This window comes from Saccharopolyspora shandongensis, from assembly GCF_900106995.1.
GTDB lineage: Bacteria > Actinomycetota > Actinomycetes > Mycobacteriales > Pseudonocardiaceae > Saccharopolyspora > Saccharopolyspora shandongensis.
The window spans coordinates 1-41,444 of sequence record NZ_FNOK01000074.1; the positions used below are offsets into that span (position 1 = coordinate 1).

38 protein-coding genes are annotated in these 41,444 nt (G+C 70.9%); 19 read left to right on the forward strand and 19 right to left on the reverse strand.

Going from position 1 to position 41,444, the window contains the following annotated elements:
* From BLW84_RS41410 to efeB, 3 genes are all read left to right on the forward strand, one after another.
* Window positions 1-464 (forward strand): FTR1 family iron permease (locus BLW84_RS41410; protein WP_177226986.1); only part of this gene is annotated, 464 nt, incomplete at its 5' end.
* Window positions 461-1,576, forward strand: a complete 1,116-nt coding sequence (gene efeO, locus BLW84_RS41415; protein ID WP_093277445.1) for an iron uptake system protein EfeO — start codon at window positions 461-463, stop codon at window positions 1,574-1,576. The genes BLW84_RS41410 and efeO, both read left to right, overlap by 4 nt.
* Window positions 1,573-2,802 carry an iron uptake transporter deferrochelatase/peroxidase subunit gene (gene efeB / locus BLW84_RS41420; RefSeq protein ID WP_093277446.1) on the forward strand — a complete coding sequence of 410 codons (1,230 nt, stop codon included), beginning with the start codon at window positions 1,573-1,575 and terminating at the stop codon, window positions 2,800-2,802. The genes efeO and efeB overlap by 4 nt, the downstream gene beginning before the upstream one ends.
* A 133-nt stretch (window positions 2,803-2,935) precedes the next feature.
* Here the strand turns inward: efeB and hpaE are convergent, their stop codons facing one another.
* The 4 genes from hpaE to BLW84_RS41440 form a co-directional block, all read right to left on the reverse strand.
* The gene (gene hpaE, locus BLW84_RS41425; protein ID WP_093277448.1) at window positions 2,936-4,432 is read right to left on the reverse strand and encodes a 5-carboxymethyl-2-hydroxymuconate semialdehyde dehydrogenase; all 1,497 of its coding nucleotides are present in this window, start codon (window positions 4,430-4,432) and stop codon (window positions 2,936-2,938) included.
* Between the two features lie 85 nt (window positions 4,433-4,517).
* Window positions 4,518-5,435, reverse strand: a complete 918-nt coding sequence (gene dapA, locus BLW84_RS41430; protein ID WP_093277449.1) for a 4-hydroxy-tetrahydrodipicolinate synthase — start codon at window positions 5,433-5,435, stop codon at window positions 4,518-4,520.
* On the reverse strand, window positions 5,432-6,121 hold the full coding sequence (locus tag BLW84_RS41435) for a GntR family transcriptional regulator (protein WP_245761751.1): 690 nt from the start codon (window positions 6,119-6,121) through the stop codon (window positions 5,432-5,434). The genes dapA and BLW84_RS41435 overlap by 4 nt, the downstream gene beginning before the upstream one ends.
* Window positions 6,118-7,530, reverse strand: a complete 1,413-nt coding sequence (locus BLW84_RS41440; protein ID WP_093277453.1) for a fumarylacetoacetate hydrolase family protein — start codon at window positions 7,528-7,530, stop codon at window positions 6,118-6,120. The genes BLW84_RS41435 and BLW84_RS41440 overlap by 4 nt, the downstream gene beginning before the upstream one ends.
* 198 nt (window positions 7,531-7,728) lie before the next feature.
* Here BLW84_RS41440 and hpaD point away from each other — a divergent pair, with 198 nt between their 5' ends.
* The 4 genes from hpaD to BLW84_RS41460 all read left to right on the forward strand — a co-directional run bounded on the left by hpaD (window position 7,729) and on the right by BLW84_RS41460 (window position 11,800).
* Entirely contained in the window at window positions 7,729-8,754 is a 1,026-nt protein-coding gene (gene hpaD, locus BLW84_RS41445; protein WP_093277455.1) for a 3,4-dihydroxyphenylacetate 2,3-dioxygenase, read from the forward strand.
* Window positions 8,755-8,842: 88 nt separating this feature from the next.
* On the forward strand, window positions 8,843-10,132 hold the full coding sequence (locus BLW84_RS41450) for an MFS transporter (RefSeq protein WP_093277457.1): 1,290 nt from the start codon (window positions 8,843-8,845) through the stop codon (window positions 10,130-10,132).
* Window positions 10,133-10,171: 39 nt separating this feature from the next.
* On the forward strand, window positions 10,172-10,651 hold the full coding sequence (locus tag BLW84_RS41455) for a cation:proton antiporter regulatory subunit (protein ID WP_093277458.1): 480 nt from the start codon (window positions 10,172-10,174) through the stop codon (window positions 10,649-10,651).
* A 6-nt stretch (window positions 10,652-10,657) separates the two neighbouring features.
* Complete coding sequence (locus BLW84_RS41460; RefSeq protein ID WP_093277460.1) at window positions 10,658-11,800, forward strand: cation:proton antiporter; 1,143 nt, start codon at window positions 10,658-10,660, stop codon at window positions 11,798-11,800.
* Here BLW84_RS41460 and BLW84_RS41465 read toward each other — a convergent pair.
* Both BLW84_RS41465 and BLW84_RS41470 read right to left on the reverse strand, forming a co-directional pair.
* Entirely contained in the window at window positions 11,775-12,152 is a 378-nt protein-coding gene (locus BLW84_RS41465) for a VOC family protein (RefSeq protein ID WP_093277461.1), read from the reverse strand. The genes BLW84_RS41460 and BLW84_RS41465 overlap by 26 nt on opposite strands.
* A gap of 79 nt (window positions 12,153-12,231) precedes the next feature.
* On the reverse strand, window positions 12,232-13,548 hold the full coding sequence (locus tag BLW84_RS41470) for an amidohydrolase family protein (RefSeq protein ID WP_143061297.1): 1,317 nt from the start codon (window positions 13,546-13,548) through the stop codon (window positions 12,232-12,234).
* 149 nt (window positions 13,549-13,697) lie between these two features.
* Between BLW84_RS41470 and BLW84_RS41475 the strand changes: the two genes are divergently transcribed.
* Both BLW84_RS41475 and BLW84_RS41480 read left to right on the forward strand, forming a co-directional pair.
* Entirely contained in the window at window positions 13,698-14,423 is a 726-nt protein-coding gene (locus tag BLW84_RS41475) for a Mut7-C RNAse domain-containing protein (protein WP_093277464.1), read from the forward strand.
* Between the two features lie 71 nt (window positions 14,424-14,494).
* A complete protein-coding gene (locus tag BLW84_RS41480) occupies window positions 14,495-15,325 on the forward strand; it encodes a right-handed parallel beta-helix repeat-containing protein (RefSeq protein ID WP_177226987.1) in 831 nt (276 codons plus the stop codon).
* 60 nt (window positions 15,326-15,385) lie between these two features.
* On the opposite strand, the gene BLW84_RS41485 is transcribed toward BLW84_RS41480, so the two are convergent.
* From BLW84_RS41485 to BLW84_RS41525, 9 genes are all read right to left on the reverse strand, one after another.
* Complete coding sequence (locus BLW84_RS41485; RefSeq protein WP_093277467.1) at window positions 15,386-16,183, reverse strand: SGNH/GDSL hydrolase family protein; 798 nt, start codon at window positions 16,181-16,183, stop codon at window positions 15,386-15,388.
* Between the two features lie 445 nt (window positions 16,184-16,628).
* Entirely contained in the window at window positions 16,629-17,162 is a 534-nt protein-coding gene (locus BLW84_RS41490) for a GNAT family N-acetyltransferase (RefSeq protein ID WP_093277468.1), read from the reverse strand.
* A 20-nt stretch (window positions 17,163-17,182) separates the two neighbouring features.
* Window positions 17,183-18,604 (reverse strand): amino acid permease, encoded by a 1,422-nt coding sequence (locus BLW84_RS41495; RefSeq protein WP_093277470.1) that lies wholly within the window; start codon window positions 18,602-18,604, stop codon window positions 17,183-17,185.
* 228 nt (window positions 18,605-18,832) lie between these two features.
* Window positions 18,833-19,834 (reverse strand): proline racemase family protein, encoded by a 1,002-nt coding sequence (locus BLW84_RS41500; protein WP_093277471.1) that lies wholly within the window; start codon window positions 19,832-19,834, stop codon window positions 18,833-18,835.
* Window positions 19,834-20,754 carry a dihydrodipicolinate synthase family protein gene (locus BLW84_RS41505; RefSeq protein WP_093277473.1) on the reverse strand — a complete coding sequence of 307 codons (921 nt, stop codon included), beginning with the start codon at window positions 20,752-20,754 and terminating at the stop codon, window positions 19,834-19,836. The genes BLW84_RS41500 and BLW84_RS41505 overlap by 1 nt, the downstream gene beginning before the upstream one ends.
* The gene (locus BLW84_RS41510; protein WP_093277474.1) at window positions 20,751-22,160 is read right to left on the reverse strand and encodes an NAD(P)/FAD-dependent oxidoreductase; all 1,410 of its coding nucleotides are present in this window, start codon (window positions 22,158-22,160) and stop codon (window positions 20,751-20,753) included. The genes BLW84_RS41505 and BLW84_RS41510 overlap by 4 nt, the downstream gene beginning before the upstream one ends.
* Entirely contained in the window at window positions 22,157-22,471 is a 315-nt protein-coding gene (locus BLW84_RS48685; RefSeq protein ID WP_425441827.1) for a (2Fe-2S)-binding protein, read from the reverse strand. The genes BLW84_RS41510 and BLW84_RS48685 overlap by 4 nt, the downstream gene beginning before the upstream one ends.
* A gap of 11 nt (window positions 22,472-22,482) precedes the next feature.
* Window positions 22,483-23,661 carry an NAD(P)/FAD-dependent oxidoreductase gene (locus BLW84_RS41520; RefSeq protein ID WP_093277476.1) on the reverse strand — a complete coding sequence of 393 codons (1,179 nt, stop codon included), beginning with the start codon at window positions 23,659-23,661 and terminating at the stop codon, window positions 22,483-22,485.
* 198 nt (window positions 23,662-23,859) lie between these two features.
* Window positions 23,860-24,453: a helix-turn-helix domain-containing protein gene (locus BLW84_RS41525; protein ID WP_093277477.1), complete on the reverse strand. Its 594-nt coding sequence runs from the start codon at window positions 24,451-24,453 to the stop codon at window positions 23,860-23,862.
* Window positions 24,454-24,735: 282 nt separating this feature from the next.
* On the opposite strand from BLW84_RS41525, the gene BLW84_RS41530 reads away from it, so the two are divergent.
* The 3 genes from BLW84_RS41530 to BLW84_RS41540 are packed head-to-tail and all read left to right on the forward strand — an operon-like array spanning window position 24,736 to window position 28,315.
* Window positions 24,736-25,689, forward strand: a complete 954-nt coding sequence (locus BLW84_RS41530; RefSeq protein WP_093277479.1) for a DUF1177 domain-containing protein — start codon at window positions 24,736-24,738, stop codon at window positions 25,687-25,689.
* Window positions 25,689-27,029 carry a purine-cytosine permease family protein gene (locus BLW84_RS41535; protein WP_093277480.1) on the forward strand — a complete coding sequence of 447 codons (1,341 nt, stop codon included), beginning with the start codon at window positions 25,689-25,691 and terminating at the stop codon, window positions 27,027-27,029. Before BLW84_RS41530 ends, BLW84_RS41535 begins: the two co-directional genes overlap by 1 nt.
* Complete coding sequence (locus tag BLW84_RS41540; RefSeq protein WP_093277481.1) at window positions 27,026-28,315, forward strand: M20/M25/M40 family metallo-hydrolase; 1,290 nt, start codon at window positions 27,026-27,028, stop codon at window positions 28,313-28,315. Before BLW84_RS41535 ends, BLW84_RS41540 begins: the two co-directional genes overlap by 4 nt.
* Before the next feature lie 64 nt (window positions 28,316-28,379).
* Here BLW84_RS41540 and BLW84_RS41545 read toward each other — a convergent pair whose 3' ends face one another.
* Entirely contained in the window at window positions 28,380-29,348 is a 969-nt protein-coding gene (locus tag BLW84_RS41545; protein ID WP_093277483.1) for a M28 family metallopeptidase, read from the reverse strand.
* Between the two features lie 244 nt (window positions 29,349-29,592).
* On the opposite strand from BLW84_RS41545, the gene BLW84_RS41550 reads away from it, so the two are divergent.
* The 4 genes from BLW84_RS41550 (at window position 29,593) to idi (ending at window position 33,245) form a co-directional block, all read left to right on the forward strand.
* Entirely contained in the window at window positions 29,593-30,603 is a 1,011-nt protein-coding gene (locus BLW84_RS41550) for a metallophosphoesterase family protein (RefSeq protein ID WP_093277484.1), read from the forward strand.
* A gap of 116 nt (window positions 30,604-30,719) precedes the next feature.
* Window positions 30,720-31,472: an IclR family transcriptional regulator gene (locus tag BLW84_RS41555; RefSeq protein WP_093277486.1), complete on the forward strand. Its 753-nt coding sequence runs from the start codon at window positions 30,720-30,722 to the stop codon at window positions 31,470-31,472.
* Between the two features lie 103 nt (window positions 31,473-31,575).
* Window positions 31,576-32,562, forward strand: a complete 987-nt coding sequence (locus BLW84_RS41560) for a zinc-binding dehydrogenase (protein WP_093277487.1) — start codon at window positions 31,576-31,578, stop codon at window positions 32,560-32,562.
* A gap of 104 nt (window positions 32,563-32,666) precedes the next feature.
* Window positions 32,667-33,245 carry an isopentenyl-diphosphate Delta-isomerase gene (gene idi, locus BLW84_RS41565; protein ID WP_093277489.1) on the forward strand — a complete coding sequence of 193 codons (579 nt, stop codon included), beginning with the start codon at window positions 32,667-32,669 and terminating at the stop codon, window positions 33,243-33,245.
* Window positions 33,246-33,308: 63 nt separating this feature from the next.
* On the opposite strand, the gene BLW84_RS41570 is transcribed toward idi, so the two are convergent.
* From BLW84_RS41570 to BLW84_RS41580, 3 genes are read right to left on the reverse strand one after another with little or no spacing between them, the layout of a single operon-like run.
* The gene (locus BLW84_RS41570; RefSeq protein WP_093277490.1) at window positions 33,309-34,571 is read right to left on the reverse strand and encodes a GNAT family N-acetyltransferase; all 1,263 of its coding nucleotides are present in this window, start codon (window positions 34,569-34,571) and stop codon (window positions 33,309-33,311) included.
* Between the two features lie 55 nt (window positions 34,572-34,626).
* Complete coding sequence (locus BLW84_RS41575; protein WP_093277491.1) at window positions 34,627-35,805, reverse strand: metal-dependent hydrolase family protein; 1,179 nt, start codon at window positions 35,803-35,805, stop codon at window positions 34,627-34,629.
* On the reverse strand, window positions 35,802-37,223 hold the full coding sequence (locus tag BLW84_RS41580) for an MFS transporter (protein WP_093277493.1): 1,422 nt from the start codon (window positions 37,221-37,223) through the stop codon (window positions 35,802-35,804). Before BLW84_RS41580 ends, BLW84_RS41575 begins: the two co-directional genes overlap by 4 nt.
* Before the next feature lie 113 nt (window positions 37,224-37,336).
* On the opposite strand from BLW84_RS41580, the gene BLW84_RS41585 reads away from it, so the two are divergent.
* The 3 genes from BLW84_RS41585 to BLW84_RS41595 all read left to right on the forward strand — a co-directional run.
* On the forward strand, window positions 37,337-38,197 hold the full coding sequence (locus tag BLW84_RS41585; RefSeq protein WP_093277494.1) for a MurR/RpiR family transcriptional regulator: 861 nt from the start codon (window positions 37,337-37,339) through the stop codon (window positions 38,195-38,197).
* 310 nt (window positions 38,198-38,507) lie between these two features.
* Entirely contained in the window at window positions 38,508-39,683 is a 1,176-nt protein-coding gene (locus BLW84_RS41590; protein WP_245761752.1) for a M14 family zinc carboxypeptidase, read from the forward strand.
* A 648-nt stretch (window positions 39,684-40,331) separates the two neighbouring features.
* A partial coding sequence (locus tag BLW84_RS41595; protein ID WP_093277497.1) for an HNH endonuclease signature motif containing protein occupies window positions 40,332-41,444 on the forward strand: 1,113 nt, incomplete at its 3' end.

Below are 41,444 nucleotides of genomic sequence, written 5' to 3' on the forward strand. Positions count from 1 at the left end.
CGGTCGCACGGGAGGGCATGGAGACCGCGGTGTTCTTCTTCTCCAGCGTCCAGTCCGCCGGCGGCGGCACCGTGCTGCCGCTGGTCGGCTTCCTGATCGGCATCGCGATCTCGATCTTGCTCGGCTGGCTGCTCTACGCCGGGGCGATCAAGGTCAACCTGTCGAAGTTCTTCACCGTCACCGGCGTGCTGCTGGTCTTCGTCGCCGCCGGGGTCTTCGCCTACGGCGTGCACGACCTGCAGGAGGCCGGGATCCTGCCCGGCCTGAACACGCTCGCCTTCGACGTCAGCAACATCATCCCGCCGACGTCCTGGTACGGCGCGCTGCTGAAGGGGATCTTCAACTTCTCCCCGCAGACCACCGTGGTCGAGGCCGTCGTCTGGGTCGGCTACGTCGCGATCGTCCTGCCGCTGTTCCTCCGCCCCCACCGCCCCGTCGAAACCCGCACCGGAGATGCCAAGTGAACCTCAATGCCCGCACCCTGGTGCCCGCGCTCGGCGCGGTCCTGCTCGCGGCCGGATGCGCCGGCCAGCCCGGCGGCGGTGCGCCCGGCGCGATCACCGTCGAGGCCTCCGACGACGCCTGCAAGCTGTCCACGACCTCCGCCGCGGCCGGCACGATCCGCTTCGACATCACCAACAAGGGCAGCCAGGTCACCGAGTTCTACCTCTACGGCGAGGGCGGCCGGATCGTCACCGAGGTCGAGAACATCGGCCCCGGCCTGAACCGCCAGCTCGTCGCCGAGGTGCCGCAGGGCGGCAAGTACACGACCGCGTGCAAGCCCGGCATGAAGGGCGACGGCATCCGCGGCGAGTTCACCGTGACCGGCTCCGCGGCGGCGCAAAGCGGTGCCGCGGCGCAGGCCGTCACCGAGTACAAGCAGTACGTGGACGGGCAGGCCGACGAGCTCAAGGACAAGACCGCCCAGTTCGTCGCCGCCGTGAAGGCCGGTGACGTGGCGCAGGCCAAGCAGCTTTACGCGCCGGCCCGGCTGCCGTGGGAGCGCATCGAACCGGTCGCGGAGAGCTTCGGCGACCTGGACCCGAAGATGGACGGCCGGGAGGCCGACCTGGAGCCCGGGCAGGCGTTCACCGGTTTCCACCGGCTGGAGAAGGACCTCTGGGTCACCGGCCCGCAGCCGGACACCCCGGCCATCGCCGACCAGCTGCTCGCCGACGTCGACCAGCTCGTCGCGCAGACCCGCACCGTCGAGCTGACCCCGGCGAGCATCGCCAACGGCGCCAAGGAACTGCTCGACGAGGTCGCCACCGGCAAGGTGACCGGCGAGGAGGAGATCTTCTCGCACACCGACCTGTGGGACTTCCGGGCCAATGTGGACGGTGCCAAGCAGGTGGTCACCGTGCTGCGCCCGGTGCTGACCGAGAAGGACCCGCAACTGGTGGCCACCCTGGACGAGAAGTTCGCCGCGGTGGACGCGCTGCTGGCGCGCTACCAGGTCGGCGACGGGTTCCGGCTCTACACCGAGCTGAGCCCGGAGCAGGTCAAGGAGCTGGCGGCAGCGGTGGACGCGCTCGGCGAGCCGCTGAGCAAGACCGCGGGCGTGGTGGCCCGATGACCGGAGTCTCCCGCCGCCGGCTGTTCGGGCTGGCCGGAGCGGGCGTCGCCGTCGCGGGAGCGGGCGCCGGGGCGGGATACCTCGCGACCGCCAGCGGCGACGAGTCGGAGACGGTGCCCTTCCACGGTCCGCACCAGGCGGGCATCGTCACGCCGGCCCAGGACCGCATGCACTTCGTCGCCTTCGACGTGACCACGACCGACCGCGCCGAGCTGGTCGCACTGCTGCGCGACTGGACCCGGGCCGCGGAGCGGATGACCGCCGGGCAGGAGGCGGTCGCGGACGGCGCGGTCGGCGGGCACGCCGAGGAACCGCCCGGCGACACCGGGGAGGCGCTCGGCCTGCCCGCGTCCGCGCTGACGCTGACCATCGGCTTCGGGCCGTCGCTGTTCGACGGGCGCTTCGGCCTCGCCGACCGGCGTCCCCCGGCCCTCGTCGACCTGCCGCACTTCCCCGCCGACGCCCTCGACCCGGCGCGCAGCGGCGGCGACCTGTGCGTGCAGGCCTGCGCCAACGACCCGCAGGTGGCGGTGCACGCGGTGCGCAACCTGGCGCGCATCGGGTTCGGCAAGGTCGCGGTGCGCTGGTCGCAGCTCGGATTCGGCCGCACCGCCACGACGTCGCGGAACCAGAGCACGCCGCGCAACCTGTTCGGCTTCAAGGACGGCACCAACAACCTGAAGGCCGAGGACACCGCGGAGCTGGACCGGCACGTGTGGGCCCAGCCCGGCGACGGCCCGCAGTGGATGACCGGCGGCAGCTACCTGGTGGCGCGGCGGATCCGGATGCACGTCGAGACCTGGGACCGGACGTCGCTGGGCGAGCAGGAGACCATCGTCGGCCGGACCAAGGGCAGCGGCGCACCGCACGGCGCGGCCGACGAGTTCGACCAGGTGGACCTGCAGGCCCGCGGCCCGGACGGCGAGCTGCGCATCGCGGAGGACTCGCACATCCGGCTCGCCGCGCCCGCAACGCACGGCGGCGCGCGGATGTTGCGCCGCGGCTACAACTTCACCGACGGATCGGACGGCCTGGGGCGGCTGGACGCCGGGCTGTTCTTCGTGTGCTTCAACCGCGATCCGCGCACCCAGTTCATCCCGGTGCAGCGGCTGCTGTCCAAGAAGGACCTGATGATGGAGTACCTCCAGCACAACGGTTCGGCGATCTTCGCCTGCCCGCCGGGCACCCGACCCGGCGGGCACTGGGGCGAGTCGCTGTTCGCCTGACGACCCTGCCGCACTCCAAAGACTCCCAATTTTAGGCAAAATCGGAAGCCTCCCCCACTCGCACCGCGATGTCGGGAACGAGAACCTCCCAATTTTAGGCAAAATTTGGGGGCCTCCCGGCGCAACTCCGGGATCAGCTGGTGCCGCCGAAGCGGGGCAGGCCGCCGTCGGCGATCCAGGCGTGCACGATGCGCTGATCCGTGTAGAAGTCGATGCTCCGGGTGCCTCCCTCGTGGCCCACCCCGCTGGCCTTGATGCCGCCGAAGGGCGTCCTCAGGTCCCGGATGTTGTGCGAGTTCAGCCAGAGCATCCCCGCCTCGACCTGGTTGGCCACCCGTAGGCCGCGCTTGAGGTCGTTGGTCCACACGTAGGCCGCCAGGCCGTACTTCGTGTCGTTGGCCAGCCGCACCGCCTCGGCCTCGTCGTCGAACGGCGTCACCGCCACCACCGGGCCGAACACCTCCTCCCGGAACAGCGTGTGCTCCGGGGTGACGTCGGCGAACACCGTCGGCTCCAGGAAGTTGCCGTCCGGCAGGTGGTCCGGCCGCTTGCCGCCGGTGACCAGCCGCGCGCCCTCCGCCTCGGCCTTCGCCACGTGGCCGATCACCTTGTCGAAGTGCTCCGGGTGGATCAGGGCGCCCAGCTCGGTGGACTCGTCGTCGGGCGGGCCGACCTTGAACCGCGCGGCGCGCTCCCCCAGCTGCCGCACGAAGTCGGCGTAGATGCTGCGGTGCACCAGCACCCGCGAACCCGCCGTGCAGCGCTCGCCGTTGAGCGAGAACACCCCGAAGATCGCGCTGTCCAGGGCCGCGTCCAGGTCGGCGTCCGCGAAGATGATGTTCGGCGACTTGCCGCCGAGCTCCATCGACAGGCCCTTGAGCCCGTCGGCGGCGTTGCGCATGATCACCTGGCCGGTGGCGGTCTCGCCGGTGAACGACAGCACCGGCACGTCCGGGTGCCGGACCAGCGCGTCGCCGGCCTGCTCGCCGATGCCGTGCACGATGTTGAACACCCCGGCGGGCACGCCCGCCTCGGCGAAGATCTCCGGCAGCAGGCTCACCGACAGCGGCGACCACTCGGCCGGCTTGAGCACCACCGTGCAGCCGGCGGCCAGCGCGGGCGCCAGCTTCCAGCTCTCCAGCATGAACGGCGTGTTCCACGGCGTGATCAGCCCGGCCACGCCCTTGGGCTTGCGCACCACGTAGTTGAGCTGCACGTCGGCGACCCGGTAGGCCTCCTCGGTCTGCACCACGATCAGGTCGGCGAAGAACCGGAAGTTCTCCGCCGCGCGCTGCGCCTGCTGCTTGACCTGGGAGATCGGCAGGCCGGTGTCGAAGGATTCCCACCGCGCGATCTGCTCGCCGCGGGCCTCGATGCCGTCGGCGATCCGGTTGAGCACTCCCGCGCGGGCGCGGTTGCGCATGTCGGCCCACCCGCTGTCGCGGAACGCCTCGGCCGCGGCCCGGACCGCGCGGTCGACGTCGGCGGCCTGGCCCGCGGCGGCGCGGGTGTACTCGGTGTTGGTCGTGGGATCCAGCACCCCGAAGGTCTGCCCGCCGGCGCTGGGAACCTGCTCGCCGCCGATGTAGTGGGTGATCAGCTCAGGAACCTGCTCCGGCGCGTTGCTCATAGTTCGCAGTCCTCTTCCTCTAAGCCCGTCCACGTCCGGTGATCCCGCAGTTTCAACTGCGGCCACCGCTTGCCCGGCAGCAGGTTCAGCTCGGGATCAGGTCGCCGCCCTCGGCCAGCAGGGCCTCGATCCGGGCGCGGCCCCCGTCGGTGAGCGGGATCAGCGGCGGCCGGACGTGGTCGCTGGCGATCAGGCCCCGCTCCGCGAGCACCGCCTTCACCGCGGACGGGTTGGTCTCGGTGAACACGAGCTCGACCAGCGGGTGCAGCCGGTAGTGCAGGTCGATCGCCTCGTCCACCCGACCGTCCACATAGGCCTGGTACATGTCCGCGACCGCCTTCGGCGCCAGGTTGGCGACCGCGCTGACGAACCCGACGCCGCCGATGGCCAGCAGCGGCAGGCACAGCAGCTCGATGCCGGACCACATCAGGAAGTCGCGGCCGCAGGCCTTGAGCACGTGCGAGAAGTGCTCGAAGTCCTTGGTGGTCTCCTTGATCCCGACGATGTTGTCGTGCGCCCGGCGCAGCCGGGCCACGGTGGCCGGGTCGACGCTGACCGCGGTGCGGCTGGGCACGTTGTAGACCACGATCGGCAGGTCCGGGTACTCCGCGGCGACCGTCGAGTACCAGGCGAACAGCGCCTCCTGGGTGGGCCGGGCGTAGTAGGGCGTGATCACCAGGGCGATGTCGGCGCCGAGGTCGCGGGCGTGCCCGGTCAGCTCCAGCGTCTCGTCCAGCTTCGCCGACCCGGTGCCCGGCAGGAACGGCACCCGGTCGGCGGTCTCCGCCGCCACGATCTCCAGCGACCGCTTGCGCTCCGCGAGCGTCTGGGCGCTGGGCTCGCCGGTGGAACCGCCGCTGGAGATGCCGTGCGAGCCGTTGGCCAGCTGCCAGCGGACCAGGTTGCGCAGGCCCGCCTCGTCGAGTTCGCCGGCCGCGGTGAACGGCGTGATCACCGGCGCGATCGAGCCCCTGACCTGCGTCGGGTCGGCGCGGAACCTCATCGTTCCTCCTCTTCTTCGGCGGTCGTCTGCAGCGAGGCCACGGCCGCGCGAGCGGTCCGCAGCGTGTGCTCCCGCGCGAAATGCTCCACAGTGGACTCCGGCGCGCCGCAGGCGACGAGCTGCAGCAGCGCCTCGTGCTCGGCGAAGGATTCGGCGTAGCGCTCGGGGACCAGCGCGAAGCTGGACCGGCGGATCAGGTCCAGCCGCGACCACTCCCGCTCCAGCAGGCCGAGCAGGTGCGCGTTCGAGCTCGCCCCGCACAGCGCGCGGTGGAACTCCCGGTTGAGCTCGGTGTAGGCGCGAGCGTCGCCCTGCTCGGCCTTGCGCTTGAGCTCCTGGTTGATCGCCCGCGCCCGGTCGAGCTCGGCCGCGCTGATCAGCCGCGCGCCCGAGGCGGTGGCGAAGCCCTCCAGCAGCGCCAGCGCCTCCATGCTGTTCAGGTACTGGTCCGGGTCGATCGAGGTGACCTGCGCGCCCACGTTGCGCTGGTAGCTGACGTAGCCCTCGGCCTCCAGGCGGCGGATCGCCTCCCGCACCGGGACCACGCTCATGTCCAGCTCGCGGGCGATCTGCTCCAGCACCAGCCGCGCGCCCGGCGCCAGGGTCCGCTCGACGATCTGCTGCCGGAGGTGCCGGTAGGCGATCTCGGACTTCGACGCGCCCGCGCCGTCCTGCGCCGCCGTCACGCTGCGCCGTCCCGCCACTGCTGGTACCGCTCCCGCCATTCCCCGCTGAGCGGGTACAGGCCCTCGATGCGGTGGCCCGCGTCGACCTGCCGGTAGATGAACCGCTCCTGGCGTTCCTGCTCGGCGGCGTCGGCCGCGATCTCGTCGGCCAGGGCGGGCGGGATGACGACCACGCCGTCGTCGTCGCCGACGAGGACGTCGCCGGGTTCGACCAACGCTCCCCCGCAGGCGATCGCGACGTTGTCCTCCCACGGCACGTGCCGGTTGCCCAGCACGGCGGCGTGATGGAAGGCCGCGAAGGCCGGGATTTCCAGGTCGGCGAACGAGCCGCTGTCGCGCACCGCGCCGTCGGTCACGATCCCGGCGCCGCCGGCGCGTTGCACCCGCAGCGCGAGGATGTCGCCGATGGTCCCGGCGTGGGAGTCGCCGCGCGCGTCGATTACCAGCACCTCGCCGGGCCGGATGGAGTCGACCGCGGACTTCTGCGCGTTGTAGCCGCCGCCGCGCTTCTCGAAGAGGTCTTCGCGCAGCGGCAGGTAGCGCAGCGTGTGGGCGCGGCCGAGCAGCCGGGTGCCGGGCTTGGCCGGGCGGACCGATTCGATGAACGCGTGGTGGATGCCGCGCTTGCGCAACTGCGCGGAGATCGTCGCGGTGGCGACGCCGCGCAGGTTCCGCTCGGTCTCGTCGGGGAGCCCGAGCCCGGCCGGTTCACCGAAGGCGTCCCTCCGGTCCTTTTCGGACAGTGCCGGGAGGGCGCCCGGCCCGCTCATCGGTTCTTCGCCCTCGGCGATCACCGTCCGGAGCCTGCCGCCGTCGCCGACCTCGACCTCGACGACGTCGCCGGGCCGGACGATCGGCGGCGCCGCCGGGGTGCCGGTGAGGATGATGTCGCCGGGTTCCAGGGTGAGCGACCGGGACAGGTCGGCGATCAGGTAGTCGAAGCCGAACAGCAGGCCGCCGGAGTCGTCCTCCTGGACGAGTTCGCCGTTGACCCACAGGCGGATGGCCAGGTCGTGCAGGTCCACCTCGGCGGGATCGATGATGGCCGGGCCGACCGGGGTGTAGCCGTCGGCGCCCTTGCTGCGCACGTTGGAGCCGCGGTCGGCGTAGCGCAGGTCGTAGCAGCCGATGTCGTTGGCCGCCGCGATGCCGCCGATGTGGTACGCGGCGGATTCCAGCGGGACGTTGCGCGCCCGCTCGCCGATGATGACCGCGATCTCGCCCTCGACGCCGAGCGCCTCCGCACCGCGCGGGCGCACGGCCGCGTCGCCGTGGGCGGCCAGCGACGACGGCGGTTTGAGGAAGTACGACGGCTCCCGGGGCGTCCGGCCGCGCTCCTGGGCTCGGCTGCGGTAGTTCAGGTGCACCGCGATGATCTTGCTGGGCGCCAGGCCCAAGGGGTGCGACACCGGATTCCTCCCGTCGGGCGCACGATCCGTTCGCCGAAATGATGAACCGAAATCAGATACGATGTCAACCAAGATCGACACGACCAGCCGAACGACCTGATCGGGTTTTCTTTCAACATTAGGGAGTATTGACGCTTTCTGAGCCGCTGCGTAATCTCCAACGCCATCCAATCATATATGATTCTGGTAGGTGCGCGAATGCCTGTCCCCGCTCCCGACGTGGTCCGCGCCGCGGACGCCGAGCTGGCCGTCACCGATCTGCCGCGTGCTCGCCGGTTCTGGGTGGACGCCCTCGGTTTCGAAGCCATCGAAGAGGACGACGAGGTCATCTACCTGCGCGGCTACGAGGAGTTCCTGCACCACAGCCTCGTGCTGCGCAAGGCACCGGAGCCCGGCCTGCGGCGGCTGGCGTACCGGGTGCGCACGCCAGAGGACGTCCAGCGCGCCGAGGAGTTCTTCGCCGCCAAGGGCCTGCCCACCCAGGTGGTGCCGGCCGGCACCACGCGCGGCATCGGCGAGGCGGTGCGCGTCGAGGACCCGCTGGGCTTCCCGGTCGAGTTCTTCCACCACGCCGAGCACGGCCCGCGGCACGTGCAGCGCTACGACCTGCGGCGCGGCGCGGAACCCGCGCGCATCGACCACTTCAACGTGCTGACCCCGGACGTGCAGGCCGCGCACGACTTCTACGCCGAGCTCGGCTTCCGCACCTCCGAGACCATCGAGGACGACGACCGGCTCTACGCGGCGTGGATGTTCCGCAAGTCGACGGTGCACGACATCGCCTTCACCGGCGGCGCCGGGCCGCGGCTGCACCACATCGCCTTCTTCGTCCCGGAGTCGCACCACATCCTGCGCGCCTGCGACATCCTCGGCGCCACCGCCGACCACGCCCACATCGAGCGCGGGCCGGGCCGCCACGGCGTGTCCAACGCCTTCTACCTCTACCTGCGCGACCCCGACGGCCACCGGCTGGAGCTCTACACCAGCGACTACTACACCGGCGACCCCGATCACCCGACCGCCCGGTGGAGCGTGCAGGATCCGCGCCGCCGCGACTTCTGGGGCCACGACGTGGTCGCCTCGTGGTACCGCGAGGGATCGACCGCCTTCGGCCTGGACGGCGAGCCGAAGCCGCTGGTGCACCCGCCGGTGTCGGAGGAGACGGTGCACGTGGGCGCCGACGGGATCGGCGTGGTCACCGAGGCGCGGCTCCAGCAGTCCTGACCATCTCGCGGGGCGTTTCTGCAGCAGGCCGAAGCACTCACCCGAAGTGTCCACAGCGGACGGTTCCACTCAACGCAGAGGCGGATCCATGAGCAACGCTGAACAGGCGCGTCGCGCCAGGCTCGCCAGCATGGTCGGCACCACCATCGAGTGGTACGACTACTTCCTCTACGGCACTGCGTCGGCGCTGATCTTCGCCCCGCAGTTCTTCCCCGACCTCTCCCCCACCGCCGGGAAGCTGGCCGCGTTCGCCACGCTCGCGATCGGGTTCGTGGCCCGGCCGCTGGGCGGGGTGCTGATGGGGCACTTCGGCGACCGCATCGGCCGCAAGTCGATGCTGGTGTTCTCGCTGCTGGTGATGGGCTGCTCGACGATGGCCATCGGCCTGCTGCCGAACTACCACGCCTGGGGCGCGTGGGCACCGCTGGCGCTGGTGCTGTGCCGGGTGCTCCAAGGCATCAGCGCGGGCGGCGAATGGGGCGGGGCCGCGCTGATGGCCGTCGAGCACGCGCCCCGGAACCGGCGCGGATTGTTCGGCTCTTACGCGCAGATCGGCACCCCGCTGGGCATGGTGCTGTCCACATTGGTCTTCCTGGCGGTGCGCGGCGCCACCTCCGCCGAGCAGTTCGCCGCCTGGGGCTGGCGGGTCCCGTTCCTGCTCAGCATCGTGCTGGTGCTGCTCGGCCTCTACATCCGGCTGCGGGTGGTGGAAAGCCCGGTGTTCGCCGAGGTCCGGGAGCGGCGGGCGAGGCTGCCGGTGGCGAAGGTGCTCCGGCACCAGCCGAAGGCGCTGCTGGTCGCCACCGGCACCTTCGTCGGCAACAACACCCTCGGCTACATCTTCATGGTGTACCTGGTCAGCTACAGCGTCGACGAGGCCGGGCTGGGCCAGCAGACAGCGCTGGTGAACCTGCTGCTCGGCTCGGTGGCCTGGCTCGCGCTGACGCCGCTGTTCGGCGGCCTCTCCGACCGCATCGGCCGGCGCAACGTCTACCTGCTCGGCAGCGCGCTGAACCTGCTGTGGGCGTTCCCGCTGTTCTGGCTGATCGACACGCGGGCGGCGCTGATGGTCCTGCTGGCCCAGGTCGTGTACCTGGTCGGCGTGGCGGCGACCTACGCGCCGCAGGCGGCGCTGTTCACCGAGCTGTTCCGGCCGGAGTGGCGCTACTCGGGCGCGTCGCTGTCGTACTCGCTCGGCGCGGTGCTCGGCGGCGGCTTCGCGCCGATCATCTGCACGGCCCTGTTCGGCCACTTCGGCACCACGGCCGCGATTTCCGGCTACGTGGTGGTGGTCAACCTGATCAGCCTGGCGGCGATCGCGGCCATCCCCCGCCACCTCGGCAAACCGGCGCGGCACCGCGATCCGGCCGCCGTCTGACGACCAGCGGGTGCGGCGGGGCGGCGCGATGATTGGCGCATGGACGTCACCGAAGTTCTGCTCCCCGGGGTCGGGCTGCGGTACGAGTTCACCACCACCGACGGCCAGCGCATCGGCGTGGTGGCTCGGCGGCGCGGCGACTTCGAGTTCGTCGCCTACCCCGGCGACGATCCGGACGAGGTCCGGCTGCTGTTCCGGCTCAGCGAGGCGGAGGCCGACGCGGTCACCGAGATCCTCGGCGCCCCGCGGATCGCCGAGCGGTTCGCCGATCTGACGCGCGAGGTGCCGGGGCTCAGCGCCGGCCAGGTCGAGGTGACCGCCGGCTCGCCGTTCGACGGGCGCACCCTCGGCGAGACCCGCGCCCGCACCCGCACCGGCGCGTCGATCGTGGCGGTCGTGCGCGGCGAGGACGTCATCGCCTCGCCCTCGCCCGGCCAGGGCCTGCAGGCCGGGGACATCCTCGTGGTGATCGGCACCCAGCAGGGCATCACCGGGGTGGAACGCATCCTGGCGGGTTGAGCTGCCGTGCACACCTCGATCGCGCTGCTGCTGGAGCTGGGGATCGTCCTGATCGTGCTCGGCGCGGTCGGCACGGTCACCCGGCGCTTCGGGGTGTCCCCGATCCCGCTGTACCTGCTGGTGGGGCTGGCGGTGGGCGAGGGCGGCATCGCGCCGCTGCCCGCCGCACGCGACTTCGTGGAGATCGGCGCGTCGATCGGCGTGGTGCTCCTGCTGCTCACGCTCGGCCTGGAGTTCTCCATCGAGGAGTTCACCGTGACGCTGCGCCGGCACGTCCCGTCCGGGCTGCTGGACATGGTGGTCAACGCCGCGCCGGGTGCGCTGGCCGGCTGGCTGCTCGGGCTGAACGCGACGGGGATCGTGGCGCTCGCCGGGATCACCTGGGTGTCGTCGTCGACGATCGTGTCCCGGCTGCTGGACGACCTGCACCGGCTGGGCAACAGGGAAACGCCGGCGGTGCTGTCGATCCTGCTGCTGGAGGACTTCTCGATGGCCGTGTACCTGCCGATCCTGGCGGTGCTGGCCACCGGCGGCACGGTGCTGCACGGCCTGGCGAGCGTGTCGGTGGCGGTCGGCGTGCTGCTGCTGGCGCTGGGCGCGTCGCGGCGCTGGGGGCATCGCGTCGGGCACCTGGTCGAGGACGGCGACACCGAACAGCTGCTGCTGCGGATCGTCGGGTTGTCGCTGGTGGTGGCCGCGATCGCGGAGCTGGCCGGGGCGTCGGCGGCGGTCGGGGCGTTCCTGGTGGGGCTGGCGCTGACCGGCCCGCTGGCCGAAAGGGTGCGGGCGCTGGTCGCGCCGCTGCGAGACCTGTTCGCCGCGGCGTTCTTCCTGGCGATCGGCATTTCCGTGTCCCCGGCGGCGCTGTTTCCGCTGCTGCCGGTGGCGTTCGCGCTGGCCGCGGTGACGGCGCTGACAAAGATCGGCACCGGCTGGTTCGCGGCGGCCCGCGCCGGGGCGGGGCGGAAGGGCCGGCTGCGCGCGGGCAGCGTGCTGATCGTGCGCGGCGAGTTCTCGATCATCATCGCCAGCCTGGTGGCGGTCCAGGGCGACAGCATCGGCGCCCTGGCCACCGGCTACGTGCTGGTGCTGGCGATCGCGGGCCCGCTGATCACCTGGTGGTTCAGCCCTCCCCTGCGCCAGGCCTGAGCTGCTGCGTCAGGTTCACGGCGTTGCCGTCGGGGTCGAAGACGTGGGCGACGCGCTGGCCCCACGGCATGTCGTTCGGCGGGCCCTGGACCCGGCCGCCGAGCGCCTCCACCTGGTCGAGGAGGGCGTCGACGTTCTCGACGTCGAAGCTCAGCAGCACCCGCCCCGTCGGGCCCGCCTCGGCGTCGCGGCCGACCACCAGGCCCAATTCGGCGTCATCGATCTGCAGGCCGATGAAGAACGTCGGATCGCCGTCCGGGATGCGGAACTTCTCCACCGCGCCGAACAGCGTCGTGTAGAAGTTCAGCAGCCGGTCCAGGTCGGGCGTGTTGATGATCGGCTGAATCGCCACGGCGGATGCCTTCCTCGTCGGGTGAACACGGTCTCCGCAGGGGCAGACCGCCTGCGAGCCGGGAACTCATCGGTGCCGCTCACGCGCGGTGCAGCGCCGTGGTCACCTGGGTCCGGGCGACGAGGCGGCCGCGGTGGAAGACCGCGCGGTCCTCGGTCGCGCCCGCCACGGCTTCGTCCAGATCCGCCGCGCGGATCGCGAGGAGCTCCGCCGGGTCGCCCGGGCGCAGGCCCACCGGCGGCAGGTTCAGCACCGTCCTGGCCTGGTCGGACACCGCCGCGTAGGCCGCCGCGGTGTCGAAGTGGCCCGCGGCGACCAGCAGCGAGGCGATCTCGAACGGATCCGCCCGCCCGACGGCGTTGAACGGGTCCCGCCAGTTGTCGCCACCACCGGCCAGCACGGCGCCCGCGCGGCGCAGCGCGTCGATGGCCGTCAGCCCTCGCGGCACCCGGACACCGCCCTCTCGCCCCTGCAGGTACAGGTTGGTCTGCGGCAGCGTGATCACCGCGACGCCCGCGGCCGCCGCGTCCTTCGCGACCAGGTCCGCGGTCTCCGGGTCCTGCTGGCCGAGGCTCACGCAGTGCGAGGCGGCGACCTTCCCGCCCATGCCCGCGCGGGCGGTCTCCGCGATCAGTTCCCGCAGCGAGAGCACGCTCGCATCGGTGGTCTCGTCGGTGTGCAGGTCGACCAGCCGCCCGTATTCCTTTGCGGCGGCGAGGTATTCGCGCACCGCCTGGGCCGGGTCGGGGTCGGCGTAGGGCAGGCCGCCCACGACGTCGGCACCCATCCGCAGGCCTTCGTCCAGCAACTCGCGAGCCCGGGCACCGGCAGCGCCGGAGACCGGGCCGACGAACGCCACCACCTGGAGGTCGACGATGTCGGCGTACTGCTGCCGCAGGTCGAGCAGCACCTTCAGCGGGCGCGTGCCGTTTTTCGCGTTGACGTCCACGTGCGTGCGGATCGCGGTGTAGCCGTGCCGCACGGCCAGCTCGATGCCCCGGCTCGCCCGCTCCCGCACGTCGTCGTCGGTCATCGTAGGCGCGAGCGCCGACATGACCTCGATCGCCCCGGCCAGGTCGCCGGTCGGGTTCGGCACCCGCCGCCCGAGGAACGCCTTGTCCAGGTGCGCGTGCGTTTCCGCCCCGGACGGCAGCAGCAGATAACCGGTGAGGTCGAGCTCGTCCGCTCCCCCGCCGTCCCCGCCTATCGCGGCTATCTTGCCCTGGTCCAGCAGCACGTCGGCGCGGCGGCCGTCGGGCAAGGTGGTGCCGCGCAACAACAAGCGCCCGCCCGCCGAGCCCGTGGCGGATCCGCCGGTGCACGCGGCGGCACCGGCGGCGACCAGCGCACCGACCATCACGGCGCGCCGGGATACCTGCGTTTTCTGAGCAGCCAAGCCTGCCAACTCGACCCCAACCGTCGACGGGCGCCAAGCACCCTCGGGAGCTTTCGCGGGGGCTCCCTCGACACCGGCCGGGATGATCACCGTAGCGGCTCGACCACGCGCTGACATGCCGCCGTTCGGAGGCAGGGGACAATGGGGCGGTGACGCCGGAGGCGACCGTGCTGGTGCGCATCGATCCGGATCTGCGGTTCTTCGCCGCGCCGCGGCACCGGGTCGAGCAGTTCGAGCTGCGCTACGACGGCACCGCCACGCTGGGGCACCTAGCCGAATCCGTCGGGGTGCCGCTCACCGAGGTGGGGCGGCTGCTGGTCGACGGCGTTCCCGCAGGTCCGGGCCACCAACCGCGGCCCGGCGCGACCATCGACATCTATCCGGTCCAGCGCCCGCAGCCGGTCGCGGCGCGGTTCGTGCTGGACGTGCACCTGGGCAAGCTGGCGCGGCGGCTGCGGCTGCTCGGCGTGGACACCGCCTACCGCAACGATTCCGCCGACGACGAACTGATCGCGCAGGCCGAGCGGGAGCGGCGGGTGCTGCTGACCCAGGACCGGGGCATCCTGCGCCGCCGGGCGCTGTGGGCGGGCGCTTACGTGCGGGGCGCCGATCCGGCGCGACAGCTGGCGGACGTGATCGGCCGGTTCGCGCCGCCGCTGGCGCCGTGGACCCGCTGCACGTCGTGCAACGGCCCGCTGATCGAGGTGTCCAAACAGGACGTTCTCGCTGAGATCGAGTCGGGAACCCGCCGCAACTACGACGAATACGCGCGCTGCGGTGACTGCGGCCAGGTGTACTGGCGAGGCGCGCACGCCCGGCGCATCAACGCGATCATCCGAGCGGCACGCCTCGCGCATCCCGGGGTCGGCGCATGAAAACGCGTTTCGCGGACGTGCCGTCCGCGCTAGCTTGTGCAAGCGAGGTCAGTCCCCAGCAGCGAGGATTCATGCCCCGGAAACTCCAGGTAGCGCAGGATGGACGCGGCGCGTTCACGACGATCCGCGACGCCCTGGATGTCGCCGGCCGAGAAGCGGTCATTTCCATCGCTCCGGGCGATTACCAGGAGTCGATCATCATCCGGCGGCGGCACGTCACCCTCGCCGCGATCGAACCCGGCACCGTCACGATCGCCGATCCCCAGCGCAAGGACGCCGGGATATCGGCGGAAGATTCCACGGTGCGGCTCGAAGGGCTGGTGGTGCGTTCCGCCGGAAAGCCGGCCATCGAAATCTCCGGCGGTGAAGCCCAGATCATCGATTGCGCAGCATGCGCCAACACCGGCACGGGCGTGGTGGTCCGCAACAGCGCCGAGGCGACCATCCGCGGCACCGACATCTCGGACTCTCGGAACGGGCTCCTGATCACCGGGGACGAGCACAGCCGGGAGCGCCCCTCGGTCGAGGTGGAGAACTGCTCGATCCGCAACATCGCCGAGGATGCGATCACCGTGCGCAAGGGCGCGGTCGCGCAGGTGCGCCTGTGCACCGTCACGCACGCAGGCGGCCGGGGAATCCACCTCGACAGCGCCAACAGCGTGTCCATCGAGCAGTGCGAGATCGCGCACGGCTCGGGCACCGGAATCGAGGTCCGCTCCTACCAGGTCACGATCTTCGAATGCTGGGTGCACGACCTGGACGGGATCGGCATCGTCTGGGGCGAGCGGGCCGGTGGTGTGCTGCATTCCCACCTGGTGGAGAACACCGCAGCACCCGGCATCCTGCGGGAATACCTGTGGCAAGGGCAGATCCGCGTGCCGGCGCGCCACTTCCGGAGCTAAGTCCTCATGCGAAATGGGTGGCGATTTCGCGCGAAATCGCCACCCACGCAGGAGCCTGGATCAGCCGGTGACGGCGTTGAGCACCGGGAGGTACGCCTTGGCGTGGCCGTCGACGTCCGGGTGGAAGGACTCCACCAGCGGGTTGCTCGGGCCGTTGATCCACTCGTCGGAGGAGCACACGCCGTGTCCGGCGAATGCGTCGCGGGCGTCGGCGAAGGTGAACCCGGCCGCGTCGGCCCGGTCGGAGATCACCTCGGTCAGCACGTCGGCACCGTCGTTGATCCGCTGCCGCTTGGCGTTGGAGAAGAACGGGATGCCGCAGTCGCCCTGCTCGGTGAGGCGCGGGTAGCCGAGCACCACGACCTTGGCGTTCGGGGCGGCCTCGCGGATGTTGGCATAGGTCGTGTCGAGCTTGGCGGGCAGTTCGTTGCGGGCCCGCTCCTCGCCCTTGCTGACCGCGGAATCGCAGCCGCTGTCGTTGCCGAGCAGGCAGTCCTGGATGACGCTGCTGAAGCCGATGTCGTTGCCGCCGATGGAGATGGTGACCAGCGTGGTGTCCGCGCTGAGCTGGTCGAGCTGGTCGGCGTTGACGTCATCGGTGACCGCGCCCGAGCACGCCTCGAACGCGAAGTTCGAGACCTCGTGCGAGTCGGCCCACAGCTGCGCGTAGGCCTTGGGGCTGCGCAGGCAATCCCCGCTGTCGTCGGTGTACTCGCGGGTGCCGACCCCGGAGGCGTAGGAGTCGCCCAGCGCCGCGTAGTTCTCGGCGGCGGGCGCGGCGAACGCCGGGGCGGCAAGCACGGTGCTCGCCGCCGCCACGGCGGCAGCAGCGCCGACGATGTGCCGTAAGTGACGCATTCTTCCTCCGATCGGAGTTCGAAATCGCCACCATTCAAGGAGAAGTCCGCAGCACATCGAAGAAATTGGCGAGTACCCGCCAGTAACGGCGGAAACGGCACAGAACGCCCGCCCACAACAGCCGCTGTACGGGTGATTCCCGGCTCCACCCGCCACCACAGTGGACCCATCCCCATTGCGCCGAGCAGTGTCGGCAACGTTCGCCCGAACAGCGCAGGTACACGCGATGAAGGCGCCGCCAAGCGCTCGAGAGCCCGCTGTAGCGGCTGTTTTGGATGTGGTGGCGCGGGATCGCGGTAAATCGGCCGGTGGCTGCAAAGTCGTGCAGCGAACGGCCTGTTCACCTCGCCTATCGAGGCAAACAGGCCGTTCACTCCACACCAGCCGATACGTACCAACCCCGGACCGCTACAGCGAACGGACCCCGAGGATGATCACACGGGGTTCACCAGGCGTCGCCGTCGCGCCAGTCGCAGGTCAACGAGCCGGTCAGGTCCAGCGGGGCTTCCGCCGGGAGGACGAAGATGAAGCCGTCCTCATCCGCCGTGCGCTGGATTCCCGTTGGTGCCAGGGCGAAAGTCGGCCCCTGCCAGCGCTGCCAGCCCCGCGCCTCGTACAGCGCCGCTCCTTCGTCGCTCGCTCCCAGCGCCCCGAGGTCGTAGGCGCGGCGGATCACGCCCTCCAGCTCCGCCATCATCGCTGCCGCGATGCCTCGGCGTCGCCGGTCCCCTCGCACCGCCACCGCCTCGACATAGCCCGCGCGCAGGGCGCGGCCGTCGTGCAGGAGGCGCCGCTGGATCACCGATGCGTGGCCGATCAGCTCGTCGCCTTCCCACACCAGGGCGTGGATGCCGCCCAGGCAGTGCTCCCAGTCGTGCTCCGTCATGTCGTCTTCGAACACGTTCCAGAGCAGCGCCCGGGCCGCCTTGATCGTCGCTTCGTCGAGGTCGGCGGTATGCGCGGTCCACACTTCGGTCATACCGCCCATCCTGGCAGCGATCAGTGCGCGTCCGCGACTGATTTGCCCGCCAGCGCCGACCGCCGGTAGCCGTAGAACCCGTAGACCAGCAGGCCCACGACCATCCAGCCGACGAAGCGCGCCCAGGTCACCCAGTCCAGCTGGCTGATCAGCCACAGCGAGAACACCACGCCGATCGCCGGCACCACCGGCACCCACGGGCAGCGGAATCCCCGCTCCAGGTCGGGACGTTGGCGCCGCAGCACCACCACCGACACCGCGACGACGATGAACGCCACCAGGATGCCGATGTTGGTCAGCTCCGCCGCCTCCCGGATCGGCAGCAGGCCCGCGATCAGCGCCGACACCACGCCGACCACCCAGGTGACCCGGTGCGGCACCTTGCGCACCTCGTGGGTCTTGGCGAACCAGGCGGGTAGCAGCCCGTCGCGGCTCATCGCGAACCACACCCGCGTCACCGCGAGCATGTTCGCGAACATCGAGGTCACGATGCCGAACACCGCGCCGACCGCGACGATCAGCGCGAGCCCTGGCAGGCCGACCGCCGCCAGCGCGCCGGAGAACGGGCTGCGGACGTCGATCTCGCTGTAGTGCTGCATTCCGAGCAGCACCACGCACACCAGCACGTAGATCACCGTGGCGATGCCCAGCGAGTAGATGATCGCGCGCGGCATCGCCCGCCGGGCGTCGGCCGATTCCTCCGCCGCCGCGCTCATCGCGTCGTAGCCGTAGACGGCGAAGAAGGCCGTTGCCGCACCGGTGATCGCGCCGCCGAGCCCGTAGGGCAGGAACGGCGTGTAGTTGCCCGCGTTGATGTGGAAAGCCCCGGCCACCACGACGACCAGGACCAGCACGATCTTCATCACCACCAGCGCGGTCTCGACCCGCGCCGAGGACTTCGCGCCGCGGTTGAGCAGCCACGCCAGCAGCAGGCACAGCACCATCGCGAACAGGTCGACCACGTGGCCGTCGCCGGTGCCGGGCGCTCCCAGCATCCAGGCGGGCAGGTCCAATCCGAGCTGCCCGACCAGGTACGACAGGTAGCCGGAGACCCCGATGGCGACCACCGCGACGATCGCGGTGTACTCCAGCAGCAGGTCCCAGCCGATCAGCCAGCCGGCCAGCTCGCCGAGCACCGCGTAGGCGTAGGTGTAGGCCGAGCCCGCTTTCGGGATCATGCTGGTGAATTCGGCGTAGCACAGCGCCGCGGCCGCGCTGGCGAGGACCGCGATCAGGAACGACAGCAGCACTCCTGGCCCGGCGAGCTCGTTGGCGACCACGCCGCTGAGGGAGAACACCCCGGCGCCGACCAGGCCGCCGAGGCTCAGCGCGGTCAGCTGCCAGGTGCCCATCACCCGCTTCAGGCCGGCACCCTGCGGCGGGTCGTCGATGTCGTCCACCGGTTTGCGCCGCAGCACGCCACGGCCGTTCACGCCGATCATTGGGCCACCTCCGGGAACGAGGGCACGCCGGAGTGGCCCCAATTTTGCCTAAAATTGGGAACACTCCACCCCGGCACGCCCGCCTGCGAGCTCACGCGGGAACTATCCGAATTTGCCTAAAATTGGGAACTTTCCGCACCGGCGCGCCCACCTGCGGCATCGCGCGAGAATCGTGGGATTCCAATTTTGCCTAAAATTGGGATCCTCCGGTGCGCCGGTCGCGGGGAATTACAACGTGAAGCCGGTCGGGAACGGGTCGGTCGGGTCCAGCAGGTACTGGGCCATGCCGGTGATCCAGGCGCGGCCGGTGATCGTCGGCACCACCGCCGGCCGGTCGCCGACCTGCGCGGTGTCCACGAGCCGCCCGACGAACCTGGTGCCGATCAGGGATTCGTTGACGAAGTCGGTGTCCAGTGCGAGCTGTCCGCGCGCGTGCAGCTGCGCCATGCGCGCGGAAGTGCCCGTGCCGCACGGAGATCTGTCGAACCAGCCGGGGTGGATCGCCATCGCGTGCCGGGAGTGCGCGGCGTCGCTGCCGGGCGCTTCGAGGTAGACGTGCTTGCAGCCCGCGATGTTCGCGTCGAGCGGGTGCTGCGGGCGGCGTTGCTCGTTGATGGCCGCCATGATCGCCAGTCCGGCGTCCAGCATCCGGTCCTTCTCCGCCTTGTCGAAGGGAATTCCGAGGTCGGCCAGCGGCGTGATCGCGTAGAAGTTGCCGCCGAAGGCCAGGTCGTAGCGCACCTCGCCGAACCCAGGCACCTGCACCGACGCGTCCAGCTCCACGGCGAACGACGGCACGTTGCGGATGGTCACCGACTCGGCCTGGCCGTCGCGGACCGCCACCTCGGCCACCACCAGCCCGGCCGGGGTGTCCAGCCGGACCGTGGTGACCGGCTCGACCACCTCGACCATGCCGGTCTCCACCAGCACGGTCGCGACTCCGATGGTGCCGTGCCCGCACATCGGCAGGCAGCCGGAGACCTCGATGTAGATGACGCCCCAGTCGGCGTCCGGGCGGGTCGGCGGCTGCAGGATCGCGCCGCTCATCGCCGAGTGCCCGCGCGGCTCGTGCACCAGCAGCTGACGGATGTGGTCGAGGTTGTCGACGAAGTACCGGCGCTTGTCGGCCATCGTCTCGCCCGGCACGACGCCGACGCCGCCGGTGATCACCCGCGTCGGCATGCCCTCGGTGTGCGAGTCGACGGCGCTGAAGTAACGGCGCGACCGCATCACTTCTCCTTGCTCTGCAAGTACTTCACGGCACGCTCCATGTCGGCGTCGACCTGCGCCAGCATGGCCTCAGGCAGCGGTCCGCGCGGCGGGCGGCAGGGCCCGCCGAAGCGGCCGACGATCTCCATGCCGCGCTTGATGGCCTGCACGAACTCGGTGCGCGAGTCCCACCGGAACGCGGCCACCAGCGGCTCGTAAAGCGCCCGCGCCTCCTCCACCTTGCCCGCCCGGGCGAGCTCGTAGAGGCGCACCGATTCGGCCGGGAAGACGTTCGGGAACCCGGCGAACCAGCCGCCCGCGCCCATCAGCAGCGATTCCAGCACCACGTCGTCGGCGCCGGACACCACGTTCAGCCCGGGCGCCTGCTCGCGGATTTCCAGCACCCGCCGGACGTCGCCGGAGAACTCCTTGATCGCCGCGATGTTGTCGATCTCGGCGATCTCGCGAACCACGTCGGGGGTGAGGTCGACCTTGGTGTCGATCGGGTTGTTGTAAACCATCACGGGCAGGCCGGCGGCCGCGACCTGCTCGAAGTGGTGCAGGAGTTCGCCCTTGTTGGCGCGGTAGATCGTCGGCGGCAGGCACAGCACCCCGTCCGCGCCGTCCTCGGCGGCGAGCTCCGCCCAGTGCCTCGCCTCGTGCGCGCTCGGCGCGTGCACGCCGACGATGACCGTCGCCCGGTCGCCGACGGCCGCGATCGCGGTCTGGGCGACCTTGCGGCGCTCCTCGTGGGTCAGCGACGAGTACTCGCCGAGGGAGCCGTTGGGGCCGACGCCGTGGCAGCCGTTGTCGACCACCCAGCGGCAGTGCTCGGCGTAGCGGTCGTAGTCGACCCGCAGGCCGGCCGGGGCCGACGCGTCTTCGGCGTAGGGCAGGGCGGTCGCGACGACGACGCCACCGAGATCGTTGCTGGAAGTCACTTCTCCTCCTCGTCACAGGTTGGGATGCCGGCCAGGTCGGCGAGCCGGATCGGCGCTGCGATCGGCCGCCGGGCAGGGGTTTCCGGGTCCGGGAGCGGTTCGCCGAGCAGTCGCGCGGCGAGATCGGTCGCGTTCTGCCCGCAGATCCGGCCCTGGCAGGGGCCGAGGCCGACACGGCAGAGCAGCTTCAGCGAGCGGGCGCTATGCGCGGCGCGCTGCTGCACGGCCGCTTCCAGCTCGCGGTACGGGACTTCTTCGCACCGGCACACGAGCGTGTCGGGTTCCAGCCACTCGGGCCACGCCGATCCGATCGGGTGGGCCCGGGCTAGCGCCTGGGCGAACTCGCGTCCACTTCGGACTTTCATGAGAGCTTGGCGCGCTTGGGTCTCCACCTGGTTCCAGGTGGCGGCGCCGACGTGCACGGCCGCGGCGAGACCGGCGACAACGCCTTCGGCTGCGGCGAGCTCGGCACCACCGATGCCGGTCGCTTCGCCGGCCGCGAACACGCCCGGCGTGGACGTCCGCTGCGCCGCATCGACCTCGACGAACCCGTCGACGATCCGGCAGCGCGCGGCCAACGCCAGCTCCAGCTGCGGCACGAAACCGTGCCCGACGCACACGGCATCGACCTCGAACCGGCGCTCGGTGCCGGGAATCGGCCGCCAGTCGGAATCCACTTTGGACGTCGCTACTTCCCGCACGCGGTCGTCTCCGTGCGCCGCGATGACAGCAGTGCGCGTCCGGTAGGGCACGCGCCCGGCGAAGCGGGCCGCGTAGCCCGCGAGCTCCTGGAGCTTGCCGAGCTGCCCGGCGGCCGCCGCCGACTGCCGCAGCCACGCGGCCGGGTTCCCGGCCTCCAGCACGCCGACGACCTCGGCGCCCACGTCGAGCAGCGACTCCGCCACCGGCAGCAGGAACGGCCCCGTCCCGGCGACCAGCACGCGATGCCCGACCGCGATCCGCTGCCCCTTCGCCATCGCCTGCGCGGCCCCCGCGCTGAACACCCCGGGCAGGTCCCAGCCCGGGAACGGGAGGACCCGGTCGTGCGCCCCGGTGGCCAGCACCAGCGCATCGGCACGCAGTGCAGCAAGCCGTCGGCCTGGAGCATCGGCGGGGCCGCTTTGGACGTTGAGCCACCGGTCGGGTTCCAGCGACCACACCGTGCTGTCCGGCAGGTGCGTGATCAGCGGGTTCGCCAGGATCTCGTCCCGGAGCGCCCGGAACGACCGCCAGTCGTGCTGGATGAGTTCCGGTCGCCGCGCCGCGAACTGCTCCGGCAGCTGGCGGTGGAACTGCCCGCCGAGCTGCTCGGCGGAGTCGATCAGCACCACCTCGGCACCGGCTCGCGCTGCTTGCGCGGCGGCGTTCATGCCCGCGGGTCCGCCGCCGACGACCACGACGCTCATGACTCGCCTCCCGGCAGTTCGGCCCCGTGCTGGGTGCGGATGACGTCGCCGGGCTCGACAACGCGTTGGCACGCCCGCACATCCGGCACGTCGTTCACGACCAGCAGGCAGTCGAAGCACGCGCCGATGCCGCAGAACAGCCCGCGCGGCCGCCCGTTCTCCCTGGTGCTGCGCCAGGACGTGCGGCCGATCGACATCAGCACGGCGGCGACCGTCTGCCCGGCCCGCGCGGCGACGCGTGCCCCGTCCACCTCGACGGCGAACTCGCCGGAGTACCTCGGCTGCGCCGGATCCCGCCGGCTCGGGGTCAGGAACGGGCCCGTCACGCGCCCACCTCCTCGATCAGCCCGGGCCGGTCCACGCGGAACGGCTCCGGGTCGACGTGCGGCGGCCGTCCGCCGACCAGCTCCGCGAGCAGCTGCCCGGTCGCGGCGGCGAGGCCGACGCCGGCGCCCTCGTGCCCGGTCGCGTGCCACAGGCCCGGAACCCGGGGATCGGCGCCGATCACCGGCAGGTGGTCCGGCGCGTACGGCCGGAAGCCGCCGTAGGCGCGCATCACCGGAACCCGCCCCAGCACGGGGAACAACGCGGCGGCCTTGCCCGCGATCTCGCGCAGCACGCGCGTCCGGACCGCGTCGTCGAAACCGATGCGCTCCCGGCTCGACCCGATCAGCACGGTTCCGGCCCGGGTGCTCTCCACCACCGTCGAAGTCTGCAGCTCGGCGTCGCCGCTTTCCACCGCGCCGACGTAGTCGGCGTCGTAGACCTTGTGCCGCACGGTGCCCGGCGGCACCGGCGCGGTGACCAGGACCATGCCCCGGCGGGGCAGCACCACGATCGGCGCGCCCGCCAGCCTCGCGAACTCACCGGACCACGGGCCACACGCGTTCACCACTGCCCCACAAGGCAATACGCTGCCGCCCGCGCGAACACCAGTCACCCGGCCGTCCCGGCCGCGCACCACCCCGGTGGCGGTGGTTCCCGAGCGGAGGGTTCCGCCGCGCCTGCGCACCGCCGCGAGGAGCGCCGATGCCGCGAGGACTGGTTGGACCTGGGCGTCCTCGGGATAGTGCACCGCCAGCACCGTTCGCCGCGTGAGGTGCGGTTCGAGGTCGAAAACCGCGCCGGACGGCAGAACCCGGGCATCCACACCCGCTTCACGCTGCTGCGCGGCGAACGCCGTCAGTGCGTCCGCTCCGTCCACAGTGGTCGCGGCGACCACGCCACCCTTGGGCTCCCACTCGAAGTCGGCGCCGAGCTCCTCGCGCAGGCTCCGCGCCAGCTCCGGCCAACGCCGCCGGCTGGCCTGGGCGAGCCGGAGCTCCGCGCCCGGCGGCTTGTCGGAGACCAGCACGTTGCCCTCGCCCGCGGCGGTCGTGCCCGCCGCAGGCGCACCGCGGTCCAGCACGTCGACGACGTGCCCGGCCGCGCTCAGCGCCTCCGCGCAGGCCGCGCCGACGATCCCGGCGCCGACCACCACGATGTCGGGAAACTGCCCCATAGCCACCCCATCGTTCACTAAAATGAACGATGCCGACGCTAAACCCCGATGTGACCCAGGTCAACCCCCGACCCCCACCACGCCCACCACCACCCCGGCCACGCGCCCAGGGCCCCGGCCGGCACGGACTCTCGCAGTTTCAATTGAAACTGCGGAACCGGGTGTCGAGGTTTCAATTGAAACTGCGGTCCGACGCGCCTAGGTGAGCGGTGGGTGGTGGCGGAGCATCGGGCTGTCCGCGTCGCTGGGGTACTCCAGCAGCAGCACCGAGGTCACCGGGCCGCCGACGGTCTCGTAGGTGTGCGGCAGCTGCGCCGGGAAGCACACGTAGTCCCCCGGCCCCAGCTCGTAGGGCGCGTCGGCCGGTCCGACGCGCAGCTTTCCTTCCGTGACAACGACGTGTTCCCGCCCGGGATGCCCGTCTGAGCGCTGCACCTCGCCGGGCCGCACGCGCTGGTCGTAGACCTCCACCACCGCCGAGGTCAGGTCGAGCCGGCGCAGCATCCGCAGGTCGACGGCGTTGCTGCTGAGCACCTCCAGCCCGGCGGACCGCACCAGCACCACGTCGGGCTCGGTGCGCTCGGTCAGCAGCGTCGACACCGGCACCTGCAAAGCGTTCGACAAACTGAACACCGTCTGGATGGTGGGGTTGCCGACGCCGGACTCCAGCTGCGACAGCGTGCCCTTGGCGATCCCGGACCGCCGCGCCACCTCGGACAGCGACAGCGCCTGCTCGGCCCGCAGCGCCCGCAGATTGGCCGCCAGCACCCGGACGGCCTCCACCTGCGCCATCAAGCACCTCCCCAAGACCCGGAACGTGCCCGCAGCTTAACCACCGGCACCCGGCCGCCACCGGCCGCGCGACGTCTGGTTTTGCGAATAACGGGATTTCCTTGCTCACCGGTTGGGCGCGAGCGCACCGTAATCGGCACGGCGGTCGCCGGAGATGCCCCGAGAACAACTCCGGCGGACGCCCTTCCAACTACCAGGCCGCGAGACCGGGCAGCTCCCCCGTCCTGCCCGGGCGCTCGCGACCCGCACCCGGTTCGCGGTGCCGATTCCCAAGGGGCCCAGATGCTCAAACACGTCCTGGATGTGGTGGATCTCCTCGACGATCCGTCGATCACCGGTGCCCGCGTGGTCGCCCACCTCGACGAGGTGGCCGGCGAGTCCGGGCTGGCCACCAGCACCACCGTTCAAGGCCACCAGGGCACGACCGACTTCGTGCGGGTCCGCATCCCCGGCACGCGGGGCAAGGCGGCCGGCGGCGACGCCCCGACGCTGGGCGTCGTGGGGCGGCTCGGCGGCATCGGCGCCCGCCCGGAGGTGACCGGGTTCGTCTCCGACGGCGACGGCGCCGCCGCGGCCATCTCCGCTGCGGCGAAGCTGCTGTCGATGCGCGCCCGCGGCGACGTGCTCGCCGGCGACGTCCTGATCAGCACCCACGTGTGCCCGGACGCCCCGACCCGGCCGCACGAGCCGGTGCCGTTCATGGACTCCCCGGTGGGGATCGCGACCATGAACGCCCACGAGGTCAGCGACGACATGGACGCGGTGCTGTCCATCGACACCACCAAGGGCAACCGGATCATCAACCACAAGGGCCTGGCGCTGTCGCCGACGGTCAAGCAGGGCTGGGTGCTGCGGGTGTCGGACCGGCTGGGCACCCTGCTGGAGACCGTGACCGGCGAACCACTGGTGACCTACCCGGTGACCACCCAGGACATCACGCCCTACGGCAACGGCGTCTACCACATCAACTCGATCCTGCAGCCGGCCACCGCGACCGGCGCACCGGTGGTGGGCCTGGCGATCGTGGCCGCCACCGCCGTCCCGGGCTGCGCCACCGGCGCCAGCCACGAGACCGACATCGCGGCGGCCGCGCGCTACGCCGTCGAGGTCGCCAAGGAGTTCGGCGCGGGCCAGCTGGCCTTCCACGACCAGGCGGAGTTCGACCACCTCGTCGCCCGCTACGGCTCCCTCGCCCACCTGCAAACCATGGGCGACCTGCCCGCCGAGGAGGAGTGATGGGCGCCGTGCAGTCCGCCGAGACGGCGCCGGGCAAGCAGATCGGCAACGACGACTACTCGCTGCGCCGCGTCCCGCAGGACGCGCGCTACGGGTTCGGTTCGATGCTGCTGCAGTGGCTCGGGCAGTCCGGCTCGCTCTCCCAGTTCGTGCTGGGTGCCTCGCTGGGCATCGCGATGGGGTTCTGGGACGCCTTCTGGGCGTTCACCCTCGGCGCGGTGCTGCTGGAGATCGTGATCTTCCTGGTCGGCCTGGCCGGCCAGCGCGAGGGCCTGGCGATGACCATGCTCACCCGCTTCGCCGGGTTCGGGCGCAACGGCTCGGCGCTGGTCAGCCTCGTCATCGCGATCAGCATGGTCGGCTGGTTCGGCGTGCAGAACGGCATCTTCGGCAAGAGCATGCAGTCGCTGGTCGGCGGCCCGATCTGGCTGTGGTGCGCGATCTCCGGCGCGGTGCTGACCGCGCTGGTGATCTACGGGTTCAAGTACATGATGTGGCTGGCCAAGATCGCAGTGCCGCTGTTCTTCGCGCTGGTGGCCTGGAGCGTGATCAGCACGCTCTCGCAGCACTCCATCGGCGACCTGATCGCCCGGGAGCCGACCGCCGCGGCGCTGTCCATCCCGGCGGCGGCGACGATCGTGGCGGGCGGGTTCATGTCCGGCGCGGTCGTGGCGCCCGACATGACCCGCTACAACCGCAAGGGCTGGCACGTCCTGCTGCAGAGCTCGTGCTCGATGATCCTCAGCGAGTACATCGTCGGCATGACGGGCGTGCTGCTCGGGCAGCTGGTCAGCAGCAAGGACGTCACCTCGATCGTGCTGTCCACGTCCGGCTTCGTCGGGCTGGTCATCGTGATCCTGTCCACCGCGAAGATCAACGACTGGAACCTCTACGCCTCCTCGCTGGGCGTGGTGAACTTCGCGGACACGGTCTTCGGCAAGCGCCTGCACCGCGCGACGGTGACGCTCGTGATCGGCGTGCTCGGCACCGTGCTGTCCGCGATGGGTTTCCTGGACCACTTCACGGAGTTCCTGAAGATCCTCGGCGTGGCGATCCCGCCGATCGGCGGCATCATCGTCGCCGAGTACTGGGTGGCCCGCCGGATGCGCGGCGAACTCGACCGCACCAGGCCGACCGGCACGCTGCCGGACAAGGTGGCCACCTGGGTGCCCGCGACGCTGGTGGTGTGGGCGGCCGGCTTCTGCGTCGGCTACTTCGTCGACGCGGGCATCCCGGCGCTCAACTCGCTGCTGACCGGATTCCTGCTCTACGTGGTGCTCGCCTTCACCGGGCTGGTGCGCCCGGTGGGGACCTCGACGCTGGAAGGACCCAAGTCATGAGCGCGCCCGAGGACGAGGTCGTCGACCTCTGCCGGGGCCTGATCCGCATCGACACCTCCAACCCGACCAGCAACGAGCGCGCGGCGGCCGAGTACGCCGCGGCGAAGCTGGCCGAGGTCGGCATCGAGTCCACATTGGTCGAGAGCGCGCCGGGGCGGGCCAGCGTGATCGCCCGCGTCGAAGGCGAGGACCCGTCGCGGGGCGCGCTGCTGATGCACGGCCACCTCGACGTGGTGCCGGCGGATGCGAGCGAGTGGACCTTCGACCCGTTCGGCGGCGAGATCCACGACGGCTGCCTGTGGGGTCGCGGCGCGATCGACATGAAGGACTTCGACGCGGTGATCCTCGCGGTGGCGCGGGAGTTCGGCCGCACCGGCCGGAAGCCGCCGCGGGACGTCGTGTTCGGCTTCCTCGCCGACGAGGAGGACGGCGGCAAGTTCGGCTCGCACTGGCTGGTGCGCAACCGGCCGGAGCTGTTCGACGGCGTCACGGAGGCGATCACCGAGGGCGGCGGCGTGTCGTTCGACCTGGGCAACGGCCAGCGGCTGTACCCGATCGAGAACGCCCAGCGCGGGCAGGCGTGGCTGCGGCTGATCGCCACCGGCCGGGCCGGGCACGGCTCCTCCCCGAACGACGAGAACGCCGTCACCGACCTGGCGGAGTCGCTGGCCCGCATCGGCAGGCACCGGTTCCCGGTGCGGCTGATCGAGCCGGTGCGGGCGCTGCTGGAGCGGGCCGCCGAACTCCTCGGCACGGATTTCGATCCGTCCGATGTGGACGGAAGCCTGAAGAAGATGAGCCCGGCGGCCGACCTGGTCGACGTGATCCTGCGCAACTCGGCGAATCCCACGATGATCGAGGGCGGCTACCAGACCAACGTCATCCCGGGCCGGGCCACGGCCGCGGTGGACGGGCGGTTCCTGCCCGGCCACGAGCAGGAGCTGCTGGACACCATCGACTCCCTGCTGCTGCCGTCGGTGCGCCGCGAGTTCATCCACCACGACGTGGCGATGCAGACGGAGTTCTCCGGCACCCTGGTCGACGCGATGTGCGCGGCGATCCGAGCGGAGGACCCGGACGGCCACCCGACGCCGTACTGCAACGCGGGCGGCACCGACAACAAGGCGTTCGCCACGATCGGCATCAACGGGTTCGGCTTCAAGGCCCTCCGGGTACCACCGGAACTGCCGTACGCGCGGATGTTCCACGGAGTGGACGAACGAATCCCGCTGGAGTCGCTGCGCTTCTCCACCCGCGTGATGCAACGCCTCCTGCAAACCTGCTGACCCGCTGACAGCGTTGGCACCTCCGACCGGGGTCGGAGGTGCCAACGCTTCGGGGTATCGCCGGTTACGGCTGGGGGAACTGCTCGGCGTAGGTCTTGACCGCCGTCGAGATCGCCTGGAAGTTGCGGTCCAGGGCCTGCTGGTCGACGTTGTCGACCGTGTCGCAGGACTGGTGGTAGCAGGAGTCGTAGGCCTCGCCGGCCTGACCGCCCCACTTCTGCGCCTGCTCCGGCGTCTTCGTGTCCTCGGCGCCGGTGAAGGTGCCGCCCGCCGGGATACCGACCTCGATGAACGGACCGTAGTCGGAGCGGCCGTCGAAGTCCGTGCCCTCGGTCTCCACGCCGGCCGCCGCGAGGGCGTCGTTGAGCAGCTTCTCGATCTCCGCCGAGCCCTCCGGGCCGGGGCCGGAGCCCTCGCCGTCGGAGTCGTCGCCGTCGTAGGTGAAGTAGCCGGCGTTCGGCGAGCCGACCATGTCGAAGTTCAGGTACGCGACGATCTTGCCGCGTTCCGCCTCCGGCAGGCTCTGCACGTAGTGCGACGAGCCGACCAGGCCCTGCTCCTCGGCGCCCCAGAACGCGAAGCGCAGCTTGTTCTTCGGCGTCGCGCCGCTGCCCGCGTAGTCCAGGGCGGCCTGCAGGATCGCCGCCGACCCGGTGCCGTTGTCGTTGATCCCCGCGCCCCTGCTGACGCTGTCGAGGTGGGCGCCGAACATCACCACGCTGTTGGCATCGCCGCCGGGCGTTTCGGCGAGCAGGTTGTACGTCGTGCCGCCGATGGCGTCGAACTCCTGGATCGTCGTCGCGAAACCGGCGGCGTCCAGCTGCGCCTTGACGTAATCCAGCGAGGCCTTGTAGCCGGGCTCGCCCGCCGCACGGTTGCCGCCGTTGGCCTCGGCGATCTTCTGCAGCTCCTGCAAGTGGTCCTGAACCGCGGTGACGCCGGTCAGCGGTACGCTGGCCGCCGTCGCCGGCAACACCAGGGCGATCACCGCGGCCAGCGCTGCCGCGGTCGCCAGGAGTGGTCGTTTCGGCATGCTGCGCCCTTCCGTCGGTCGATCTCCGCCGCAGCGGAACGTAACGACGGGACTGGGCACGCCGGGCGTTTTGACGTGAACTCGCCGAGATGCCGCCGAATGCGTTTTTCCCGGCTTTGCCCGACCTTTCGGTGAAGTGTTCGGCGCGAGTCCATTCGGCGGACACGAGGAATCCACTGCGGATGCGGCCGATCGGCCTAATTTCGCAGGGCCGAACCGGCCAGCACAGGAGGAACCAGCGCTCATGGATCGCCGATCGTTCATCGTCGGAACAGGTGGCGCGCTCGCCGCCACCACCGTCCTCAGCTCCACCGCGCACGCGGCGCCGCCGCCGCAGGCCGGCAACAAGGTGCGTTTCAACATCATCAGCGACATCCAGGGCGACCTCGGCGATTTCGGCAAGGCGCTGGACGACCTCGCCCTGATCAACCCGGACAGCGCGGGGTTGGGCATCGCGGGCGACATCACGCCGCGTGGCTACGACTTCGAGTACGCGGCGGTGCGGTCCACATTGGACAAACACGCGCACCCGAAGGAGGTCGCCTGGGCGATCGGCAACCACGAGTTCTACGTGCCGAAGTGGCGCGACCCCGACACGCTCGCGCAGGAGACCTGGCCCAACGGCACCACCGAGGACTCGCTGTTCCGCAGCTTCTTCAACTTCGCCGGCCGCAACACCATCTTCGCGGAGCACTCCTTCGGCGGGATCCCGGTGCTGAGCATCGGGACCGAGCGGTACTCGCACTACCACGACCCGAAGCTGTGGGACGAGGTGTGGATCAGCGACGAGCAGTTCACCTGGCTGGAGCAGCGGCTCGACCACTGGGCGCAATGGCGCAAGCCGGTCATGGTGCTGACCCACCACCCGCTGCCGAACACCGTCTCCGGCACGCACAACAAGCTCTACCTCAACGACTACCTGCAGTCCGACCGGCTGCTGGGGATCCTCGGCCGCCACCGCGACGTGTTCCTGTTCTCCGGGCACACGCACTGGAACCTCGAACTGTCCGACTGGGTGGTGCGCCGGGTGGTGCCGGGCACCGCCAACCTGGAGGGCTTCACCGTGGTCAACACGGGCGCGATCCAGGTCGGCTGGCAGGACGACGGCAAGGGCGGCGAGGTGTCCCTCGGCGGCGCGTTCAACCAGGGCCTGCAGGTCGAGGTCGACGCGCGCAACGTGGTCATCAAGGCGCGCGACTTCACCACCGGCACCTGGCTGAAGCAAATCACCATCCCGCTGCACAACGGGGCGTAGAGATGGTCGGAATGGTTTGCGTGGCGGTGCGGGCTCGGCGGCTCGTGAGCGGCGCATCTCCGATCCGGCCGCCGGGCTGGCTATCCTTCAGGCGCAGGCCGAGCCGAGGGGGCGCCGTGGGCGAGTCAGGCGGCCGGGCGCGCGGCCCGGCCAAGGAGCACCGCACCGTCAGCCGGGTGACCACCATCCTGGAGACCGTGGCCGCCGACCCGCACGGGGTGCGGCTGAGCGTGCTCGCCGGGGCGCTGGACGCGCCGAAGACCTCGGTGCACGGCCTGGTGAAGGGCCTGGTGGCGACCGGGTACCTGCAGGAGCAGGGCGGCGCCTACCTGCTGGGACCGGCGGTCGGCGCGCTGCTGCCGACGCCGGGCACGCCGCTGGTGGACGCGGCCCGGCCGACGATGCAGAAGCTGCGTGCGGAGTTCGACGAGACCGTCATGCTCGGCACGCTCGTGGGTGACTCGGTGGTGTACCTGGAGGCCATCGAGTCCACCCAGCTCATCCGCTATTCGGCGCCGCTGCGCAAGCGACGCCCGCTCTACCCGACGAGCATCGGCAAGTGCCTGCTCGCGAACCTCGACCGCGCCTCCCGCGAGGCGTACCTGCGCGAGCGCTTCCCCGATCCCGAGGAGCGGGACCGGGTCGAGCGCGAGCTCGCGGACATCGCCGCCGACGGCGTCGCCTACAACCGGGGCGAGACGGTGCCGGACGTGTCCGCGGTGGCCGGGCCGGTGCTGTCGCACCGCGCCGACGCCGGCACCGCCGCGGTGTCGATCGCCGGGCCGACGACGCGGGTGGCCGACCGGCTCGACGAGATGGCCGCCGCGATGCGCGCGGCGGTCCAGGAGATCACCTACCGGCTCCGCTGACCGGAGATCGCGATCACAATTCCCGCGCCGGGGCATTGACCTCGACCTTGCTCGAACTCCTAGCGTTGCGGCCGCAACCCGGAGAACGGCGCAGGGAGAAGGAATGCACGCGATTCGGCAGTACGAGTTCGGCCCCGCCGAGGTCCTCCGCTACGAGGAGGTGCCCGACCCGGTCCCCGGCCCCGGGCAGGTGCGCATCGCGGTCGCGGCCGCCGGCGTGCACGTCATCGACACCGCGATCCGGCAGGGCATGCAGCACGGGCCGTTCCCGCCGTACGAGCTGCCGATGACGCCGGGCCGCGAGGTCGCCGGGGTGGTCGACGCGCTCGGCGCGGGCGTCGACGCGGAGTGGCTGGGGCGGCGCGTCGTCGCCCACCTCGGCATGGCCAGCGGCGGCTACGCCGAGCTCGCGGTCCGCGACGTCGAGGCGCTGCAGGTGCTTCCCGACGACGTCGGCTTCGACGCCGCGGTCGCGATGATCGGCACCGGCCGGACCACGATGTCCATCCTGCGCATCGCGCGGCCGACCGCCGACGACGTAGTGCTGGTCACCTCGGCGGCCGGCGGCATCGGCGCGCTGGCGGTGCAGCACGCCCGCAACATCGGCGCGACGGTGGTGGGCGCGGCCGGTGGGCCGGCGAAGGTCGCCAAGGTGCGGGAGCTGGGCGCCGACGTCGCCGTCGACTACACCGCGCCGGGCTGGCCGGAGACGGTGCGCCACGCGCTCGACGGGCGCGAAGTCAGCCTCGTGCTCGACGGCGCCGGCGGCGAGTACGGCCGGGCGGCCTTCGACCTGCTCGGCGCGGGCGGCCGGATCACGATGTACGGCAGGGAGTTCGGCGAGCACCGGTTCACCTCCGACGAGCTGATCGCCCGCTCGGTGGCCGCGAACGTGGCCCTCGGCCCGAACCTGCTGAAGGTGCCGGGCGGCATGCGGGCGCTGGAGACCGAGGCGCTGGCCGCGCTCGCCGACGGCAGCCTGCGGCCGCTGGTCGGCACGCCGTTCGCGCTGGCCGACGCGGCGAAGGCGCACGCCGCGCTGGAGAACCGCGAAACCTACGGCAAGGTGGTGCTGCGGCCGCACCCGTGAGGCCGTCGTGATCAAGATCGTATGGCGGATACCAACCGGTTTGTCGTAGGGTGCAGACCTGGGGCGCATTCGGTCAGATCAACATGCTCCCAGGAGGTAGGCCCGTGGAACAGGTGGTTTTGCTCGACGAATCCGGCAACGCGATCGGAGTCGAGGACAAGGCGACCGTTCACCATCGCCGAACGCCGCTGCACCTGGCCTTCTCCTGCTACGTGTTCAACGACCGCGGCGAGTTCCTGCTGACGCAGCGGGCGCACCACAAGCGCACCTTCCCGAGCGTGTGGACGAACACCTGCTGCGGTCACCCGGCGCCCGCGGAGGACATGAAGGCCGCGATCACCCGGCGACTCGGGGAAGAACTCGGGCTCACCGTGCACGGCCTGGAGCTCGTGCTGCCCGGCTTCCAGTACCACGCCACGATGCCCAACGGCGTGGTGGAGAACGAGAAGTGCCCGGTGTTCGTCGCCTTCACCGGCAGCACGCCGGAGCCGAATCCGGACGAGGTCGCCGAAACCCGCTGGGTGGACTGGGCGGAGTTCAGCTCTGCGGTGCTCGCCGGCGAGTCCGAGGTGTCGCCGTGGTGCTCGCTGCAGGTCCGCCAGCTGACCGAGCTGGGCCCGGAACCGGCCCGCTGGCCCAAGGGTTCGCCGGCGGGCCTGCCGCCCGCCGCCCACGTGAGCTGACCCGCATTGCGGACAAATCCCCCACTCCGGTTAACCTGACCGGAGATGGGGGTAGGTCCATGTTCAACCTGTGGCCGTCGCCTTCGGCCGCAGCTCCCGCGACCAGCTCCACTCGCCCGGTTCCGGCGCTCCGATCAGCTTCAGGCCGGCGCCGCGCAGCGTTCGCGCGATCGCGGTGTTGTCGACGTGGGTCTGCGCGGTGAGCGTGCCGATCCCGAGTTCCCCGGCCTGCTCGACCAGCTTCCGCGCCAGTGCCGTGCCGACGCCCTGCCGCTGCCAGTCGTCCCGGACCAGCAGCGCCAGCTCGCCGGAATCGCCGTCGTACATCAGGTTTCCCATGCCGATCACCTCGCCGTCCGGCGCCAGCGCCAGCAGCGACCGGCCCAGCGCAGGGGTCAGCAGGCGCAGCAGGCCGCGCTCCCCCTGCCCCGGTCCGGGGCTGAAGTAGCGCCGGTAGCGGGCCGCACTGGAACACCTCGCGTGGAACGCCGAAACCAGTTCCACGTCCGACCGGTCCGCCGGCCGGATCGCCAGTTCCGCCCCGCTCGCGGCGCGCGCGACGTCCGGCACCGGCCGCACCCGCGCCCGGCAGCTCGCGGCCAGCTCGACCATCGCCCGCGCCCGCGCGAACTCCGCCGGGGTGAACGCCCCGCCCGGCCGCTCCAGCACCAGGACCCCGCCGCCCGGATCCGCCAGTCGCATCTCGCCGCCGGCGGGCGAACCGGCCTCCTCCTGCCACCGGACCGCCACCTGCCCGAGCAGCCTGCGCAGCGCCCGGACCAGGTCGGTGCGGTCGTTGACCAGGTCGATCGCCAGGTTCGCGGTCCGCGTCGGCACGTCGTCGAGCTCGCGCACGTCCGCCCGCACCGCGGTCACGTCCTGGCCACCGGCGGCCTCGACGGCGGCGACCAGTTCCCGGCCGCTCACCCGCGACGGCACGTGCAGCAGCACCTCGTCGACCACCCCGCAGGCGACGGGATGGACCTGCATGGTCCGGATGTCCGCGCCGAGCGCGGCCAGGGCACCGGCCAGGTGCGCCAGCCGGCCCGGCGTGTCGGTCACCGACGCGCGCAGCCGCCACAGCGTCTGCTGCACGCTCACCACATCCGGAACCCGCACCTCGGGAACGGCGGGCACCTGCCGCCGACGCCACCACCACCGCCCAGCGGCCGCCACCAGCAGGACGGCTCCGATGGACAGCAGCGCCAGCGGCCCGCGGCCCTGCGCACCGGTCGCGAACAGGTTCGCCACCCCCGCCGCCAGGAACAGCGCGGCCAGCTCGATGAGTTCGCGGGTCCAGTCCCCGCGATGCTGCCGGGAAGTCATGCCACCATGCTTCCCTCGCCGTATTGCAGGCGCTTGACCTGGGATGACGGCGCGGTTAACGAACCGATGTCACATCGTTTCGCACCAGCTCGCCGCCCTGCATGATCAGCAGCAGCCGGCGCTCGGGGTCGGTGAGCACGCCGATGTCCTCCAGCGGGTTGCCGTCGACGACCAGCAGGTCGGCGACGGCGCCCGGCACGATCTCGCCGATCTGGCCGACCATCCCGGCGATCTCGGCGCCGGTGATCGTGGCCGCGCGGACGATCTCCGCGGGCCGCTGCACCTGGGCGCGCAGGCTGAACTCGGCGAGCTGGTAGGAATGCAGCTCACCGTGCAGATCGGTGCCGTACCCGATCTTCAGCCCGGCCCGGTCGGCCAGCTCCAGAGCGTGCAGGCCCGCGTCGATCACGTCGTGCAGCTTCCGCCGGTTCTCCGCAGGCAACGCGCGCGGCGCGTCGTCCCGCGTCAGCGCGTGGTAGGTGGCCAGCGTCGGCACGTAGAACGCTTGGTGCTGCTGGAAAAGCTCGACGCTCGACTCGTCCATCAGGTTGCCGTGCTCGATGGTGCGCACGCCGCAGCGCAGCGCGCGGTTCACCGCCTCGGCCGTGTAGGCGTGCCCGGCCACGTACCGGTGCGCCAGGTTCGCCTCGTCGACCGCCGCCCGGATCTCCGGCTCGGAATAGCCGAGGGCGTCGATCCGCATCGAGGACACCACGCCGCCGCTGACGGTCAGCTTGATGTGGTGCGCGCCGAGCGCCATCTGCTCGCGGATCGCCCGCCGCAACTCGACCTCGCCGTCGCAGATCCGGGTCAGGCCGTGGCCGCCGGTCGGCGCGATGATCGGGCCGCCGAACAGCACGCGCGGCCCGCGGAACAGGCCCTCCGCCACGGCGCGGGCCACGCCGTGATCGGCGCCGCCCATGTCGCGAACCGTGGTGAAGCCGCGCATCAGCATCTGGTCCAGCACCTGGCCCGCCCGCGCCGCGGCGTAGTACGGCGACCACGACTTCAGCTCGGCGAAGTCCGCGCTCGCCTGGGTGGCGTGGACGTGCGAGTCGATCAGGCCCGGCATGAGCACCCGCCCGCGCACGTCGATCTCCTCCGCCGCGCGCACCGGCTCGTCGGTGACCTCGACGATCCGGCCGTCGGCGACCACCACCGACCTGTCCGGCAGCAACTCGCCGGCGCGGGGGTCCAGCACCGTCGCGTTGCGGAACACGATTCGCGAGTTCACGCCTTGATCTCCGTCTCCTGTTGGCCGCGCGCTGCGGGCCCGGTCAATTCCTCCAACGTGCGGCCGCTGGTGCTGACGCCGAACACCAGCACGCCCAGCGCGCCGGCCACGAGCGCGCCGGTCACCATCGTGAAGACGCCGCCGAACCCGATCGACGCGTAGAGCACGCCGATGATGATCGGCGCGACGATGCCGCCGATGCGGCCGAACGCTGACGCCACGCCGGTGCCGGTCGCTCGCATTCGCGTCGGGTACACCTCCGGGGTGTAGGCGTACAGCGCCGCGTAGGTGCCGTTCATGAAGAACGACAGCAGCGCGCCGAAGATTAGGACCTGGGCGTCGGCGCTGCCCTGCGACAGCAGGAAGGCGGCGATCGCACCGCCGGTGAGGTAGCCGGCGATGGTGCGCTTGCGGTCCAGCCGCTCGCTCAGGTACGCGGCCGAGTAGTAGCCCGGCACCTGGGCGATGGTGATCAGCAGCGAGTAGGTGAAGCTCTTCGACATCGTCATGCCCTGCTGCACCAGCAGCGACGGGATCCAGGTGAAGAACCCGTAGTAGGCGAACGTGAGGCTGATCCACAGCAGCCACAGCACGGCGGTCCGCCGCGCCATCCCGCCCAGCCACAGCCCGGCGATGCGCGAGCCCGTGCCGCCCCGCTCCTCGACCCGCACCGGCTCCGGCGCGGCCTGCTCCTCGACCGGCGGCAGCGGCTTCCCGGTGGCCCGCTCGACCCGCTCCTCCAGTTGCGCGACGACGGTTTCGGCCTCGGTCAGGCGACCCTGATCGATGAGCCAGCGCGGCGATTCGGGCAGCGCGCGGCGCCACCACAGCAGCATCAGCAGCGGCGCGGCGGTGACCAGCTGCGCAACCCGCCAGCCGTCCGGGAACGCCGGGACGAAGAAGGTGCCCAGCAGCGCCGCCGCGATGTAGCCGAGGGAGAAGAACCCGGCGATCGAGCCGACGAACAGGCCGCGGATCCGGCCGGGCACGAACTCCGACATGAACGCCGGGATGATCGCGGCCTCGGCGCCGACCCCGATCCCCGCGATCAGCCTGGCGACGAAGAAGAAACCCCAGCCCGGGGCGAAGGCCGCCGCGACGGTGGCGACGCAGTACACGGCGAGCGCGTACATCATGATCCGCCGCCGGCCGATCACGTCGCCGGCCAGCCCGGCCGACAGCGCGCCGATCATGATCCCGATCAGCAGCGAACTGCCGAGCAGCCCGGTCTGCCACGGCGCGAGCCCCCACAGCGGCGTGACGGCCGGGAGCACGTAGGACACCAGCGAGCCGTCCATGCCGTCGAAGGCGATGCCCAGGCCGCCCATGAGCATCAGCCGGAAGTGCGGCCGGGAGACCGGAAGCCTTTCGAGACGGGCCAGCAGCGCGGGACCCGCAGCCGGGGAGTTGGTCGACATTGCACCTCCTCCGGAGGTCCCCACCGGACCTCGATGCGTCGGAACCATATCTGCATGTTTATGTGCAAACAAGACTCAATGCATGATCTTGTGCATCAGGGCAGAATGGGGCCATGACCGGTGAAGGTGCCAACGTCGCGCAGTGGCTCGACGAGCTGATCTCGGAAACGCGCCTGGGCCCCAAGGCGGCACGAGTCCGCGACGTGCTCGCCACGCAGCCGACGTACTGCTCCTACGCCACCGCCGCCGAAGTCGCCGACCGAGCCGAGGTCAACGGCGCCACGGTCGTCCGCTTCGCGCAGGCGCTCGGCTACCCGGGATGGCCACAACTCCAGGCGGACCTGCGCGGCATCTACCTCGCGCACCGCTACGAGCAGCCGGCCTCGCCCGGCGACGGGAGCATGCTGGCGTCGGTGTTCGCCCGCGACGCCGAGAACCTCAGGTCCCTGGAGCACTCCTTCGACTACACCGCGGCCCGCGCCGTCGTCGCGGCCATCCGCGCAGCGCGGCGAACGCTGGTCGTCGCCTCCGGAACCCACGGCGTCGCCGCGTCCGCGTTCGCGTTGCTGGCGGCCAGCCGCGGCCTGCCCATCGCCCACGAGGACCGCGGCGGGCCCCACCTCGCCAACGCCCTCGCCGCCCTCGACGGCCAGGACTGCCTGGTGGCGTGGAGCTTCTGGCAGCACTACCGGGAAACCGTCGACGCGATCCACCTGGCGCGCACCGCCGGGGCCACGACGTGCGTCATCACCGACACCGTCCAGTCCCCCGCCGCGAACGCGGCCGACCACGTGCTCGTCATCCCAACCGAAGGAATCGCGAACCTCCAGTCCATGACCGCGGCCACCAGCGTCGCCTACGCGCTGGTGGCGGAACTGGCCGCCGGCGCCCCCGAAAGCAGCCGGGAAGCCGCCCAGCGGGTCGACACCGTCTGGCGCGGACTGCGGCTGTTCGCCGAAGAATCAAGGCAGTGAGCGCAAGAACAAGTGTTGATCGCCGCGTAACGGAGCAAAAAGGATCGTCGTCGCAATTGACTCGCGGGTGACGGATTCATAGAGTGCCGAGCTGTGATCGCGGACAGCGGCCGAACCGCCTGACGCACACCACCCGATGTCCACACCGGACGCGCCTCCAGCGCCCGGCCCTCCCTCCCCTCGGACGACGTGCCCGGGCCCTGGCGTCCCCGGGCCGCCGGAACAGATTGCAACTCGCGAACGGAGCCGTGCAACTGTGTTTCGAATTCCGCGCTGGCGAACCACGATGGCGCTCGCCGCAGCAACCTCCATGGCCCTCATCGGCATCGCCGCACCCGCGAACTCGGCCCCACCGGAAGGCCCCGGGCAGGGCTCCTGCAAGACGTTCGACGACCCGCAGTGGAACGGCTGGACCGATCACGCCGAACTCGGAAGGACGCTGCGCAGCATCGAGAGCAGCTCGAAGGGGCGCGTGGCGGTGCGGCAGATCGGCACCACCAAGCAGGGCCGCGAGCTGTGGTCGGCGCGCGTGGGCACGGGCAAACGCGTCCTGATGGTGCAGAGCGCCATCCACGGCAACGAACGCACCGGAACCGAAGCGCTGATCGGCATCCTGCGCGACCTCGGCACGAGCAACGACGCGGCAACTCAGCAACTGCTGTCGTCCGTCACGCTGGTGGCGCTGCCGATGGTCAACCCAGACGGCGGAGAGCTCAACCGGCGCATGAACGTCGTGCCCTGGGACCAGGTCGTCACCGACTACCCGCAGCTCGCGGGCGCACCGCGCGCCTGGTACCACGGCCTCAACGGCGACGGGATCGACCTGCCCGGCTTCGACCTGAACCGGGACTTCAACCCGCGCCTCGACTACGTGCCGCAGCCCGGCGACCTGCCCGGCCAGCAGGCCGGCGCCGGCTTCTTCCTCTCGCCGGAATCGCGGGCCATCCGGGACACCTACGTGGCCCTGCGTGACGAGTTCGGCGCGGTCGACGCCGTGGTCGACCTGCACCACATGGGCCCGTGCGAGCGGACCACCGGCGGACCCCAGGACGGGAAGCTCATCTCCGTATCGCTGGACTACCCGCCCCTGGGCGTCAACGACGGCGCCGCCTACCAGGCCGAGTACCCGCTGCTCGACCAGGACAAGTCCCGGCGCTACGCGCTCGCCGTGGCCCGCGGTATCCAGAGCTCGTACGGGTCCCAGTCGCCGCTGGCCGGCGTGGGCCGGTACTTCCACCCCGACGCCCGGGAATACGCGGGGCAGGGCCGGTCCGCCTTCGCCCTGAACGGGTCCGCGACCGTGCTGTTCGAGGTCCGCGGGCAGCAGGACGACCTCGGGCAGAAGCAGCACGGGATGCTGATCCAGTCCGTTCGCACCGGGGTCGAGTCGCTGATCGGCGCCATGGCCTCCGGGGAGGTCGACCGGCTCAACGGCGGGGAGTTCTTCGGATTGCCGGATTATGGCTGGGAGTCCAGTTCCGACTGATCGTCTCGGACCCCGGGTCTCTGGTGAGGCCCGGGGTTTCTTTTTGGGGCTTGGGTTTTTGGGTATTTGTCCCGGGGTTTTGTTGTTCGTGGGGCGGTTTTTTGTTTTTGCTGGAGTGTTGCTTGGGTTGGGGCTTTTTGGGGGTTCCGCATCTTTTGGGGCCATCCCCGCGATCAGTGGAGGGTGGGGGCTGCGTTCCGGAGGTCAAGCCCGGCCTGGCGGCCGCCCCTTCGGGGGTGAACGGCTTGACATCCGGAACGCAGCCCCGGTTCGGCTTTGTATCGCGGGGATGGCCCGGAGTGGGCTGGCTCGTTCGCGGCTTGCGCTGCCGGACGGGTTTTTCGGAGCGGCTGGGGCTGATGGGGGTTCCGTTTCGGGTTGATCCGTTGGCGGGTTTCGTTCTTGGTCTCCTTTTCGCTTGCCGTGCAACCGGTTTTCACTCTCGTCCTGTGCTGTGATCGCATCCGTTGGGCATGTCTCCAACTCCCCTGGCAGCTGGCCGTTTGACTGTGGATGGGGTCGCCTTCGGCGTGTCGTGACCCTTTTCCTTGACATGGGGCGATATTTGCAGCCTTGGCCGTGGGTTTCACCTGATCAAGCGACCAAAAAAACGTGCGAACACAAGTTCGAGTGCGAGACAATGGAGGCATGACACCGCTACTGAACACCCAGGACTCGACCGTGCAGGCCACGCCGCCCGCACAGTCCGTGGTGTCATGCACCGATACTGAACTCGCGGCCCGCATCCAAGAACTGGAGAAGGAGATGCGGGTGCTGATGTGGGAACAGCTGCAATGCATCGCCGAAGCCGACCACCGAGCCATCCACACCGACACCACCGCCCGATCACTACAAGTCTGGCTGCAAGGACTACTCAACATCGACCCGCGTGACGCGAAAACCCGCGTGACAGTGGCCCGTAACGTCGAAGACCGACGGAGCTTGTATGGCGAGACGATGCCGCCCGACATGCCCGACACCGCCGCCGCATTGTCTGAGGGCGCGATCGGGCTGGACCACGCGCGTGTCATCGTCAACGGCATCCGGCGCCTACCCGACTACGCCCGCTGCCACCAAGTCGCCGAAGTCGAGGCAACTCTCGCCGGGTATGCGCGGACGATGTCACCGAGAGAGCTGGAGAAACTCGCCGAACGCATCCGCTACCTCCTCGACCAAGACGGCGCCCACCGCAACGAAGAAAACCAGCACGAAGCACGCGAACTTCACTACGCGACCGCCCGGGATGGCATGACCGTCATCAAAGCCAAACTGGACCGCGAAACCGGAGCGAAGTTCGCCGCACTCATACAACCCCTCGCCGCACCCCGCCCCGAGATCGACGGGGAGAAAGACCCCCGCACGACGGGGCAACGGAACGCCGACGGCTTCGCCGCACTACTGGACCTCGCACTGGACCACGACGGAATGCCCCGTACCGGTGGGCAACGACCGCAGATGACCATCGCCATCGACTTCGACGATCTCAAGCGGGGCCTGGGGTTCGTCAACGAGGACGGCATGCCCGGCACGCTGAACACCGAACGTGCCATCACCGCGCAGAACGCACGCCGCATCGCCTGCGACGCCGAGGTACTGCCCATCGCCCTCGACGGCGACAGCCTCCCGCTGGATGTCGGCCGGGCGAAACGCACCGCACCCACCCACATCCGCACCGCACTACTCCGACGCGACGGCGTCTGCGCGTTCCCCGGGTGTGACCGACCGCCGGGAACACCCGAAGCACACCACGTCCAGCACTGG

Excerpts from the sequence above, each read along its gene's own strand:
- efeB (WP_093277446.1), top strand. The coding sequence starts at position 1,573 with ATGACCGGAGTCTCCCGCCGCCGGCTGTTCGGGCTGGCCGGAGCGGGC.
- hpaE (WP_093277448.1), bottom strand. The coding sequence starts at position 4,432 with ATGAGCAACGCGCCGGAGCAGGTTCCTGAGCTGATCACCCACTACATC.
- dapA (WP_093277449.1), bottom strand. The coding sequence starts at position 5,435 with ATGAGGTTCCGCGCCGACCCGACGCAGGTCAGGGGCTCGATCGCGCCG.
- hpaD (WP_093277455.1), top strand. The coding sequence starts at position 7,729 with ATGCCTGTCCCCGCTCCCGACGTGGTCCGCGCCGCGGACGCCGAGCTG.
- BLW84_RS41450 (WP_093277457.1), top strand. The coding sequence starts at position 8,843 with ATGAGCAACGCTGAACAGGCGCGTCGCGCCAGGCTCGCCAGCATGGTC.
- BLW84_RS41455 (WP_093277458.1), top strand. The coding sequence starts at position 10,172 with ATGGACGTCACCGAAGTTCTGCTCCCCGGGGTCGGGCTGCGGTACGAG.
- BLW84_RS41480 (WP_177226987.1), top strand. The coding sequence starts at position 14,495 with ATGCCCCGGAAACTCCAGGTAGCGCAGGATGGACGCGGCGCGTTCACG.
- BLW84_RS41485 (WP_093277467.1), bottom strand. The coding sequence starts at position 16,183 with ATGCGTCACTTACGGCACATCGTCGGCGCTGCTGCCGCCGTGGCGGCG.
- BLW84_RS41490 (WP_093277468.1), bottom strand. The coding sequence starts at position 17,162 with ATGACCGAAGTGTGGACCGCGCATACCGCCGACCTCGACGAAGCGACG.
- BLW84_RS41495 (WP_093277470.1), bottom strand. The coding sequence starts at position 18,604 with ATGATCGGCGTGAACGGCCGTGGCGTGCTGCGGCGCAAACCGGTGGAC.
- BLW84_RS41500 (WP_093277471.1), bottom strand. The coding sequence starts at position 19,834 with ATGCGGTCGCGCCGTTACTTCAGCGCCGTCGACTCGCACACCGAGGGC.
- BLW84_RS41510 (WP_093277474.1), bottom strand. The coding sequence starts at position 22,160 with ATGAGCGTCGTGGTCGTCGGCGGCGGACCCGCGGGCATGAACGCCGCC.
- BLW84_RS41520 (WP_093277476.1), bottom strand. The coding sequence starts at position 23,661 with ATGGGGCAGTTTCCCGACATCGTGGTGGTCGGCGCCGGGATCGTCGGC.
- BLW84_RS41525 (WP_093277477.1), bottom strand. The coding sequence starts at position 24,453 with ATGGCGCAGGTGGAGGCCGTCCGGGTGCTGGCGGCCAATCTGCGGGCG.
- BLW84_RS41530 (WP_093277479.1), top strand. The coding sequence starts at position 24,736 with ATGCTCAAACACGTCCTGGATGTGGTGGATCTCCTCGACGATCCGTCG.
- BLW84_RS41535 (WP_093277480.1), top strand. The coding sequence starts at position 25,689 with ATGGGCGCCGTGCAGTCCGCCGAGACGGCGCCGGGCAAGCAGATCGGC.
- BLW84_RS41540 (WP_093277481.1), top strand. The coding sequence starts at position 27,026 with ATGAGCGCGCCCGAGGACGAGGTCGTCGACCTCTGCCGGGGCCTGATC.
- BLW84_RS41545 (WP_093277483.1), bottom strand. The coding sequence starts at position 29,348 with ATGCCGAAACGACCACTCCTGGCGACCGCGGCAGCGCTGGCCGCGGTG.
- BLW84_RS41550 (WP_093277484.1), top strand. The coding sequence starts at position 29,593 with ATGGATCGCCGATCGTTCATCGTCGGAACAGGTGGCGCGCTCGCCGCC.
- BLW84_RS41560 (WP_093277487.1), top strand. The coding sequence starts at position 31,576 with ATGCACGCGATTCGGCAGTACGAGTTCGGCCCCGCCGAGGTCCTCCGC.
- BLW84_RS41570 (WP_093277490.1), bottom strand. The coding sequence starts at position 34,571 with ATGACTTCCCGGCAGCATCGCGGGGACTGGACCCGCGAACTCATCGAG.
- BLW84_RS41580 (WP_093277493.1), bottom strand. The coding sequence starts at position 37,223 with ATGTCGACCAACTCCCCGGCTGCGGGTCCCGCGCTGCTGGCCCGTCTC.
- BLW84_RS41585 (WP_093277494.1), top strand. The coding sequence starts at position 37,337 with ATGACCGGTGAAGGTGCCAACGTCGCGCAGTGGCTCGACGAGCTGATC.
- BLW84_RS41590 (WP_245761752.1), top strand. The coding sequence starts at position 38,508 with ATGGCCCTCATCGGCATCGCCGCACCCGCGAACTCGGCCCCACCGGAA.